The organism is Ruegeria sp. CK2 (assembly GCF_056536585.1).
The window spans coordinates 399,660-454,354 of the sequence record NZ_JBQFPW010000001.1; the positions used below are offsets into that span (position 1 = coordinate 399,660).

Annotated in this window: 64 protein-coding genes and 1 tRNA gene (2 of these 65 cut by a window edge); 15 read left to right on the top strand and 50 right to left on the bottom strand. The window is 57.0% G+C overall.

Translation table 11 applies throughout. From position 1 onward, the window contains the following. A protein-coding gene (gene urtD / locus ACR0BU_RS01905) for an urea ABC transporter ATP-binding protein UrtD (RefSeq protein ID WP_480735036.1) crosses the window boundary here: on the top strand, window positions 1-277 show its end. 464 nt of this gene lie to the left of the window's left edge; the window shows 277 of its 741 coding nt (coding positions 465-741); the start codon falls outside the window, past its left edge; the stop codon is at window positions 275-277. Window positions 278-280: 3 nt separating this feature from the next. Then, window positions 281-979: an urea ABC transporter ATP-binding subunit UrtE gene (gene urtE / locus ACR0BU_RS01910; protein WP_480735034.1), complete on the top strand. Its 699-nt coding sequence runs from the start codon at window positions 281-283 to the stop codon at window positions 977-979. A gap of 295 nt (window positions 980-1,274) precedes the next feature. Here the strand turns inward: urtE and ACR0BU_RS01915 are convergent. Then, window positions 1,275-1,364 (bottom strand) — tRNA-Ser (locus ACR0BU_RS01915). Between the two features lie 202 nt (window positions 1,365-1,566). Here ACR0BU_RS01915 and ACR0BU_RS01920 point away from each other — a divergent pair. From ACR0BU_RS01920 to ACR0BU_RS01955, 8 genes are all read left to right on the top strand, one after another. Continuing rightward, the gene (locus ACR0BU_RS01920) at window positions 1,567-2,682 is read left to right on the top strand and encodes an SPOR domain-containing protein (protein ID WP_480735033.1); all 1,116 of its coding nucleotides are present in this window, start codon (window positions 1,567-1,569) and stop codon (window positions 2,680-2,682) included. 15 nt (window positions 2,683-2,697) lie between these two features. Continuing rightward, a complete protein-coding gene (locus ACR0BU_RS01925; RefSeq protein ID WP_298932906.1) occupies window positions 2,698-3,864 on the top strand; it encodes a D-alanyl-D-alanine carboxypeptidase family protein in 1,167 nt (388 codons plus the stop codon). Continuing rightward, window positions 3,861-4,487, top strand: coding sequence for a dTMP kinase (gene tmk / locus ACR0BU_RS01930; RefSeq protein ID WP_480735031.1), 627 nt, complete (start codon window positions 3,861-3,863; stop codon window positions 4,485-4,487). The genes ACR0BU_RS01925 and tmk overlap by 4 nt, the downstream gene beginning before the upstream one ends. A 3-nt stretch (window positions 4,488-4,490) precedes the next feature. After that, entirely contained in the window at window positions 4,491-5,612 is a 1,122-nt protein-coding gene (locus tag ACR0BU_RS01935) for a DNA polymerase III subunit delta' (protein WP_480735030.1), read from the top strand. Next, a complete protein-coding gene (locus ACR0BU_RS01940; protein WP_480735028.1) occupies window positions 5,609-6,415 on the top strand; it encodes a TatD family hydrolase in 807 nt (268 codons plus the stop codon). The genes ACR0BU_RS01935 and ACR0BU_RS01940 overlap by 4 nt, the downstream gene beginning before the upstream one ends. After that, window positions 6,412-7,209 carry an MBL fold metallo-hydrolase gene (locus ACR0BU_RS01945; RefSeq protein WP_298932914.1) on the top strand — a complete coding sequence of 266 codons (798 nt, stop codon included), beginning with the start codon at window positions 6,412-6,414 and terminating at the stop codon, window positions 7,207-7,209. The genes ACR0BU_RS01940 and ACR0BU_RS01945 overlap by 4 nt, the downstream gene beginning before the upstream one ends. Before the next feature lie 57 nt (window positions 7,210-7,266). Beyond that, the gene (locus ACR0BU_RS01950; RefSeq protein WP_298932916.1) at window positions 7,267-8,199 is read left to right on the top strand and encodes an AEC family transporter; all 933 of its coding nucleotides are present in this window, start codon (window positions 7,267-7,269) and stop codon (window positions 8,197-8,199) included. Between the two features lie 72 nt (window positions 8,200-8,271). Beyond that, window positions 8,272-8,970 (top strand): CbiX/SirB N-terminal domain-containing protein, encoded by a 699-nt coding sequence (locus tag ACR0BU_RS01955; protein ID WP_480735026.1) that lies wholly within the window; start codon window positions 8,272-8,274, stop codon window positions 8,968-8,970. Window positions 8,971-9,013: 43 nt separating this feature from the next. Here the strand turns inward: ACR0BU_RS01955 and ACR0BU_RS01960 are convergent, their stop codons facing one another. From ACR0BU_RS01960 to ACR0BU_RS01980, 5 genes are all read right to left on the bottom strand, one after another. Next, on the bottom strand, window positions 9,014-10,006 hold the full coding sequence (locus ACR0BU_RS01960) for a diguanylate cyclase domain-containing protein (protein WP_480735025.1): 993 nt from the start codon (window positions 10,004-10,006) through the stop codon (window positions 9,014-9,016). After that, the gene (locus ACR0BU_RS01965; RefSeq protein WP_480735024.1) at window positions 10,003-10,590 is read right to left on the bottom strand and encodes a heme NO-binding domain-containing protein; all 588 of its coding nucleotides are present in this window, start codon (window positions 10,588-10,590) and stop codon (window positions 10,003-10,005) included. The genes ACR0BU_RS01960 and ACR0BU_RS01965 overlap by 4 nt, the downstream gene beginning before the upstream one ends. 121 nt (window positions 10,591-10,711) lie before the next feature. Then, a complete protein-coding gene (locus tag ACR0BU_RS01970) occupies window positions 10,712-12,271 on the bottom strand; it encodes a trimethylamine methyltransferase family protein (protein WP_299885400.1) in 1,560 nt (519 codons plus the stop codon). A gap of 105 nt (window positions 12,272-12,376) precedes the next feature. After that, window positions 12,377-13,084, bottom strand: a complete 708-nt coding sequence (locus ACR0BU_RS01975; RefSeq protein WP_300067831.1) for an HAD family hydrolase — start codon at window positions 13,082-13,084, stop codon at window positions 12,377-12,379. Between the two features lie 29 nt (window positions 13,085-13,113). Continuing rightward, a complete protein-coding gene (locus ACR0BU_RS01980; protein WP_299080057.1) occupies window positions 13,114-13,398 on the bottom strand; it encodes a DUF3572 domain-containing protein in 285 nt (94 codons plus the stop codon). Window positions 13,399-13,486: 88 nt separating this feature from the next. Here ACR0BU_RS01980 and ACR0BU_RS01985 point away from each other — a divergent pair, with 88 nt between their 5' ends. Further along, window positions 13,487-14,890 (top strand): diguanylate cyclase, encoded by a 1,404-nt coding sequence (locus tag ACR0BU_RS01985; protein ID WP_480735021.1) that lies wholly within the window; start codon window positions 13,487-13,489, stop codon window positions 14,888-14,890. On the opposite strand, the gene ACR0BU_RS01990 is transcribed toward ACR0BU_RS01985, so the two are convergent. The 4 genes from ACR0BU_RS01990 to ACR0BU_RS02005 are packed head-to-tail and all read right to left on the bottom strand — an operon-like array spanning window position 14,887 to window position 16,791. After that, window positions 14,887-15,360: a periplasmic heavy metal sensor gene (locus tag ACR0BU_RS01990; RefSeq protein ID WP_480735020.1), complete on the bottom strand. Its 474-nt coding sequence runs from the start codon at window positions 15,358-15,360 to the stop codon at window positions 14,887-14,889. The genes ACR0BU_RS01985 and ACR0BU_RS01990 overlap by 4 nt on opposite strands. After that, a complete protein-coding gene (locus ACR0BU_RS01995) occupies window positions 15,357-15,710 on the bottom strand; it encodes a hypothetical protein (RefSeq protein ID WP_480735019.1) in 354 nt (117 codons plus the stop codon). The genes ACR0BU_RS01990 and ACR0BU_RS01995 overlap by 4 nt, the downstream gene beginning before the upstream one ends. Then, a complete protein-coding gene (locus ACR0BU_RS02000; RefSeq protein ID WP_480735017.1) occupies window positions 15,703-16,317 on the bottom strand; it encodes an RNA polymerase sigma factor in 615 nt (204 codons plus the stop codon). The genes ACR0BU_RS01995 and ACR0BU_RS02000 overlap by 8 nt, the downstream gene beginning before the upstream one ends. Before the next feature lie 6 nt (window positions 16,318-16,323). Continuing rightward, window positions 16,324-16,791: an EF-hand domain-containing protein gene (locus ACR0BU_RS02005; protein ID WP_298932941.1), complete on the bottom strand. Its 468-nt coding sequence runs from the start codon at window positions 16,789-16,791 to the stop codon at window positions 16,324-16,326. Window positions 16,792-17,018: 227 nt separating this feature from the next. On the opposite strand from ACR0BU_RS02005, the gene ACR0BU_RS02010 reads away from it, so the two are divergent. Together ACR0BU_RS02010 and ACR0BU_RS02015 are read left to right on the top strand one after the other, a co-directional pair. After that, the gene (locus ACR0BU_RS02010; protein WP_480735016.1) at window positions 17,019-17,414 is read left to right on the top strand and encodes a DUF983 domain-containing protein; all 396 of its coding nucleotides are present in this window, start codon (window positions 17,019-17,021) and stop codon (window positions 17,412-17,414) included. A 25-nt stretch (window positions 17,415-17,439) separates the two neighbouring features. Further along, window positions 17,440-18,141: an NUDIX hydrolase gene (locus tag ACR0BU_RS02015; protein WP_298932945.1), complete on the top strand. Its 702-nt coding sequence runs from the start codon at window positions 17,440-17,442 to the stop codon at window positions 18,139-18,141. 10 nt (window positions 18,142-18,151) lie between these two features. Here the strand turns inward: ACR0BU_RS02015 and ACR0BU_RS02020 are convergent, their stop codons facing one another. The 36 genes from ACR0BU_RS02020 to ACR0BU_RS02195 form a co-directional block, all read right to left on the bottom strand. After that, window positions 18,152-19,819, bottom strand: coding sequence for a ribonuclease J (locus tag ACR0BU_RS02020; RefSeq protein WP_480735014.1), 1,668 nt, complete (start codon window positions 19,817-19,819; stop codon window positions 18,152-18,154). Beyond that, window positions 19,816-20,595 (bottom strand): type III pantothenate kinase, encoded by a 780-nt coding sequence (locus ACR0BU_RS02025; RefSeq protein ID WP_298932948.1) that lies wholly within the window; start codon window positions 20,593-20,595, stop codon window positions 19,816-19,818. The genes ACR0BU_RS02020 and ACR0BU_RS02025 overlap by 4 nt, the downstream gene beginning before the upstream one ends. Before the next feature lie 11 nt (window positions 20,596-20,606). Continuing rightward, window positions 20,607-21,356: a biotin--[acetyl-CoA-carboxylase] ligase gene (locus ACR0BU_RS02030; protein ID WP_480735012.1), complete on the bottom strand. Its 750-nt coding sequence runs from the start codon at window positions 21,354-21,356 to the stop codon at window positions 20,607-20,609. Window positions 21,357-21,410: 54 nt separating this feature from the next. After that, entirely contained in the window at window positions 21,411-22,853 is a 1,443-nt protein-coding gene (nuoN, locus tag ACR0BU_RS02035; protein WP_480735011.1) for an NADH-quinone oxidoreductase subunit NuoN, read from the bottom strand. 15 nt (window positions 22,854-22,868) lie between these two features. After that, window positions 22,869-24,413 carry an NADH-quinone oxidoreductase subunit M gene (locus ACR0BU_RS02040; protein ID WP_298932954.1) on the bottom strand — a complete coding sequence of 515 codons (1,545 nt, stop codon included), beginning with the start codon at window positions 24,411-24,413 and terminating at the stop codon, window positions 22,869-22,871. Further along, window positions 24,413-26,566 carry an NADH-quinone oxidoreductase subunit L gene (gene nuoL, locus ACR0BU_RS02045; protein ID WP_480735010.1) on the bottom strand — a complete coding sequence of 718 codons (2,154 nt, stop codon included), beginning with the start codon at window positions 26,564-26,566 and terminating at the stop codon, window positions 24,413-24,415. The genes ACR0BU_RS02040 and nuoL overlap by 1 nt, the downstream gene beginning before the upstream one ends. Window positions 26,567-26,573: 7 nt before the next feature. Beyond that, window positions 26,574-26,879, bottom strand: coding sequence for an NADH-quinone oxidoreductase subunit NuoK (nuoK, locus tag ACR0BU_RS02050; protein WP_005984024.1), 306 nt, complete (start codon window positions 26,877-26,879; stop codon window positions 26,574-26,576). Then, window positions 26,876-27,391 (bottom strand): DUF4262 domain-containing protein, encoded by a 516-nt coding sequence (locus ACR0BU_RS02055; RefSeq protein WP_480735009.1) that lies wholly within the window; start codon window positions 27,389-27,391, stop codon window positions 26,876-26,878. The genes nuoK and ACR0BU_RS02055 overlap by 4 nt, the downstream gene beginning before the upstream one ends. A gap of 3 nt (window positions 27,392-27,394) precedes the next feature. Then, window positions 27,395-27,997: an NADH-quinone oxidoreductase subunit J gene (locus tag ACR0BU_RS02060; protein ID WP_480636068.1), complete on the bottom strand. Its 603-nt coding sequence runs from the start codon at window positions 27,995-27,997 to the stop codon at window positions 27,395-27,397. After that, complete coding sequence (locus ACR0BU_RS02065; RefSeq protein WP_480735007.1) at window positions 27,994-28,404, bottom strand: carboxymuconolactone decarboxylase family protein; 411 nt, start codon at window positions 28,402-28,404, stop codon at window positions 27,994-27,996. The genes ACR0BU_RS02060 and ACR0BU_RS02065 overlap by 4 nt, the downstream gene beginning before the upstream one ends. Continuing rightward, window positions 28,401-28,895, bottom strand: coding sequence for an NADH-quinone oxidoreductase subunit NuoI (nuoI, locus tag ACR0BU_RS02070; protein WP_050602762.1), 495 nt, complete (start codon window positions 28,893-28,895; stop codon window positions 28,401-28,403). The genes ACR0BU_RS02065 and nuoI overlap by 4 nt, the downstream gene beginning before the upstream one ends. Window position 28,896: 1 nt before the next feature. Beyond that, a complete protein-coding gene (gene nuoH / locus ACR0BU_RS02075) occupies window positions 28,897-29,934 on the bottom strand; it encodes an NADH-quinone oxidoreductase subunit NuoH (protein WP_298932966.1) in 1,038 nt (345 codons plus the stop codon). Continuing rightward, window positions 29,927-30,151, bottom strand: a complete 225-nt coding sequence (locus ACR0BU_RS02080; protein WP_480735005.1) for a hypothetical protein — start codon at window positions 30,149-30,151, stop codon at window positions 29,927-29,929. Before ACR0BU_RS02080 ends, nuoH begins: the two co-directional genes overlap by 8 nt. After that, complete coding sequence (nuoG, locus tag ACR0BU_RS02085; RefSeq protein ID WP_480735003.1) at window positions 30,148-32,169, bottom strand: NADH-quinone oxidoreductase subunit NuoG; 2,022 nt, start codon at window positions 32,167-32,169, stop codon at window positions 30,148-30,150. The genes ACR0BU_RS02080 and nuoG overlap by 4 nt, the downstream gene beginning before the upstream one ends. A gap of 3 nt (window positions 32,170-32,172) precedes the next feature. After that, the gene (locus ACR0BU_RS02090; RefSeq protein ID WP_299080007.1) at window positions 32,173-32,577 is read right to left on the bottom strand and encodes a DUF5333 domain-containing protein; all 405 of its coding nucleotides are present in this window, start codon (window positions 32,575-32,577) and stop codon (window positions 32,173-32,175) included. Window positions 32,578-32,675: 98 nt separating this feature from the next. Next, complete coding sequence (locus ACR0BU_RS02095) at window positions 32,676-33,032, bottom strand: hypothetical protein (protein ID WP_300067871.1); 357 nt, start codon at window positions 33,030-33,032, stop codon at window positions 32,676-32,678. A gap of 79 nt (window positions 33,033-33,111) precedes the next feature. Further along, window positions 33,112-33,615, bottom strand: coding sequence for a DUF3291 domain-containing protein (locus ACR0BU_RS02100; protein WP_480735002.1), 504 nt, complete (start codon window positions 33,613-33,615; stop codon window positions 33,112-33,114). After that, a complete protein-coding gene (locus ACR0BU_RS02105) occupies window positions 33,612-34,031 on the bottom strand; it encodes an MAPEG family protein (protein WP_480735000.1) in 420 nt (139 codons plus the stop codon). The genes ACR0BU_RS02100 and ACR0BU_RS02105 overlap by 4 nt, the downstream gene beginning before the upstream one ends. 12 nt (window positions 34,032-34,043) lie before the next feature. Next, complete coding sequence (locus ACR0BU_RS02110; protein ID WP_480735798.1) at window positions 34,044-34,541, bottom strand: DUF3291 domain-containing protein; 498 nt, start codon at window positions 34,539-34,541, stop codon at window positions 34,044-34,046. A 2-nt stretch (window positions 34,542-34,543) separates the two neighbouring features. Continuing rightward, window positions 34,544-35,842: an NADH-quinone oxidoreductase subunit NuoF gene (gene nuoF, locus ACR0BU_RS02115; protein WP_300067880.1), complete on the bottom strand. Its 1,299-nt coding sequence runs from the start codon at window positions 35,840-35,842 to the stop codon at window positions 34,544-34,546. 7 nt (window positions 35,843-35,849) lie between these two features. Next, entirely contained in the window at window positions 35,850-36,074 is a 225-nt protein-coding gene (locus tag ACR0BU_RS02120; protein ID WP_298932980.1) for a DUF5337 domain-containing protein, read from the bottom strand. A gap of 41 nt (window positions 36,075-36,115) precedes the next feature. Next, a complete protein-coding gene (nuoE, locus tag ACR0BU_RS02125; RefSeq protein WP_480734999.1) occupies window positions 36,116-37,258 on the bottom strand; it encodes an NADH-quinone oxidoreductase subunit NuoE in 1,143 nt (380 codons plus the stop codon). A gap of 259 nt (window positions 37,259-37,517) precedes the next feature. After that, on the bottom strand, window positions 37,518-38,741 hold the full coding sequence (locus ACR0BU_RS02130) for an NADH-quinone oxidoreductase subunit D (protein WP_480734997.1): 1,224 nt from the start codon (window positions 38,739-38,741) through the stop codon (window positions 37,518-37,520). Then, window positions 38,741-38,872 carry a hypothetical protein gene (locus ACR0BU_RS02135; RefSeq protein WP_480734996.1) on the bottom strand — a complete coding sequence of 44 codons (132 nt, stop codon included), beginning with the start codon at window positions 38,870-38,872 and terminating at the stop codon, window positions 38,741-38,743. Before ACR0BU_RS02135 ends, ACR0BU_RS02130 begins: the two co-directional genes overlap by 1 nt. Window positions 38,873-38,879: 7 nt before the next feature. Further along, window positions 38,880-39,053 carry a hypothetical protein gene (locus ACR0BU_RS02140; protein WP_010442775.1) on the bottom strand — a complete coding sequence of 58 codons (174 nt, stop codon included), beginning with the start codon at window positions 39,051-39,053 and terminating at the stop codon, window positions 38,880-38,882. After that, on the bottom strand, window positions 39,053-39,658 hold the full coding sequence (locus ACR0BU_RS02145; RefSeq protein WP_480734994.1) for an NADH-quinone oxidoreductase subunit C: 606 nt from the start codon (window positions 39,656-39,658) through the stop codon (window positions 39,053-39,055). The genes ACR0BU_RS02140 and ACR0BU_RS02145 overlap by 1 nt, the downstream gene beginning before the upstream one ends. A 13-nt stretch (window positions 39,659-39,671) precedes the next feature. Further along, the gene (locus ACR0BU_RS02150; protein ID WP_037307875.1) at window positions 39,672-40,205 is read right to left on the bottom strand and encodes a NuoB/complex I 20 kDa subunit family protein; all 534 of its coding nucleotides are present in this window, start codon (window positions 40,203-40,205) and stop codon (window positions 39,672-39,674) included. After that, complete coding sequence (locus tag ACR0BU_RS02155) at window positions 40,196-40,561, bottom strand: NADH-quinone oxidoreductase subunit A (protein WP_120635912.1); 366 nt, start codon at window positions 40,559-40,561, stop codon at window positions 40,196-40,198. The genes ACR0BU_RS02150 and ACR0BU_RS02155 overlap by 10 nt, the downstream gene beginning before the upstream one ends. 187 nt (window positions 40,562-40,748) lie before the next feature. Then, window positions 40,749-41,537: a crotonase/enoyl-CoA hydratase family protein gene (locus ACR0BU_RS02160; RefSeq protein ID WP_300067896.1), complete on the bottom strand. Its 789-nt coding sequence runs from the start codon at window positions 41,535-41,537 to the stop codon at window positions 40,749-40,751. A gap of 1 nt (window position 41,538) precedes the next feature. Further along, window positions 41,539-42,390, bottom strand: coding sequence for a hydroxymethylglutaryl-CoA lyase (locus tag ACR0BU_RS02165; RefSeq protein WP_299885478.1), 852 nt, complete (start codon window positions 42,388-42,390; stop codon window positions 41,539-41,541). Between the two features lie 48 nt (window positions 42,391-42,438). Next, window positions 42,439-43,062 (bottom strand): glutathione S-transferase family protein, encoded by a 624-nt coding sequence (locus ACR0BU_RS02170; RefSeq protein WP_299885481.1) that lies wholly within the window; start codon window positions 43,060-43,062, stop codon window positions 42,439-42,441. Then, window positions 43,059-44,993, bottom strand: coding sequence for an acetyl/propionyl/methylcrotonyl-CoA carboxylase subunit alpha (locus ACR0BU_RS02175; RefSeq protein WP_480734993.1), 1,935 nt, complete (start codon window positions 44,991-44,993; stop codon window positions 43,059-43,061). The genes ACR0BU_RS02170 and ACR0BU_RS02175 overlap by 4 nt, the downstream gene beginning before the upstream one ends. Window positions 44,994-44,998: 5 nt before the next feature. Further along, window positions 44,999-45,424 (bottom strand): ASCH domain-containing protein, encoded by a 426-nt coding sequence (locus tag ACR0BU_RS02180; RefSeq protein ID WP_480734991.1) that lies wholly within the window; start codon window positions 45,422-45,424, stop codon window positions 44,999-45,001. A 1-nt stretch (window position 45,425) separates the two neighbouring features. After that, on the bottom strand, window positions 45,426-47,030 hold the full coding sequence (locus tag ACR0BU_RS02185) for a carboxyl transferase domain-containing protein (RefSeq protein ID WP_480734990.1): 1,605 nt from the start codon (window positions 47,028-47,030) through the stop codon (window positions 45,426-45,428). Beyond that, on the bottom strand, window positions 47,027-47,542 hold the full coding sequence (locus tag ACR0BU_RS02190; RefSeq protein ID WP_480734988.1) for a hypothetical protein: 516 nt from the start codon (window positions 47,540-47,542) through the stop codon (window positions 47,027-47,029). Before ACR0BU_RS02190 ends, ACR0BU_RS02185 begins: the two co-directional genes overlap by 4 nt. Next, entirely contained in the window at window positions 47,539-49,047 is a 1,509-nt protein-coding gene (locus ACR0BU_RS02195) for an AMP-binding protein (protein WP_480735797.1), read from the bottom strand. The genes ACR0BU_RS02190 and ACR0BU_RS02195 overlap by 4 nt, the downstream gene beginning before the upstream one ends. A gap of 154 nt (window positions 49,048-49,201) precedes the next feature. Here ACR0BU_RS02195 and ACR0BU_RS02200 point away from each other — a divergent pair, with 154 nt between their 5' ends. Further along, complete coding sequence (locus ACR0BU_RS02200; protein ID WP_298933064.1) at window positions 49,202-49,807, top strand: OmpW/AlkL family protein; 606 nt, start codon at window positions 49,202-49,204, stop codon at window positions 49,805-49,807. Between the two features lie 51 nt (window positions 49,808-49,858). On the opposite strand, the gene ACR0BU_RS02205 is transcribed toward ACR0BU_RS02200, so the two are convergent. From ACR0BU_RS02205 to ACR0BU_RS02220, 4 genes are all read right to left on the bottom strand, one after another. Then, entirely contained in the window at window positions 49,859-51,022 is a 1,164-nt protein-coding gene (locus ACR0BU_RS02205; RefSeq protein WP_298933066.1) for an isovaleryl-CoA dehydrogenase, read from the bottom strand. 87 nt (window positions 51,023-51,109) lie between these two features. Further along, complete coding sequence (locus ACR0BU_RS02210; protein WP_480734987.1) at window positions 51,110-51,832, bottom strand: EF-hand domain-containing protein; 723 nt, start codon at window positions 51,830-51,832, stop codon at window positions 51,110-51,112. A 117-nt stretch (window positions 51,833-51,949) separates the two neighbouring features. After that, on the bottom strand, window positions 51,950-53,149 hold the full coding sequence (locus ACR0BU_RS02215; RefSeq protein ID WP_480734985.1) for a DegT/DnrJ/EryC1/StrS family aminotransferase: 1,200 nt from the start codon (window positions 53,147-53,149) through the stop codon (window positions 51,950-51,952). A 39-nt stretch (window positions 53,150-53,188) separates the two neighbouring features. Next, window positions 53,189-53,860 (bottom strand): HAD-IA family hydrolase, encoded by a 672-nt coding sequence (locus ACR0BU_RS02220; protein ID WP_298933075.1) that lies wholly within the window; start codon window positions 53,858-53,860, stop codon window positions 53,189-53,191. Window positions 53,861-53,994: 134 nt separating this feature from the next. Here ACR0BU_RS02220 and glmU point away from each other — a divergent pair, with 134 nt between their 5' ends. Further along, on the top strand, window positions 53,995-54,695 hold the 5' portion of the coding sequence (glmU, locus tag ACR0BU_RS02225; protein ID WP_480734983.1) for a bifunctional UDP-N-acetylglucosamine diphosphorylase/glucosamine-1-phosphate N-acetyltransferase GlmU. It continues 652 nt past the right edge of the window; only the first 701 of its 1,353 coding nucleotides appear in the window; it begins with the start codon at window positions 53,995-53,997; its stop codon lies off the right edge, out of view.

A 54,695-nucleotide genomic window follows, 5' to 3' on the forward strand; every position in this document is an offset into this window, starting at 1 on the left:
GCTGGAAATCGGGATGCTACTGGCACAGGAACCGCGCCTGTTGCTGGTGGACGAACCCGCCGCTGGGATGACCCCGCACGAACGAGAACACACGACCGAGCTCCTGGTGCAGGCCGCCAAGACCCGTGCGGTGGTCGTTGTTGAACATGACATGGAGTTCGTCCGCCGCCTGAACTGCAAGGTCACTGTGCTGCACGAGGGGTCGGTTCTGGCAGAAGGCAGCCTTGATCACGTGACATCGAATCAGGACGTTATTGATGTGTATCTGGGGCGCTAGACGATGCTGAAACTAACAGATCTGACTTTGCACTACGGGCACTCCCGAATCCTTAACGGCATCTCAATGGAGGCCATGCAAGGCGAAGTGACCTGCGTGATGGGGGCCAATGGCGTTGGGAAAACCAGCCTGCTTAAGGCAATCTCGGGCACGCATCCGCGCTCGGGTGGTGAAGTGGAGCTAGACGGAGATCCACTGCCGATCTTGCCCGCCCATCGTATGGCTTGGAAAGGTGTGGCCTATGTCCCCCAGGGTCGCGAGATTTTCCAATTGCTCACCGTTCGTGAAAACCTTGAAGCGGGGTTCTCTTGCCTTCCCAGCAGCGAACACTTCATTCCGGACGAGATTTTCGATCTGTTCCCGGTGCTCAAACAAATGCAGAACCGGCGCGGAGGCGACCTTTCAGGTGGTCAGCAACAACAATTGGCGATTGCGCGCGCTTTGATAACAAAACCTAGACTATTGCTTCTGGACGAGCCCACTGAAGGTATTCAACCGAACATAATCCAGCAAATTGGTGAAGCCATTCGGCACCTCAGAACTACCAGGGGGATGGCAATTGTCTTGGTGGAGCAGTATTTCGATTTTGCCTATGACCTTGCTGACAGGCTTGTCGTGCTGCGACGCGGAGAAGTCATGATCAAAGGAGCAAAGGGGGATCTAATGCGCGATCAGGTATTGCAGGCCGTAACAGTCAAGTAACAATCGTAGACTTTGGTTTCGAGGCAGGCCGCGTCCAAGTGGTTGAAAATCATCAACTACTCACGCTCCATACTCAATAACTTTGAGCTATTTCCGATCTTTCCCTGTAAATTGCCGGTTATCAGGGAAAACTCCTCGAAGCAAACCCGCCAAAACAAGGCACTGCGACTTTGGCTCGAATTACACTTGTGGAGTGCGACGTGAACGGTCTTTGCCCTGGAACGGCAAAGCAACCAGCGGGAATTGCGGCGCACGTCCGAGGCAGAAACCACAATTGAAGTAAGACGGGCTTTGGTGGCGGGGAGACAGGGATTCGAACCCTGGGAACGCTCTCACGTTCAACGGTTTTCAAGACCGCCGCATTCGACCACTCTGCCACCTCCCCGCGTGAGGCAGGGTCTAAGGCGAACTTAATTCAGAGGCAAGTCGAAATCGGGAAATCTTGCCGAAGCACGTGCAGCAGTCTTTCCATGACACATCACCCGCGTTATGATCCGGGCGAAAGACCGTAGCAGGCTGGCACGCAGAACCAGCCGACCGGCGGCGGGGCTCGGAAAACGAGGTCCCATCAGGCAAGGGATGAAAAGATGAAGCGAGCGACCGAGACACGCGCAGGGCCGAAGAGGCTGGCGTATCTGGCTTTGACTTTTGCAGTACTATCTGGATGTGAGGAAACTCTGGGATCAGCGGAGAAACCAGAAGAAAACGCGGGAAAGATTGAGCTTTTGCCGGAGGTATCAAGCGGTTCCCAGCGTGATGTTGAAGCCCCTGATGTCTTTGAGGTCACCGAAGCCGGACTGTGGGATGGCAGACCGTCCCTGGGGGGAATCTGGGTTGCACATCCCGATGTCACCCAGCCCGAACGCGTTGTTATCAAGAACACGTCCAACAACAAGACAACAACAGGTGCTTTGTTCCGCCGCGAGCGCAACTTGCCCGGCCCTGCACTTCAAGTATCATCTGCCGCAGCTGAAAAGCTGGGAATGCTGGCCGGCGCTCCAACCAAAGTGAACGTTGTTGCTCTACGTCGTGAGGCCGTTGAAGAAACCCCGCCCCCGGCCGAAAAAGCGCCGGAAGCCGACAATGCCACCGAAGAACCTGAGGCATCGGCGGAAACCGTGTCAGCAGAGGACGCCGGTCAGGACGCGACGCCGGAAAAGCCTGCCAAGCGGAAGTGGTGGCAAAAGAAAGAGCCTGCGGTTGCCGCGTCTGCCGGTGCAGTCGTTGCCGCAACGGATGAGACCACCGAGGCGGCAACTGAAGCGGCCACCGAGGCCGCGACATCGCCAGGGCTGTCGGATGCACCGGTCGCAGCACCAGCCGAACAACCTGCCAAGCGGAAGTGGTGGCAAAAGAAGCAACCAAACGAAATCACTGAAACGCCCCTTGATCCGATCGAGGGTGCGGCGGCTGCAATCGATGCCGCCGAACCGACCCCGGCGGCAGCCGCTAAAGCAACCGGATCAACGCTTACGAAACCATATGTGCAGGTTGGTACTTTTGGCGTAGAGACCAATGCAAACAGCGCAGCTGAAAAGATCCGCAAAGGCGGTTTGTCTGCTGAGGTGCGCGAGCTAAAGACTGAAGACAAGACGGTCTGGCGGGTTCTGGTCGGACCTGCCACCACCCGTACAGAGCGCAAAGCCATTCAGAGCAGTGTTAAGTCTCTTGGCTTTAACGACGCTTTCACCGTGTCCAACTGAAACAGGAGGCTTAGCGTGCTATCCTCATTGCGAACATCCGTTTTGACGCTCGGGTTGGCCATTTTGGCCTTGCCGGCCCATGCGTTCGATACCTCGGCCCGTGCGGCCTATGTGATTGACCAGACAACAGGCACGGTTCTGCTGTCGAAAGAGGCCGATCAGCCTTTGCCGCCTGCATCAATGTCCAAGCTCATGACGCTCTACGTTGCGTTCGAGGCCTTGCGGGATGGGCGTCTGACGTTGAGCGAGACGCTGCCAGTGTCTGAACACGCAATGAGCTATGGCGGCTCAACGATGTTTTTGAACACTCAAGACAGGGTCAGTGTCGAAGATCTGCTGCGCGGGATCATCGTCTTGTCAGGCAATGATGCCTGCGTCGTTATCGCAGAAGCGCTCAGCCCTGACGGGACTGAGGCTGGTTTTGCGCGCTACATGACCCAGCGTGCCAAGCAAATGGGTATGAACAATTCGAATTTTGCCAATTCAAACGGCTGGCCCGCGGCAGGGCATATGATGTCCGTGCACGATCTTGCCGTCTTGGCCAATGCTTTGATCACCGATTTTCCGGAATACTACCCGTTGTTTGCCGAAGAGGTCTTTGAGTTCGATGGAAGAGCCCCGTCCAACGCACGAAACCGCAATCCCTTGCTGCGTCTCGATATCGGCGCAGACGGCTTAAAGACCGGACATACGCAAGAAGCGGGGTACGGCCTCGTCGGCTCGGCTAAACAAGGCGACCGTCGCGTGATCTTCGTACTGACCGGCATCGACAGCACCGGCCAGCGCGCAGAGGAGGCTGAGGCCGTGGTTAACTGGTCGTTTCGAAATTTTGTCGAGAGGACAGTTGCCGACGCGGAAGCGCCAATAGCGGAAGCAAGGCTGTGGATGGGCGAAAAGAAGACAGTTAGCCTAGTGCCCGAAGGCGACTTGACGGTTCTGTTCCCGGTTCTGGGCACGCAGAACGTCGAAGCCGAGGTGGTCTATGAGGGGCCCATCAACGCCCCAGTTTCAAAAGGTCAGCAACTGGCCGAGCTCGTGATCAAACCCGAGGGCTTGCCCGAAATCCGCCGCCCCCTTGTCGCGGCCGAGGACGTGGCAATCGGTGGTTTCCTTGTGCGCATGCTGACCGTTGGGGGCATTGTTCTGAAGGATGTTATCAACAAACCGCTGGAGTCGATGTGACGCAGCGCGGGTTGTTTCTGACCTTTGAAGGCATTGATGGATCAGGAAAGTCAACGCAGGCAAGGATGCTTGCCGAGCATCTGCGCGAAACTGGCCGCGACGTGATATTGACCCGCGAGCCCGGCGGATCTGCCGGAGCCGAAGAAATTCGCAGCCTCGTGCTGGAGGGTGATCCCGACAGATGGTCAGCAGAAACGGAAATCCTGCTGTTCACCGCCGCCCGTCGTGACCATCTTGAACGCACGATCGAGCCTGCATTGACTGCAGGCAAAGTCGTGATCTGTGACCGCTTTGCAGACAGTACTCGCATGTATCAGGGCCTGTCTCGTGGCGACTTGCGCGGCTTGGTGGACCAGTTACACAGCCTGATGATCAAGCGCGAGCCACACATGACGGTTTTGATCGACATGGACCCTGACACTGGCCTGTCCCGCGCCAAAGGTCGGCAAGGCACCGAAGAACGGTTCGAAGATTTTGGCCCCGTTTTGCAACGTAAGATGCGCGCTGGTTTTCTGGCGCTGGCAGAGGAGTTTTCTGACAGGTTCCGTATCGTGGATGGGAATCGGGACATGGACAGTGTCGCCCGCGATGTGACAAAGATCGTTACAGCAGCTTTGCGATAGAAGATGAGCGACGACACCCCAACCCCAGATCAAGCGCCCGGCGCCCCACACCCGCGCGAAACACCCCGCATCTTCGGACAGGACGCGGCCGAGCAAGCCTTTTTGGCCGCCTACAATTCGGATCGGCTGCACCACGGCTGGCTACTGACCGGCCCGCGCGGCTTGGGCAAGGCAACACTTGCGTGGCGCATCGCGAGGTTTCTTCTCGCCACAGCTCCGACGGATGACGGCGGGTTGTTTGGCGCGCCGCCACCGCCTGAGACGCTGGATATCGACCCCGATCATCCGGTTTGCCATCGCATGTTGGCGGGCGCAGAGCCCGGACTGGCGGCGATTACCCGTTCGTTGAACGATCAGGGCCGCCTGAGAGCTGAAATTGTTGTGGATGACGTCCGCAAGCTCGGGCGGTTCTTTGGCTTGTCATCCGCCGATGGCGGGCGCCGGGTTGTGATCGTCGATGCGGCCGATGAAATGAACGTCAGTGCGGCCAATGCGCTTTTGAAGATGCTCGAAGAACCGCCGGCGCGCACCACACTGTTGCTGGTATCTCATCAACCCTCGCGCCTGCTGCCGACCATCCGGTCGCGGTGCCGCACTCTACGCCTGTCCCCGCTTGGGCCAGAGGACATGCAAGCCGCCCTTGCGCAAACAGGGGCAGATGTCCCCGCGCAACCAGATCATCTGGCGGCCTTGGCGGCAGGATCAGTCGGGGACGCCGTACGCCTGATCAATCTTGGCGGGCTCGAAACGTATGCCGAATTGATCGCCATTCTGGGCACCCTGCCCCGCATTGACAGACAGCGCGCGCTCGCACTGGCTACGGCGGCAGCCCAGCGTGGGGCGGCAGAACGGTTTGAGCTTTTGTTGACGTTGATCGACGTCGCTTTGGCGCGACTGGCTTTGACAGGGGCAACCGGCGCGGCGCCCTCACCCGAAGCTGCACCGAACGAGGCTGAAATTCTGACGCGCTTGTCTGCTTCACCGCATCAAGCACGCCGTTGGGCCGAGGTTGCTGCCGTTGTGACAGCGCGCGGTCGACACGGTCAGGCGGTGAACCTTGACCCTGCGGCTTTGGTCCTAGATACGGTGTTCAAGATACAGGAAGCCGCCGGTCAGAACAGATGAGCGATACCCCCCAAATCACGGACAGCCATTGCCATCTGGATTTCCCGGATTTCGACGGGCAACTGGATGAGATTGTCACCCGCGCCGCGCGGGCTGGTGTGACCCGGATGGTGACAATCTGCACGCGGCTTCGAAATGAACCAACCGTTCGTGCCATTGCTGAAACCTACGCGCCGGTGTTTTACGCTGCCGGCACCCACCCGATGAGCGCCGCCGAGGAACCACTGGCGACCGCCGATGAATTGGTGGCACTGGCACAGCATCCAAAATTCGTTGGCATCGGCGAAAGCGGGTTAGATTATCACTACACAGCTGAGAGCGCCGTAGTGCAAAAGCAATCATTGCGCGTTCACATCGAGGCAGCGCAACGCACGGGCCTGCCTCTGATTATCCACGCCCGCGCAGCAGATGACGATATGGCCCGCATTTTGTCCGAAGAGTTCCGCAATGCGCCCTACAGCTGCGTGATGCACTGCTTTTCCTCTTCTGCAGAGCTTGCCAGGGCAGCGCTGGATTTGGGTTTTTATCTGTCCATGTCCGGCATCGCGGCTTTCCCCAAAAGCCAGGAATTGCGCGATATTTTTGCCAGCGCCCCTGTAGATCGGATTCTGGTCGAAACTGACGCGCCTTATCTGGCCCCGCCGCCCTATCGCGGGAAACGCAATGAACCAGCCTATACTGCGCATACGGCGCAAAAAGGGGCAGAGATTTTCGAAATGGATTACCCTGCCTTCGCGGCCCAGACACAGGCGAATTTCGATCGGCTTTTTACTAAGGTCGCCGCGTTCAAGGCGGCTGCATGACCCAGCTGAGATGCACCATCCTGGGCTGCGGGTCATCCGGCGGCGTCCCCCGTTTGGGCGGACATTGGGGTGATTGTGATCCTGCAAACCCCAGGAACATTCGTCGGCGATGCTCAATGCTGGTTGAACGTGACGGTCCAGAGGGGACAACCTCGGTCCTGATCGACACCACACCGGATATGCGCGGTCAACTCTTGGATTCGGGGACCGGTCGATTGGACGGCGTGGTCTATACGCACTCGCACGCCGATCACGTCCATGGAATCGATGATTTGCGCATGATCGTGTTCAACATGAAATCCCGCGTCCCAGTCTGGGCCGATGGGGATACACAAAATGCCTTGTTGGGACGCTTCGGATACGCGTTTATTCAGCCCGAAGGCTCGCCTTACCCGCCTATTCTGGACCTAAAAACCATTGATGGCCCGTTTGAAATCGATGGCCCTGGCGGACCGATCCTGTTTCGCCCATTCAAAGTAAACCACGGCTCGATCGACTCGTTAGGATTTCGGATGGGGAAACTTGTGTATCTGCCAGATGTGGCGGAAATCTATGACGATGCATGGCCGGAGCTTGAGGGCTTGGACTGCCTTGTCATCGATGCCCTCCGCCGCTCACCACATCCGACGCATACACATCTGGAAAAGACGCTTGGTTGGATTGCAAAACTGGAGCCCAAACGCGCAGTTTTGACCAATATGCATATCGATCTCGATTTCGCGACCGTCGAGGCGGAAACTCCCGATCATATCACCCCCGCCTATGACGGTATGGTGATCCATCAGGCGCTGTAAGGCTCTGCCCGGAACACCGCGGATATCACCGTCTGTGGCACCGCCAATGGAGGTGAAATGCTCCAGAGTCTGATCGACGTCATCCTTCCGGTGTTTCTGGTTATCGGTGCTGGTTATGCAGCAACCCGCTCGGGGTACTTCAACGAAGTTCACGTCGATGGGTTGATGAAATTCACCCAGGGCTTCGCCATCCCTTGCCTGCTGTTTTTGGCAATCGCGCATCTCGACCTGAGCGCCAGTTTCGATCCACGGCTACTGGCCAGCTTCTATTCCGCTGCCGCGCTTTGTTTTATGGCTGGCCTGTTTGGCGCACGCATCATCTTTGGTCGTGACTGGGAAGACTGCGTTGCCATTGGGTTCTGCTGCTTGTTCTCAAACTCAGTCTTGTTAGGTCTACCAATCACCGAACGTGCGTATGGCCCCGAGAACCTCACAGGCAACTATGCGATCATCGCGTTCCATTCCCCGTTTTGCTACGGCGTTGGAATCACCGTCATGGAAGTGGTGCGCAACCGGGGACATGGCGGGGTGCGTATGGCACGGTCCGTATTGTCCGCGATGTTTAAAAATGCACTGATCCTTGGGATCGCGTTGGGGTTTCTAGTCAATCTGTCAGGTTTTGCCATTCCGGCCGTTGTTGACGAAGCCCTTGGCTTGGTAACCCGCGCCGCCCTGCCCGGCGCTTTGTTTGCGCTGGGGGGTGTGCTGGTCAAGTACAAACCCGAAGGTGATCTGCGTACCATCGCCTATGTGTGTGCAATCTCTTTGATGTTGCATCCTAGCCTGGTTTGGATGTTCGGAAAATCCACTGGGCTGCCGCAGGATTTGTTTCGATCAGGTGTCTTGAACGCAGCAATGGCGCCAGGGTTCAACGCATACATCTTTGCCAATATGTATGGCCGCGCCAAACGTGTCGCAGCCTCGTCCGTACTGATTGGGACGGCTGCATCAATTCTAAGCGTCTGGCTTTGGTTGACCCTCTTGGGCTAAGCCCACGCGACGCACGGATTGACAATTTGTGGCGGCGGTACATCTATCGCACAATTGGACAGGAGCCTTCGCATGCCGCATGCCATCATCGTCGCCCATGGTCAGCCCTCTGACCCCGAGCCCGCCGAGGCGGCGCTTGCAGATTTTGCTGCCAAGGTTGACGCTTTGACAACAGATGTATCCGTTCATTCCGCTACCTTAGCTGCGCCAGGCACGTTCGAGCGTCGGATGGACAGCCTACCCGAAGATACCGTGATCTATCCGCTTTTCATGGCGAAAGGCTGGTTCGTGACCAGCGCATTGCCGAAACGCGTCGGAGACCGGAACTTGCGCATTCTAGATCCGCTGGGCATCGATCCTGAACTACCCAAACTTACTGCGCGCGCGCTGCACACCACACTATCTGACAAGCGATGGGAGGCCGCCTCAACCGATCTGGTTGTCGCTGCGCATGGCTCCGGTCGCAGCCGCAACCCGTCCGCCGTTGCGGCAGAATTCGCATCGAAACTAGGACAATTGGTTTCTTTCAACTCAATCCGAGTTGGGTTTGTTGAAGAAGCCCCACCCATCGCCACAGCTGCTAGCGGATTAGGCGTACAGGCCCTGTGTCTTCCATTCTTTGCATGCACCGGCGGGCATGTTTTGGAGGACGTTCCGGAAGAGCTGGGCCGGGCGGAGTTTAAGGGGGTCGTTTTACCAGTGGTCGGAGAACTACCGCCAATCCAGCTGCAAATCGCAAAGAAATTAAGTCTTGCGCATCAATCAGCTTAGACCTTGCGGCGCAAACGCCCTTCTGTTGATGCATCAAGCAAAGCTACTGCTGGGCCTTTGACAAGGTCGAATAAAGGCGATGGCAGGATCGCCCGTCTCGTTTGGCCTGATAAAGGGCAAGATCGGCAGCATGAAGAAGTTCTTCCGCTTCTGGTGCCCTAAACTGTGTTGATAAGGCGGTCCCAATGCTTGCAGATACGTGGCAAGTCTGCTGCTGGAACGTCATCGGTTCATTCAACCTGAGGATAAGTCGTTCAGCAATCGACGCGAGCGTTTCTTCACGTATCAGGCCTTTGAAAATAATGACAAACTCATCGCCTCCGACCCTCGCCACTGTGTCATCGCAACGCGTTTCTTCGACCATGATACGCGCCGCTTGCTGCAGGACAAAATCGCCTGCCGCATGGCCCAGCCTGTCATTCACGGATTTGAAGAAATCAAGATCCAGATGCATCAGGGCAAAATTGGAATTGGAAAAAGTCAGGTGGCCAAGCATATGGTCCATTGCCCGCCGGTTTTTCAATCCTGTCAACGTGTCCGTATAGGCCTTTTCCTCGGCGGCGAGCATGGCCCCCTGAAGCCTGAGGTTCAGAGACCGTGAGGCCTCCATCGCTGCAGACTTGGCCTCGACAAGATACAGAAGTTCGATTGCCAAATCAGTGCCCGAGAAGTCCGCGCTTGTCAGAGCATAATCGCGTACGGCATCCAAGATCGAGATACCAAAGGACAGGTTGATGACAGCCCCTTCGCCATGCTGCAAAGGGGCGGCCAATCCTTTTAGGGCAGTGCGCGGTTCATCATGGAACTTAAGGTGCAGCTTTGCACCAGCCATCGACATGAGCGCAGGAATCGTTGTGACCGTTCGGGGACGGATCAGCTCGAAGATATCCAGAAAGCTGGAACCCACTAACGGGATATTGGGGCGCAATTTTTGTAGGGTTGGTCCTGCCTGCCGAATGTCCCCCTTCTCGTCTATCAGCAGGAACATCGGGCACAAGGTTTCCAGAAGCCTCGCCAGGTCTTGGGTGTTCATCATTCCGCACGCGCGCCCAAATCAAAGTGGCGACCTTCGGAAAAAGCACTCTCTACCAGCGTTACCGTGATCACCTCAGCGGTTTCGTGCTGCCCGTCATGCGACAGTATAACCAGCGCACCATAGTCGTCAGCCATTGCGCGCAACACGCCAACCATGACGCTCGAGTAACCTGGCAAACCCGGATCGCAGAGCAGCTGGTACCCTGTCGTGGATAGTTCTCTCAGTTCGAGCGCTGGCAGGGCGAGGTCGGAGACAGCCAATCTGACACGATCAGACAAATCGTCGAGGGAATGCAGAAACTCCACATAGGTTCCGCCGCCAAACCGCAGCAAACGGCGCAGCCCCTCCATGTTTGGGTGAGACACAAGATAGGTGCCGACATCCTCCAGAATTTCCGCTTTCGGGCGGCCAATTTCTGCGCTCAACACGTCCATAACACGAATGGAGACATCATCATCGTAGACGAGCATTGCCTCGAACTCTACAAAACCCAGCTCCGCAGCCTCGGTAACGCGCAGCCAGCACGACCGACCATAGGTTGCGCGTACAAAAGACTGAATCGCCCGATTGATCAGACCATGCATGAGATGCCTCAGATTAATTGCTTCTCAATTTTGGTCCGACAAACCTTAACAAACAGCCAAAATCACCTCCAAGATACCGCGAATGCAACCGAGTATCAGAGCGACACCAGTCCAGTAGTCACTAGAAATCCGTAGGAGCACCGCCTTCTGCTTTTCGGCGCGCGACGAAATCGGCAAGCTCGTCTCGTATCCCATCATCAATGGCAGGCGGTTCAAAGCTTGAGATAATCTCTTTGAACATGTGATGCGCGCGTTCGGCGGTCCAGATACCACCGGCAACGTCCCATCCTTCGTAGTTTTTCCAATCGCTAAGGAAGGGTTGGTAAAAGGCTGTGGTGTAGCGGTCCTGCGTGTGCTGGATCCCAAAGAAATGGCCATCATTTCCGACCGAACGAATGGCATCCAACGCAATTTCATCAGGCCCCGTTGCCGTCAGTGCGGGATCCATATAGCGCTGAATTTGCTGAAGGATTTCGCAATCCATGATAAACTTTTCGGGGCTTGCGATCAGCCCGCCTTCGAGCCAGCCTGCGGCGTGATAAACCATATTCGTGCCCGACTGCACCGCAGCCCAAAGCGAATTTGAAGTTTCCCACACTGACTGCCCATCCGGTACATTCGCCGCGCAAACACCAGAGGATCGCATAGGCAACCCATAATACCGCGCCATCTGCCCCGTCATCTGGGTAGAGCGCATGTATTCGGGTGTGCCAAAAGCGGGTGCGCCAGATTTCATATCCACATTCGACGTGAAGGTCCCAATCACGCAAGGAATGCCGGGGCGTACATATTGGAACAACGCAATCGCGCATAACGCTTCGGCCAACGACTGAGCAACCGCACCCGCCATTGTAACCGGCGCCATAGCACCGGCCAATGTAAACGGAGTCACGACTATGGCCTGCCCACGGCGCGCCAAACGCAGGCAGCCGTCAATCATCGGATGGTCGTGTTTCAGCGGTGAGGTCGAGTTGATGTTGGTGTACATCCGAGGTGTCGCCTCAAACTCTTCATGGCTGTGACCGCCTGCGATGCGCACCATCTCCATGACATCTTCAACGCGTTCTTTCCCTAGCGAGTATGCATGCATCGCTTTGTCCGTCAGGGTCAGCTTGTCATACAGCACATCAAGGTGGCGAACACTTGCATGTATATCCACCGGTTCGACCGGATACCCACCCGCAAAATGGATACAGTTAAAATACTGCGTCAGTTTCAACAGATTCCGGCACATCTCACGATTGCCGGGAACCTTGGTTCCAATTTCCATGTCCCAATAGTTCGGCGGCGACGAAACGTTTCCAAACAGCAGGTTTTTACCGCCAATCTCGATCTTTCGACTCGGATTTCTTGGCGTGATCGAAAACTGGCTTGGCGCCTTCGCCACCATTTCCATCACAAAATCACGCCCCATGCGGACGTTATCGCCTTCTATGGTACAGCCCGCTTCTCGCAGGATACCGATGGCCTCTTCATTGTAGAACTCGATGCCGATTTCTTCGAGGATACGCATCGCCCCGTCATGGATCGCCTCAATCCCGTCCTGATCCAAAGGCTCGGTCGGTTGATCCGTGTTGATCGGTGGGTTCCATGGCATTTGATCAATGGCCGCGCTGCCTCGGCGAGCAGCCGCCCCTGCGCGTCCACCGCCCCGACGTTTGCGTGTTTTCGTGTCGGCCATCGTCGCCTCCTGCGTTTGCTTTTGTCCAAGCAAGCCCCGAAGACGGGCATCAAGCCGCTCTGTCTGCGACAGAGTGTGTCGGTTTTTACGATCCGATTGCTGAATTCAAAGTTTGGCGTGTTGGTTTTCCAGCAACCAGCCGGGAATGTGCCCGATGTCCGGCAACACAACATCTGCCATCGGCGCCAATGCTTCGGCCGAGGCCAACCCGGTCAAAACACCGATTGTTGTCATGCCTGCAGCACGCCCGGCCTGCAAATCGTGCAAGCTGTCGCCCACCATCGCGATACGCGCCGGCTCAACACCGACATGCGCCGCAAATGCCAGCAATTGGCCAGGGCCAGGTTTGAAACCATGACCGCTGTCATAGCCCGCGACAAAGTCGAAATGCTGTCTGACCCCGGCAGATACCAAGTGTTCAAGCGCGGGGTGTTCACTGTCGTTTGTCGCGATCCCCAACTTGATTCCCGAGTTCTGAAGCCGCTCCAGCAATGGAGCCAAAGGGGTAGCCGGTGCCTGTGGAACCGCCGCTGCTTCGGCATTCATCAGTTCAACCAGTTCACCGAATGACATGTCTTCGACGTGTGGAACCAAAACCTCGGCGATTTCGTCCACGGTTGCGGCGATCACGATACTGTCTTCGGCATAACGCTGCTGCTGAAAATCGAACCCGATGATTTGCCCAAGTTCCGTCGCACGCGTTTCATCTTGGTTGCTCAAACGCAGCAGCATGGAGCGTCCGAACGCCCCCCATGTGTTAGCAAAGTCGAACAAAGTACCGTCCTTGTCGAAGACGATGGCGTCAATTGGCATTGAGTGAGTGCTCCTGCAAAGTCTATCGTTCAGGTCCAATGCGTGTCAGCATTGCCCGACAATGCCGCGCGCGCCTGAGCGGGGCGGTCGTAGGGGATCGAATTGGTGTCACAAAACGCCATGACCCAGGAATCGTCAAGCATCAGAAAATCCAGAACAGACACCGCAAAATCCAGATCCCCCGCTCTGTCACGCAGGTCTTCTGTTGCAGCGCCTGTAGATCCCAGGAAAACGGGCAGCAATTCGTCATTGCCGACAAGCCACGCAAGGGCCCTCAGCGCCAGTGTTTCGGCGGAATCGGTAGAGATCGGCATAAACGAGCCTCAGGATCGGTTTTGGAAAGGGTTTATTAACCAGACTCATAAACACTTTGTTCACGCATGCAATCAATGGTGAGCAACTATGTCCGTGCAGGGAACCATCCTTGTCCTCGACGGGGTATCAACCAACCGCATTATGCTGAAGGTTCAGCTGACCGCGGCATGGTATCACGTGGTTCAGGGTGAAAAACTCAAAGGGTTGACGTCGCTGGTGCGCCGAACCCGGCCAGACTTGGTGCTGACAGCGCAGACATTGCCCGATGGTACTGCGGCAGACGTAAAAAAGCTGATCACAACACAACCAGATCTCGTCGACGTTCCCGTTGTCGCGATTGCACCACAGAACGATAATGAGGCGCGTCTGCGTGCATTGGCGGATGGGCTGGATGATGTCCTGACGCATCCTTACAAAGACGCGCTACTGTTGGCCCGTATCCGAAGCTTACTGCGCGTGCATGCAGACACACAGGAGTTACAGGTCGACAACGGGGGCCAATCAATCGGGTTTGCGGAATCAGCCATCGCTTTGATCACACCCCCCCAAACGGCCCGTGTAGACATTCTGGCACAGACAGCGCGAACGGGCTCAGCCTGGCAAAAGGCGTTATCCAATCAAAGTCGACATCAGATTTCCTGGCACACTCGGTCAAACTTCAACGGTGTGTTGTCCGGATCAATTCCGGACGCAATAGTGGTTGAATTGGATGCAAGCCCCTACGGGTTGAACGTCCTGGCCGATCTCAGATCGCGCAGCGCCACGCGGCACACTGTTTTGATTGGCGTGCTGAAGGACAACAATGCCTCCATGGCCTCCGAAATTCTGGACCGCGGCGCCGACGCCGTATGTTTGGGCGGGTTTTGTGCAGAAGAAATTGAGCTACGCCTGAAAAATCAGATAGCCCGCAAAGCGCGGATAGACCAGATGCGTGCATCGTTGCGACAGGGTATTGCAGAATCCTGGATTGATCCGCTGACCGGCCTGCACAATCGTCGCTACGCGATGCGTGCTATGGACCAGATTACTCGGCAGTCGATGCAATCCAACCAAGGCTTCGCCGTCATGCTCGCGGATCTCGATCATTTCAAAACAATCAACGACCGTTATGGGCATGCAAACGGCGATTTCGTTCTGTCTCAGGCTGCCGAGCGTATGCAGAATATCCTGGGATCAAATGGTTTTATCGCCCGGATCGGCGGGGAAGAATTCATGATCGGCACGTCAGATCTGTCCCGAGATGCGGCATTGAGGCTTGCAGAAGCGCTTTGCAACTGCATATGCGATGAACCCTTTCATCTGCCCGATCAACAAGAACCGATCTCTGTCACGATCAGTGTTGGCCTGAAACTGTCGAACCCGTCGAAACCAACAGAAGATCCCCAGTCTTTCGAAAAAGTAATAAGATGCGCGGACAAAGCGCTCTATGCCGCTAAACGAGCCGGACGCAATCAGGTATGGGTCAGGCCGAGCGCGGCATTATCCAACTAGTCTTTTTTCTTGCGTGAATGCGGACCTTTCTGGATCACCTCTTGCAGGCGTTCGGCATAGGTCTGACGCTCTTCATCGCTCATGGCAGTGACCCGAACCATCCATTGCGCCTGCAACTCAGATTGCAGATCTGCCGTTGCCTGAGCCTGTTGCTGCAGCAATCCTTCAACCGCAACCGGATCGAACGGAACAGCGCGCAGAGCCGCACTGATGGCTTCAAACCCCTGAGTTCGCGCGTTTGACCCTTCTTTGTGCAGTCCGGACAATTCACCCCGCATTGCTTTGCGATCTTCTTTCGGCAACGCACGATAAAGTGCCGGTCCAAAACCCGGCGGCGCCTTGGCATGATCGCTGCCCTTCATACGCAGCACCGTTCCGACGGCAACACCGACTATCAACAAATTCAGGGCCAGCGACACGATCAGTACCACTGACATCCATCGCCGCTTTGTTTTGGGTTCAGCGTTCATTCCGTATTCTCCAGAAAAATCGTATCAAATCCGAGGTCGGCCACCAGATAGCTTGTATCCTGCGCCGTCAGCAGGTTGGCCGGATCGGGTAAGAATGTCGGGGCCGCAAAGCCGATCCAGACGCCAGCGGCGCTGGCTGCAACCAAACCGCCAAAGCCTTGCCAACCGCCAATAGTTTCAAAAAGCCGCGTCCAGGCCTCGCGTTTCGGGCGGGCCGTGGGCGCCAAACGCTCCAACCGAATCGCTTCGGCGTCCGTTTGGATGCGAACAACCAGGTCATCAGCCAACGTTGGCCGATCTCGCCTTGCGTTGGCGAACAGATGATCCAGTTTCAGGTCTTCATCAGCCATTGTCATACCCCAATTCATCTCGTCGGTCGGCCAGCATAGCAGCCAAAGATCGTTTTCCACGCGCCGTCAGGCTTTCAACTGCTTCTACTGAAATACCCATGACCCCTGCGATCTCGGGGTTGGGCAGCTCTTCGATATGGCGCAAGACCACCGCCTGCCGCTGCCGTTCCGGCAATTCCGATAAAGCAAGCTGTAGCGCATCTTTGCGGGCCTCGTCCTGCAATCGGTCAACCACGCTGGCCTTGCCGTCTTCGGGCTCGGGCACGTCGGACAATCTGTCAGGCCTCTTTTTGCGCCTGATGTCCACGCACAGATTCAACGTCACCCGATACAGCCATGTTGACACTTTGGCGGTTCCTGGCACCCAATCTGGCGCCATCTGCCAAAGCCGCATCATCGCGTCCTGTGTCACATCTTCGGCCTCGGCACGGTTCCCTAGCATACGCAAAGCAACCGAAAAACTGCGTGGTCCCAAACGATCTGTCAAAACACGCGCCGCCCCGGCGTCACCATCGGCAAAGCGCCTCAGCAACGCTTCGTCGCTGAGGTCGTTCGCGGCGAAATCAACGCCGCGAACATCTTGCGGATGGGAGGTCAGGTCCTCCATCCTGCATCAGTTATTGTCTGAGTCCGCCGCATCACGTTTCTTTTTGTGACGGCCCATCTTGTCCTTGGCATCGGCAAATTCCTGTTCCGAGATCCCACCGCTGTTATCCGCATCGATCCGGTCAAACATCTTGTCAGCCCGGCGCTGTTTCGGCAACTCGTCTTCGCTCAGATATCCGTCGTTGTTGGCGTCATGCTTTTCGAACATCTTCGCAACGCGGTCGTTGGTGCGCTGCTGTCTGGCAGCCTGCACTTCCTCAACGCTTAACTGTCCGTCGCCGTCAGTGTCGGCATTTGTGAAACGCTGGCTGCGCTGGGCCTGCATCTCTTCCTGTGTCACTTGGCCATCACCATTGGCGTCAAGTTCTTCGAAAGACACGGGTTCGCGGTCTTTTGGACCGGCCGCCAAAACGGATGTGCCTGTGATTGCGACCGCCGAAAGAACTATGGCCGGGATGAATTTTGCGTTTTTCATATCGGTTTTCCCTTGCTGGCGCGACCTTATTGCCGCTGCTCATATCTATTCAAACGCGGCATCGTTGGGTTTCCGTCGCCAAAAAAAGAAAAATCTTTTCGGCTCGCCCGGAAACACAACCTGATTGTTTTCCCTCAACCAGGCGGCACAAAGCGACGCACCCCCCTTTATTGTGGACTGAAACAGGCGCACTATCTGTCAAATATGAATGCGCGAGTTTTACTAAGATGGATCAGACGATCGACACGACGACCGAGAATGAGCGTCCGACATGGCCCGCTCTGGTCAAAGGGTTTCGGTGCAAATGCCCAAACTGTGGCGAAGGCAAGATTTTGCACAGCTACCTGAAAGTCAACGACACCTGCGCGACCTGTGGAGAAGAGCTGTTCCATCATCGTGCGGATGACGGACCGGCCTATCTGACGATCCTTCTGGTCGGGCATCTGCTGGCACCTGCCTTACACGTGTCATATGTGCATTGGCGCCCGGATCCATGGACCATGGCCATAAGCCTGTCGATCGCGTGTGTTGCGCTGTCCCTCTTCCTTCTTCCGCGACTGAAGGGGGCTGTCGTTGCCTATCAATGGGCGCGACGCATGAACGGGTTTGAAAAAACCTCGTGACCCAGGCAGGCAGGTTAGACAGGGCATGACCACCGATAAAACCGCAATCCGAAACGCAGCCACTGTCATTGTGCTGCGGGACCGCATGACTAACCCTTCGATCCTGATGGGTCAGCGCGGTGCAAAAGCGGCCTTTATGCCAAACAAATTTGTCTTCCCAGGTGGAGCCGTCGATCCTGCGGATGCAGACGTGCCCTTGGCCACAGCGCTTCCCGATCTGTGTCATGAACGCCTGTCGGAAAAGTCCGAAAACGGCATGCAAGCGGCATTAGCTGCCGCTGCTATTCGGGAGCTATGGGAAGAAACAGGTCTGATCCTGGGGCAGCCGGGTGTATGGCCTCAGAATGCTCCAGCCGATTGGCAGAGCTTTGCCCAAAAAGGGTTCATGCCATCCGCAGCTGCGTTGCAGTTCGTGTTTCGCGCGGTCACGCCGCCGGGTCGCCCACGCCGGTTCGACGCCCGTTTTTTTCTTGTCGACGCTGCTGCAATACAAGGCGACCTGGACGATTTCAGTCACGCCTCGGACGAGCTTTCTCATTTGCAATGGGTCGAGCTGGATCGGGCACGGGATCTGGACCTGCCATTCATTACCGAGGTTGTTCTAGCCGAGATTGCGGGTCGCATTTCGGACCCGGAACCACCCGAATCCGTCCCGTTTTATCTAAACAAAGAAGAACAAAGCCTGTTTCTGCGGCTCAGAGGATACCCCATGCCCGAGATTGACTGAGGCCGTCGGATTACTTCATCCGGCTTACAACTACAGTCACTTCGGGCTTTTTGCCGATTTCGGATTTCGCAGTTTGGCGCGCGATCCGGCGCATTTCTTCTTCCAGCTTGTCGTCATCTCGCAACGTCTTGGCTTCGGCACGCATCAGAAACTGGTTAAGGTCTTCCTCCAGAACTTCAACCAGTGCCGCACGCGATGTCCCAATGTCAGGCAGGCCCATCGTGTCGCACCATGGCTCACCCAACGGTTCATTCTCTTCATCCAGAATAACCGTGACCGTGATGTGCCCGTTCAGTGCCATGCGAATACGATCCCGCACAACCCCGTCCAGTGCGCCGACCTTGACGGACCCATCCAGATAGGTCCGACCGGTCTCGACAAAATCCACGACCTTGGGCGCATTTCCGGTCAAATCCAGCATGGTTCCGTTCACCGCCAGCACCCCGGTGCGGCCACCCGCTTCTGCCAGTTTGGCATGTTCACGCAGATGCCTGTGTTCACCATGCATCGGAATGACCATCTGTGGATCGACCAAACCATGAACCTGTTCCAGATCGGGGCGGTTGGCATGGCCCGAGACGTGATACAAGCCTGCGCCGTCATCCACCACATCCACACCCTTTTCGCTGAGCTGGTTCATGATGAAAATCACACCACGCTCGTTCCCGGGAATGGTTTTGGACGAGAACAAGAACAGGTCGCCCTCTTTCAGCTCCAACCCACGATACTTGCCACGCGCCAGCTGCGCGCTGGCAGCCCGGCGCTCGCCCTGGCTGCCTGTGACGATCAGCATCAGGTTCTGGCGCGGCAGATCCAATGCTTCTTCGGCGCTGATCACGCGTGGGAAATCGGACAAGATGCCGGTTTCGGTCGCAGCCTCGATCATCCGGCGCATGGCGCGACCTAGCAACACAACCGAACGCCCGGCTCTTTCGCCTGCCTCGGCCAGCGTTTTGACCCGCGCAACGTTGGATGCAAACGTGGTTGCAACCACCATGCTTTCCGCGTTTTCGACCAGTTTGGTGATCTCAGGGCCGACCTCCGACTCCGAACGACCGGCATGAGTTGAAAACACATTGGTACTGTCACAAACCAACGCCTTGACACCTGACCTGGCCACTTCGCCCCACAGGTTTTGGTCAAAGGGCTCGCCCACAACGGGGTTCGCATCCAGTTTGAAATCACCGGTATGCACGATCCGGCCAGCGGGCGTATCGATCACCAGCGCGGCGCTTTCCGGGATCGAGTGCGAAACCGGCAAAAAGCCCACTTTGAAGGGACCAACCGAGATTTGTTCCGGCCATGCAGACGCCGTATGAACTGCGTCTTCCGGATGGCCATGTTCTTCCATCTTGCGACGCGCGATGTTGGCCGTAAACGCTCGTGCATAAACCGGCGCCTTCAAAGCATCATAGCAATGCGCAACAGCGCCCACGTGGTCTTCATGCGCATGCGTAACAAATACAGCTTCCAACTGGTCCGCTCGCTCCCGCAGCCACGAGATATCGGCATGGATCAGATCCACCCCTGGCGTTGTGTCCATATCCGGGAATGTCACGCCCAAATCCACAAGGATCAGACGCTCCTGACCGGGTTTTCCATAACCATAAACGTAAGCGTTCATGCCAATTTCGCCTGCGCCGCCCAGCGGCAGGTAGATCAGTCTTTCGCTGCTCATGTCGACCCGTTTTCCTTGTTATAGCGATGGATCACGGTCAGGCCGTGCATCGTCAAATCATCTTCGATTGCGTCGAACCCTACGTCAGCCTGATCGAACAAGGGCGCAAGACCCCCGGTTCCAACGACTTTCATCGGCATTCCGTATTCCGTCTTTATGCGGGCAATAAGCCCCTCGATCAGCCCGGAATAGCCCCAATACACGCCAGACTGGATGCAGCCAACAGTATTCGTGCCAATAACTTTTTCCGGGCGGGTAATGTCAATATGAGGCAACGCTGCGGCCCCTTGGTGCAAGGCCTCAAGGCTGAGGTTCACACCGGGTGCAATGATCCCACCGACATATGCACCATCCGCCGCCACCACATCGAAATTGGTCGCTGTGCCAAAATCAACAACGACGATATTTCCGCCATGGCGGTCAAAAGCCGCGGCCGCATTGGCCAGTCGGTCCGGGCCCGGAACCGTTCCTTCGTCGATACGAGGGTTCACAGGCAGCAGGCATTCGGGTTTACCGACCACCAAGGGTCGGCAGCCAAAAAAGCGGTCTGCAAAAACACGCAGGTTGAACACAACACGCGGGACGGTTGATGCGATTATCACGTCACTAATGTCCGCCTCGATCCCGTAGTGTTTCACCAGCGTCGAGTACCACGTGAAATAGGCATCCGCCGTTCGTGCGTGGTGGGTCGAAGTACGCAAAGTGCATAGGAACTTCTCACCATCCCAAATCGAGAAGACGGTATTGGTGTTGCCGCAATCAATGGCCAGAAGCATCTGAGCCCCTTTCAGAAAAACACATCCGCCGCCGGAATGCTGACACGGCCTTTTGCGGTGTTTAGGACAAGGTTACCCCCCGCGTCCACCGTTTCAAAGGTTCCTACGGTCTCGGACGTTGCGGTACGTGCGGTGATGACTTCGCCCAACCGCGCGGCACTGGACAACCACGCTATGCGGATCGGATCAAACCCATATGTGACAAACTGTGTTTCGTACCGCGCGTAAGCAGCCGCCAGTTCGGTCAGGAAATCATCGGGCGAGACAAGCGCCCCGGTTTCCGATAGCAATGAGACCGGGCGCAAAGCTTGGGGTTCCACCATTTCAACACCGGGGGCTTCGGCCAAATTCACACCAATGCCGATGGCCAGATGTGAGACACCGCGCCCCTGCCCCATGCTCTCAAGCAGAATGCCCGCCAGTTTGCCCCCGTTCAAAAGAACGTCGTTCGGCCATTTCAAGGATAACCCCGTGGCGCGTCCCGTCACGGCGACACAGGCATCGAACAGCGCCAAAGCCGCCACAAAGCTGCGCAGCGCAATCTGATCTGGCGTCCCTTGCGGGCGCAGCAACAACGTAGCCGCCAGATTACCTTTCGGATTGGTCCAGGCCCGGCCACGCCGACCGCGTGCAGCGGTTTGATGATGTCCCATGATCCAAACAGGCCCCTGAGCTGTTGGGGCAATGCGCGCAGCCTCGTTCAATGTGCTGTCGACCTCCTGCAGCACGTGAAGCCCGTATCCCTGCGGCCAGTCGCTCATGTCAAAAAGGCTCGATCCACAGATCGAGCCCCTTGTGTAGGAAACATTCGAAGATCAGTTGACAAGTGTTGCCGCCGCAGCAGCCGCTGCGCCCTCGATACCGAACTGATAGAACACGCCGATCAACATCAAAGCCGCCGATCCCATCAAGGCCACCCACAAAACGGGCGTCGAGCGGGTTTCGATCGGTTCCTCGTTTTCATCCCCAAAATACATGTAGAACACGATCCGAAGATAATAGAACGCCCCAATCACCGAAGCGATCGCCGAGACGACGACCAGCCCGGTCAGCCCGGCGCTGACACCGGCCTGCCAAACACCGAACTTGGCAAAAAAGCCCAACATTGGTGGAACGCCCGCAAGGCTGAACATCAGGATCAGAACGGCCAGTGCCTTACCCGGGTCGCGTTTCGAGTACTGGCGCAGCGCGTCAATATCAGTGACGGGTTTGCCATCACGTTCCATCATCAAAATGAACGCGAACGTGCCGATATTCATCGTCACATAGATCGCCAGATACATCAGCATGGCCTTGATACCCAACTCGGTACCTGCAGCGAGGCCGATCAGGGCATAGCCCATATGAGCGATCGACGAAAACGCCATCAGGCGTTTGATGTTGCGTTGCCCGATTGCAGCCACAGCACCCAACAGCATCGACAAGACGGACAATAGGACGATGACCTGCTGCCAGTCTTTCACCACACCACCGAACGCATCGTGTAGCACTCGGGCAAATAGCGCCATCGCGGCCACTTTGGGTGCGGTTGCAAAGAAGGCTGTAATAGGTGTTGGAGAACCCTCGTAAACATCCGGGGTCCACATATGGAAGGGTACGGCCGAAACCTTGAAGGCCAGGCCCGAAATCAAGAATATAAGGCCGAATAACAAACCAACCGAAACATCTCCGTGATGCACGGTCTGTATGATGCCCGAGAATAGTGTCGTTCCGGTGAAGCCATACACCAACGATGCACCGTAAAGCAGTAGGCCTGAGCTGAGCGCGCCTAGAACGAAGTACTTCAGACCGGCTTCGGTCGATTTTGCGCTGTCCCGACGCAACGCTGCCACGACATAGAGCGCCAATGACTGCAGTTCCAGACCCATATAAAGCGACATCAGATCGCCGGCACTGACCATCATCATCATGCCTACGGCTGCGAGCGCCACCAGCAACGGGTATTCGAAGCGCAACAGATCCCGGCGCGCCATGTAGTCTTGACTCATCACCAAAACAGAGGCAGCCGACAACAGGATCGCAACCTTGGCAAAGCGTGAAAATCCGTCATCGACGAACATGCCGTTGAAGGCCACATTCGTGCCGTCGCCATTGGTGGCAATCCAAAACGCCAACAGCGCCATCAGACCCGCTGTCGTCCAGATCAGGACCGGAGCCAGCGCATCCTTTGTGGTATAGACAGCAACGATCAGCGCCGCCATCGCATAGATCGCCAGAATGATTTCCGGCAGGATAATTGACAGATCAGCCTGGATCATGTTTCCAAAGCTCCCTTAATGCGATGCGGCCGTCTGGGTCACGGCCTCTGCCGCGGCCAGAGCCGTGTCATAGTTCGAGATCAGCGCAGCGGTCGAGTTGCCGATCACATCGGTCACCAGCGACGGATAGATCCCCAGCAGGATCGTCATGATGATCAGTGGGGCAAAGATCAGACGCTCTCGCGAAGTCATGTCTGTCATGGCCTTCAGGCTTTCCTTGATCAGATCGCCAAAGACCACACGACGATAAAGCCACAGCGCATATCCAGCAGAAAAGATCACACCCGTTGCCGCCACAGCCGTCACCCAGGTGTTGACTTGGAATGCGCCCATCATTGTCAGGAATTCGCCGATGAAGCCACTTGTGCCCGGCAGGCCAACATTCGCCATCGTGAACAGCATGAAGACCAACGCATAGGCCGGCATGCGAATGACCAGACCGCCATACGCATCGATCTCGCGCGTGTGCATCCGGTCATAGATCACGCCGACGCACAGGAACAACGCTGCTGAGATGAACCCGTGGCTGAGCATCTGGAAGATAGCTCCGTCGATGCCCTGCTGGTTCGCTGCGAAAATTCCCATGGTCACAAAGCCCATATGTGCAACCGAGGAATAAGCGATCAGCTTTTTCATGTCCTCCTGCACCAGCGCCACCAGTGATGTGTAAACAACCGCAATCGCAGACATCCACAGCACAACATCGGTCATCACCGCAGAGCCCACTGGGAACATAGGCAAGCTGAACCGTAAGAAGCCATAGCCGCCCATCTTCAACAAGATCGCCGCCAGCACGACCGACCCCGCCGTCGGGGCCTGAACGTGCGCATCCGGCAGCCAGGTGTGAACGGGCCACATCGGCATCTTCACCGCAAAGCTGGCGAAGAAGGCCAAGAACATCAGCGTTTGCAATCCACCCACGACATATACGCCCAGAACACTGAACCCTTCGGACGAGAACTGATGTGTCATCAGCGCCTCGATATCCGTGGTGCCCGCATCCGCATACATCGCAACCATTGCCACCAGCATCAGAACTGAGCCGAGGAAGGTATACAGGAAGAACTTGAAGCTGGCGTATATCCGGTTCGCCCCGCCCCAAATCCCGATGATCAGGAACATCGGGATCAGGCCTGCCTCAAAGAACAGGTAGAACAACACCAGATCGAGCGCCATGAAGACGCCCAGCATCAGGGTTTCAAGCAGCAAGAAGGCGACCATGTATTCCTTGACACGGGTCGTCACGTTCCAGCTGGCCAGAATGGTCAGGGGCATAATGAAGGTGGTCAGCAGCACAAACAGCACGCTGATCCCATCAACGCCCATCTTGTATTTTAAGCCCATCAGCCATTCACCCTCTTCCACCATCTGGAAGCCGGTGTTGGATGGATCAAAGCCTGTATAGATGCCAATCGAAACCAGGAAAGTGACCGTGGTTGCCAACAGCGCGATCCACTTTGCATTGCGCTGTGCTGCCGCGTCGTCCCCGTGCAAGAACAGGGCCAAGATGCCTGCCGCAATGGCGGGGATGAAGGTGACGATCGAGAGGATGTTGTCCATTATTGCGCCCCTCCGCCGATCGACATCCAGGTGACAAGGGCTGCGATGCCCAGCACCATCCAGAACGCATAGGTAAAGATATACCCGGTCTGCGCCTTACCCGCGAGACGCGTGAAGAAGGGTACCACGCCCATGGCCACTCCGTTCAGGAAACCGTCGATTGTATTGCCGTCCCCGCGTTTCCACAGGAACCGGCCAATTGCCAACGTCGGTTTGACGAAGACCGCATCGTAGATTTCATCAAAGTACCATTTGTTCAGCAGGAACAGATACAGCGGACGCTGGTTCGCGGCCAGACGTGCGGGCAGCGACGTGTTCACTATGTAGAACCAATAGGCCACGATAAAGCCAAGTGCCATGGCCACAAAAGGTGAGACCTTGACCCATTTGGGGGCAGCATGTGCATCGTCCAGCACATGATTGTCCGACGCAATGTACAAGGCGCCCTCGCCCGGCTCACCCGCAAATACATAGTGGTGATCGCCGCCAATGGCCGCTTTGTCATCATGCGCAGCTTGGTCGCCATGGCTTTCGTCCGCTTGCGCCTCATCGGCTTGTGTGTCGTCACCATGGGTTTCATCAGCAGTGCCGTGGTCGGCGGCAGCGGCATGCTCGGATGCCTCAGCCACCGGAATGCCATAGAACTTGCCGACCTTGTCCGCGTGGCCAAAGAAGTTTCCGTACCAGATCATCCCGGCAAACACCGCGCCCAGCGACAGAACGCCCAGCGGTATCAGCATGGTCATCGGACTTTCATGCGCGTGCTCATGCGTATGCTTGTCGCCGCGTTGCTCGCCGTAGAATGTCAGGAAGATCAGGCGCCAGCTATAGAACGACGTGAACGCAGCCGCGATCACCAGCATCCAGAACGCGTAACCAGTGCCGCCGGCAAAGGCGCTTTCGATGATGGCATCCTTGGACAGAAATCCAGCAAATCCGATATGGGTCAGTGGAATGCCAACGCCGGTGATGGCAAGCGTTCCCATCATCATCGCCCAGAAGGTATAGGGGATTTTCTTACGCAACCCGCCGTATTCCGTCATTTCCTGCTCGTGATGCATCGCGTGAATGACCGAACCCGCCCCAAGGAACAACAGCGCCTTGAAGAACGCGTGTGTCAGCAGGTGGAACATTGCAGCCGAGTACATCCCGACGCCAGCCGCCACGAACATATAACCCAGCTGAGAACAGGTCGAATAGGCAATGACGCGCTTGATGTCGGTCTGAACCAGACCCACGGTCGCGGCAAAGAACGCGGTGGACGCGCCAAGGAAGGTGATGAACCCGGTCGCACCCGGCGCGAACTCCATCAGCGGTGACATACGGCAAACAAGAAAGACACCAGCCGTCACCATGGTGGCCGCGTGGATCAGCGCGGACACAGGTGTCGGGCCTTCCATCGCGTCCGGCAACCACGTGTGCAGGATCAACTGTGCCGATTTGCCCATCGCGCCGATGAACAACAGAACACAAATCACTTCAATTGCGCTCCATTCGCCCCACAGGAAACGCAACTGTGTTTCAGCCAGTTTCGGGGCCGACGCGAAAACGTCGGAGAGGTTGATGCTGTCGGTCAGGAAGAACAGTGCAAAAATTCCCAGCGCAAATCCAAAGTCACCCACTCGGTTAACGACGAACGCTTTGATCGCGGCAGCGTTCGCCGTCGGCTTGCGATAGTAGAACCCGATCAGCAGGTAAGACGCGACACCCACACCTTCCCAGCCAAAGAACATCTGAACCAGATTGTCCGATGTCACCAGCATCAGCATGGCGAAGGTAAAGAACGACAGATAGGCAAAGAACCGTGGCTTATAGCTTTCGCCCTCGCGCCATTGCGGGTCGTTGTCCATGTAGCCAAAGGAATACAGATGCACGAGCGCCGAGACGGTCGTCACTACAATCAGCATGATTGCGGTCAGCCGGTCCAGACGCACCGCCCAGCTTGTCGACAGCGAGCCACTCTCAATCCAGCGCATGATCTCGATCTGTTGGGTGACACCGTCGAAGGTCAGGAAAACGATCCACGACAGCAAACAGGCCAGAAACAGCAGGCCTGTGGCTGTCCACATGGCGGCTTTCTCGCCGATGAAGCGCCAGCCGAAGCCGCAAAGCAGCGCGCCCACGAGAGGGGCAAAGAGGATGGTGGTTTCCATGGTTCTCTTAGCCCTTCATCATATTGACGTCTTCAACCGCGATGGTGCCACGGTTGCGGAAAAAGCAGACCAGAATGGCCAGACCAATTGCCGCCTCGGCCGCCGCCACGGTCAGCACGAACAGCGTAAACACCTGCCCGACCAGATCGCCGAGGAAACTGGAAAATGCCACAAGGTTGATATTCACCGCCAGCAGCATCAACTCGATGCTCATCAGCAGGATGATGACGTTCTTGCGGTTCAGGAAAAGACCGAAGATTCCGATGACGAACAGCGTCGCCGCGACCGTAAGATAGTGTTCAAGTCCGATCATGATCCTAAGCCTTTTGCAGCACTTTCATTTTCAGGCCGATCCAACTGCGGTTGATACCACGGAGCATTCTCAACTTCCCAAGGCATCGCACCATCGCGATCAGGCCAAAATATTTGAAGCGCGTTCCCAAGTTTTGGACGCTTCGTTGCTTCTCGAAACGCAATGCTTGCGCCGAAGTGATTATCAAGATTTGAAGGGTGAACAGGTCGCAACTCCAAAGGATAGTTTTCGATGATCTCGTCGAGCCGTGCGTTGCCGCCATCCCAGACCCAACCAGACTTTGCGCGATCCACAATATCCGAGACAATTCTGTGGGCTGTGTCCTTGGGTAGGCCAAAAACGATCAGTTCGGGAAGCCCACAAAACTCGTCCAGATTGGTTGAGTACGAAAACTCCGGGGTTTCCTCGGGATCATCTTCGGTTGGAAAGACGCTTGTAAACGCCCAACCAAACTCATCAACTAGTGCGATGGTATTCTTTGCAAAGCTTCTCACTTCCGGCAAATCAGGCATCGACTACAACCCCTGCCCCGGTTTCACATCCTTCAACTCCATCGCCTTGGCCGGGTCGCGCATCATCTGGCCGATGATGTCCTGACGCTTGATGTCCTGACGGTGGCGCAGCGTCAAAACAATGGCGCCGATCATGGCGACCAGCAGGATCAGGCCCGCCAGTTGGAACAGAAGGAAGTATTGATCGTAGAGGATGACACCCAGCGCCTCGGTGTTGTGACGATCCACCGGAACCGGCTGGGCCAGATTGGCCGCTGCACCCTGCGCGCTGTCCCAAGCGCCAAAGGCCATTACGAACTGCATTAGGATCACCAGTCCGATCAGCAGGGCCAGCGGCATATAGCGCGCCATCTCGGCCTTAAGCTCGGCAAAGTCCACATCCAGCATCATCACCACGAACAGGAACAGCACCGCGACCGCGCCCACATAGACGATGATCAGCAGCATCGCCACGAACTCCGCGCCCAGCAGCACGAACAGCCCCGCCGCAGACAGGAAGGACAGGATCAGCCACAGCACCGAGTGCACCGGCTGGCGGCTGATCACCGTGAACAGCCCGCCGGTGATGGCGCTAATGGCAAACAGATAGAAGGCAAAGACGGTCATTGATCCTCATCCTCGTTGTCGCCCATGACCTCTTGCGCCAGTTCCAGCGCGCGGGTCATGGCCGGGATGCCGGCAAAGACCGACATCTGACCGATCGTTTCCACGATCTCTTGTTTCTTGGCGCCCGCTTCCAGCGCGTGGCGCACGGTCTGCCGTACCGCCGCATCCGCCTGCGCGCCCTGACAGGTCAACCCGGCCAGCGTCAGCAGCAGACGGGTCTTGGCATCCAGCCCGTCCTTGTTGACGGTATTGCCGAACATCATCTCCATGACCTCTTTGGGCATGGTCGGCCACAACGCCTCGAACCCTTTGGGCGAGAAATTCTCCATCGCCGGGTTCATCGCCTTGGCCATGTCCTGAGCCTGCTTCATCATCAGCTCGAACGGATTTGTCGGCGTGTCACTCATCTGTACGGCGCGTCCATTTCCAGATTGCGGGCAATCTCGGCTTCCCAACGCTCACCGTTGTCGAGCAGTTTTTCCTTGTCGTAGAACAGCTCTTCGCGGGTTTCCGTGGCGAATTCGAAGTTCGGACCTTCGACGATGGCATCGACCGGGCAGGCTTCCTGACAGAAGCCGCAATAGATGCACTTGGTCATGTCGATGTCGTACCGCGTGGTGCGGCGGCTGCCATCTTCGCGCGGTTCGGCGTCGATGGTGATGGCCTGCGCCGGACAGATCGCTTCGCACAGCTTGCAGGCGATGCAGCGTTCTTCACCATTCGGATACCGGCGCAGAGCGTGCTCACCCCGGAACCGTGGCGACAGGGGGCCCTTTTCGTGCGGGTAGTTGATGGTGGCCTTGGGGGCAAAGAAATACTTCAGCCCCAGTTTCATGCCGACCCAGAAGTCTTGCAGCAAAAAGTACTTGGCGGCGCGGGTGTAGTCGATTTGAGTCATATCAGCCTCCTACGCTCCAGCGGGCGAACGCGCCCCAGAACCAGTCGAATTTCGCTGCAAAGGCCACAAAGACCACCCATGCCAGTGAGAACGGCAGGAAGACTTTCCAGCCCAGCCTCATCAGTTGGTCATAGCGGTAGCGAGGCGTGATTGCCTTGACCATTGCAAACAGGAAGAAGAAGAACGCCATCTTGGCGATCATCCACAATACGCCATCCGGCAAGCCAGGGATCGGTGACAGCCAGCCGCCGAAGAACAGCAGCGTGGTCAGCGCGCACATCAGGAAGATGGCAATGTATTCACCGGCCATGAACAGCAGGAAGGGCGTGGCCGAGTATTCGACCTGATAGCCAGCGACCAGTTCCGATTCCGCCTCGGGCAGATCAAACGGGGGGCGATTGGTTTCGGCAAGCGCCGAGATGAAGAACAGGAACACCATCGGGAAATGCGGTAGCCAGTACCAGTTGAACAGGCCTAGATTGCCGTCCTGTGCCTGTACGATGGCCCCGAAATTCATCGACCCGGTCGAGATTATCACGCCGATGATGATCAGGCCGATGGAGACCTCATAAGAGATCATCTGCGCTGCCGAGCGCAGCGAACCCAGGAACGGGTACTTTGAGTTTGATGCCCAACCACCCATAATCACGCCATAAACTTCCAACGAAGACACAGCAAAGACGTACAGAATGGCCACGTTGATATCGGACAGGACCCAGCCGTCGTTGAACGGGATCACCGCCCAGGCGATCATCGCCAAGACAAAGGATGTCAAAGGGGCGAGGATAAATACTGTGCGGTCGGCCCCGGCGGGTATGACCACCTCTTTGACCACATATTTCAGAGCGTCTGCTACGGTTTGCAGCAAGCCGTAGACGCCAACCACGTTGGGGCCCCGGCGCATCTGAACAGCCGCCCAAATCTTGCGGTCGCCATAGACAAGAAATAACAGTGAGATCATCACAAAGGCAACAACCGCAAGTACTTGCGCCAGAATGATGATGGCTATTCCGCCTGGGGTGTTAAAGAATTCAGCCATTGGTCCTCACACCGTGGGTATTCCGTTTTCCGCGTGCGATGCAAAGGCCATGTGCCTGCGCATATTGCGGCTGGGTCGGCGTGTTGGTGTAAACAGCATCTGCCGCTATTGCGCCACCCTTTTTGTTCAGCGTCATATCCAAATCGCACCCTGCCGCCCGCCACCTGGTGTCACGTGCAGGCGCGCTTGAACGCGATATGACGAAAGTCTGCTTCATTCCGCGGCAATCTGCTCGGATTTGCGAGCCTGTGCCTGCGCCGACAGTTCGGCCATCAACTCTGAGGCGCGCGCGATCGGGTTGGTCAGATAGAAGTCTTTGATTGCATTGCGGAAAGTTGCCTTGCCCAGAGCGGCCGGGTCCAATGCCTGAACTTCGTTCTCAATCACTTCGTCGAGGCGCGCCAGATGCGGCACCGCTTCGATCAACGCGCTGCGCAGCTGGGCCAGCGAGTCATAGGGCAACGTGGCACCCAATTCCGCCGACAAAGCCCGCAAGATAGCCCAGTTTTCCTTGGCTTCACCCGGCGCAAAGCCTGCGCGCATCGCCAGCTGAGGGCGACCTTCTGTGTTCACGAACAGACCGTTTTCTTCGGTATAGGCGGCACCCGGCAAGATTACGTCAGCGCGGTGGGCACCGCGATCGCCATGGCTGCCCTGATAGATAACAAAAGCGCCGTCGCTGATCTCGACCTCGTCCGCCCCGAGGTTATAGATCACGTCGGCAGCGCCGACGGCATCCATACCGCCTTCGTTAGTCGCAGCCACATCCATCGCACCAACACGCGAAGCAGCGGTATGCAGGATGAGCAGACCGCTTTCGGTAACTGTCGCAACGCTTTGCGCAGCGGCCAGAACGGCAGCGCCGTCTGCTTCTTGCAACGCACCTTGTCCAACAATGACAAGTGAACGTTTACCCTTGATTTCGTCATCTCCACCCATGTCGACGACCTTTTGCAGCGCCGCCCGGTCATCCCCCATATGGTGATAGCCGTAGGTCAGATCCACCGCCTGCCCGATCAACGCCACCTCGGCCCCGTGTATCCAAGCCTTGCGGATACGCGCGTTCAGAACCGGTGCTTCGTCGCGCGGATTTGTTCCGATCAGCAGAATGCGCTCGGCTGTATCGATGTCTTCAATCGCAGCCGTTCCAGCATAAGCGCCTCGATTGCCCGCAGGCAGCTTGGCCCCATCGGTGCGGCATTCAACAACGCCACCCTGCCCTTCAATCATCTGTTTCAGCGCAAAGGCTGCCTCGACCGGCACCAAATCACCCACGATTCCAGCTGGTTTTTTGGCTCCTTTGAACGCTTCGGCCACTTTGGTAAGTGCCTCTGGCCATGTCGCAGCACGCAGTTTGCCGTTTTCACGCACGTAAGGCCGATCCAACCGCTGACGACGCAAACCGTCCCAGACAAAGCGGGTCTTGTCGCTGATCCATTCCTCATTTACGCCGTCATGATTGCGCGGCAGGAACCGCATCACTTCGCGGCCTTTGGTGTCGACGCGAATGTTCGAACCCAAAGCATCCATCACATCAACAGATTCCGTTTTCGTCAGCTCCCAAGGCCGCGCGGTAAAGGCGTAAGGCTTGGACGTCAGCGCTCCAACCGGGCAGAGATCAATGATGTTGCCCTGCAAATTGGAGTCGAGCGTTTCGTTTAGATACGCCGTGATTTCGGCATCCTCTCCGCGGCCGGTTTGGCCCATCTGGGTGATCCCGGCCACCTCGGTGGTGAACCGAACGCAGCGCGTGCAGCTGATGCAGCGGGTCATCGCGGTCCCGACAAGTGGCCCGAGGTTCAGATCGTCGACCGCGCGTTTGGCCTCTTTAAACCGTGACCCAGCCATACCGTAGGCCATCGCCTGATCCTGAAGGTCACACTCGCCGCCCTGATCACAGATCGGACAGTCCAGCGGGTGATTGATCAGCAGGAATTCCATCACCCCTTCGCGGGCCTTCTTGACCATAGGCGAGTTCGTCTTGACCACCGGCGCCTGCCCTTCCGGACCGGGGCGCAGATCGCGCACCTGCATCGCACAGGAGGCCGCTGGTTTCGGCGGGCCGCCAACAACTTCGACAAGGCACATCCGGCAGTTCCCGGCAATCGACAAGCGCTCGTGGTAACAAAAGCGCGGCACTTCGACCCCAGCCTGTTCGCAGGCCTGGATTAGGGTCATCGCACCATCGACTTCGATTTCCTGCCCGTCGATATTGACTTTGCGGAGGTCAGACATGGTCTAGTTCGCCCTCAAATAAACGCCGATGGCGCTGTTTCTTTCGATTTCCGTACGACCCAACGTACAGAAGGAATTCGGATTGTCGTAAGAGACGCCATGCTGGGCCAAATAGGCCTCACCTTTGGATCGCATCCGGTCTTTTTCGGAATCAGAGTCCACGTAGGCGCGGATTTCCTTGTCTGAATACCCCAGTTTGTTCGCCTTGGACCGCAACCCCCACATCACCCCGATCGCCTTCATCCTGCGCCCGCTTATCGACGGGCAATAGTCCGAAATTTCGTTTGCAATGGCGATGTAGTAGAGTTCATTGTCGATCTCTTTGACATCTCTCAAGGGCGGTTTTGCGTCTGCTGCCGCCGGGATTGTCATGAGGGCCGCCAAAGCGATTGTTTTTGCAAGAGACATGGTTTTTCCTTTCGTCTTGGGTTCCCCAAGACGACGTGCGACCCGGTTGCTATGCAATAACGGCCCAAGGATCGTGTTGTGATATGCAAAAACACGGCTCATGGTCTTTGGCACGTCCCCGCAAATGTCAGCTTGTCGTCACTGATCTGCAATTGCTGTGGTTCGGTATCCGGGCCGACCTTCCACTCAATCCGCGACGAGCCAAAATTTTCTATGCAGAACTTTGTACCCTCATAACGCCCGGCCTCGCGGGCGCCATCCAACGATGCGGATACGCCATTTACGACCACCGAGAAATCGGCTGGCGAGACTTTTTTGTCCACCACTTTAGCCTTGGCCCGAAAAGCCTGACCATCGAACAGAATCCGATCATCCGATGGCCTGAGCAATCCACAAGCTGATACAAGAAGACACGCAGAAACAAGTGTAACGCGCTTAAGAACGACTTTTACCAAGGTAACCACTCCCGTTTAGTGGCTGGCCTGAGCGGCATGTCGACAACGACCGAGACCGTTAACTGTGTCTGCATCGCAATCACTCCGCTGCAACTTGGGCGCACCGATTGTCGCGCCACTTGCTTGCCGGTTTCAATTCATCCCAGCCAAAGGCCTGGGTGTCGGGACCATTTGTCCGCAGGTGGTCCAACCTCTCCAACCCTTCTTCAAGGGTCGGTTTGTGCCCTTCAGGCACCCACCACATCACAAAGTGCTGCTCGCCCAGCACTTCAAACCAGTCATGCCGGCGCTCGTAGAACTGTTTGTGGATCGTGCCCCAAACAAAACGCTCAAGACTTTCGACATTTTTCCAAACAGTCATGTTGGCGACAAATTGAGGATCACCGTCGATGTTGTTTTCGGTATTGCCGGTTCCCGGCTCGCCTGATCCCTCCATCATCCAGACAAAGCCCGGTATGCGCTTGCCAAGCCCGTTGATACGGTCGAGATTGTTCATGAATTCCGCCACACGCGGATCATCAGTCGGGGTCAGCAAACGCCCGATGTTCAATTCCGCCAGGTGATGTCCGTCAGGTTGGATCAAAACGCCGCCCCCAATGCCAGAACGCCCAGAATGACCATACAGGCCCATCCGACGACATAAGAAATCGACCGCAACCCGCTGTTTTGCTTACCAATTCCGCGCAAATGAATCACCAGCATGACGATCCGCGCCACCAACGCAACCGACGCCAACAGGTTCACCCAAAACGGGCTTGCCCCCAAAAGGATCGCCGCAATGGTCACGGCAAGATACGCTGGCAGTGTCTCGGTTCCGTTCAGGTAAGCGCGATTCAGGCGATAAGCGTTATCGGAGTAGTCCTGCTCTGGCGTTGCGCCCGGGGCCAGTCCCTTGCCCTGTTTTACCAGAGCTGTGAACGGCGACATGAACAGGACGATCAAGGTAAAGATCATCAGCGAGGCGATTGCGTGTGAATACTCAGCGAATACATCCAACATACCGTCTCTCCTTCACCCGACCTGTTCGCATTGAGCGGCTTTCCAAAGCGCCGCTTCTTTGGCACCAGCCCACCCAAAGGAAAACTCGGTCTCCCCGTGTTCTTCAAGATGACGATACCGTTCGGCCGCCTCCGCAATTGTCGGTCGATGCCCAGCCGGAACCCACCATAAAACCAACCGCAAGGCGTCACTGGGCGCATACCATTCGTGTTTTCGGTCATAGAACTGTTTGTGAACGGTGTTCCAGACGAAATTCTCCAAACTGGTAATATCTTCCCATACCGACAATGTCGAAGCCGTTCGCGGATTGCCCCCCAACGGGCCTGTCGGATCGCATTGTGCGTCTTCCATCGCATCATCCGACATGCGCCATACGAAACCGGGGGCACGCCTAGCAACCGCGTATACCCGGTCAAGGTTATCCGCAAAGTCTTTGACGCGCGGATCTTCCCAGTCGTAGCGCAACGTGCCGATATTGAATTCGGCGATATGATGACCCGATGGCTGCATTTTCACTCGGCCGCCATCGCACCCATGCGACCCGATTTCTGGGCTCTGATACGGTCTTCGATCTCTTCGCGGAAGTTACGGATCAGGCCCTGGATTGGCCAGGCCGCTGCGTCCCCAAGGGCGCAAATCGTGTGGCCTTCGACCTGCTTGGTCACATCGAACAACATGTCGATCTCTTCCAGCTCCGCTTCACCGCGCACCAGACGATCCATAACACGCATCATCCAGCCCGTGCCTTCTCGGCAGGGCGTGCACTGGCCGCAGCTTTCGTGCTTGTAGAATTTTGACAGACGCCAGATCGCTTTAATGATGTCCGTGGACTTGTCCATCACGATCACGGCAGCGGTCCCGAGGCCCGAGCCCAGATCGTTACGCAGATGGTCAAAATCCATGATCGCATCGCGCATGTTCTCGCCGCGAACACATGGCACCGAGGACCCACCCGGGATTACTGCCAACAGGTTGTCCCAACCACCGCGAATGCCGCCGCAATGGGTTTCGATCAGCTGTTCAAATGGGATCGACATCGCCTCTTCGACAACACAAGGATTGTTGACGTGACCAGAGATCGCAAACAGTTTGGTGCCAGCGTTGTTCTGACGGCCAAAGCCAGCAAACCAGTCAGCTCCGCGCCGCAGAATGGTTGGCACAACAGCGATGGATTCCACGTTGTTAACTGTGGTCGGGCAACCATAAAGGCCCGCACCCGCCGGGAACGGAGGCTTCATCCGCGGCATGCCCTTTTTGCCTTCAAGGCTTTCAATCAGCGCGGTTTCTTCACCGCAGATATAGGCGCCCGCGCCATGGTGCAGGAACAGATCGAAATCCCATCCCGATCCGGCGGCGTTTTTACCCAGCAGACCGGCATCATAAGCCTCATCAATCGCGGCCTGCAGCGCCTCGCGTTCGCGAATATATTCGCCGCGCAGGTAGATATAACAAGTGTTTGCGTTCATCGCGAAGGACGCGATCAGGCAGCCTTCGATCAAGGTATGCGGATCATGGCGCATAATCTCGCGGTCTTTGCAGGTGCCGGGTTCGGATTCGTCGGCATTCACCACCAGATAGGCCGGGCGACCATCGCTTTCCTTGGGCATGAACGACCATTTCAGACCCGTTGGAAAACCCGCACCGCCCCGACCGCGCAAACCTGAATCTTTCATCGTTTGAATAATCCAGTCGCGCCCATTGCCAATCAGGCCAGCGGTTCCGTCCCAATGCCCCCGAGCTTGCGCGCCTTTCAGCGTCCGCTCGTGCATCCCGTAGATGTTGGTAAAGATCCGGTCCTGATCCTTCAGCATCGCTCGCTTACCTTTGGTTGTCCTGACGCATGCGCCAGAGTTGAAATATGTTGATCACCGCGTAGATGAATCCGCCCAATGCGGCGAAATCAAACAGCAGCGCATAGCGCCCGGGCATTTCCAAAGCCGGGCCGATGAACAGCGACACCGCAAGCCACAACAGCATGGTCACAGCAATGACCACCCCGATATGCCGGCCCTTGCGGGCTATTGCTTGTTCCTTGTCGTCCATCTTATCCCGGCACCCAATTGGTGGAGCCACTCATCCCTGTGTCAGTGTTCGTAAAGCCCGTCTTTTTTTGCGCGTTTGGCGAATTCTGTCTCTTCACCCGCTGCCAGTTTCGACGCTTGTTCGATCCAGCCATCCCGTTCAATCCGACCTTTGAACTTCAATCGCGCATCAACCCAGGCCACATGCCCGTCTGTCCAGGCTGCGATCTGGTCAAAGTGATAGAAGCCCAGTTCGTTGAGCGTCTGCTCCAGCTTCGGTCCCACGCCTTTCAACAGCTTCAGGTCATCTGGCGCACCACCCCGAGCCCTAGTCAGCGTTTCGGGCTGGTCTTCTTTGAACTCGGCCGGTTTTGCTTCGGCTTTCTTGGCCTTGGCAGGTTTGGATTTAGCCTCTGCCGCCTGCTTTACCGCAGGTTTGCCAGTTGCAGGTGCCTTGGGTGGTTTCGGAGCCGACTTCGTCGCAGCGGCTTTGCCATCCTTGCCCAACCATGGCGTCAGGATTGGAACCTCGGTTCCGTCGATCCGCTTTATGGTGTCGCCCAGATCACTGGCCAAGGCGACACTGGCATTGTATTGCGGCTTGCCTGCGTCATATTCGGTCAGGCTGGACAGACCACTCAGAGGTTCTGCGGCATAGCGCCCGTTTTGCGGGCCCGGAAGCGGCACTTTGCCCGCTGCCAGATCGTCGATGATCTTACCAAACCTCTCGGCCGTCAGATCTTCGTAGTAATCCTTGCCGATCTGCGCCATCGGCGCATTGGTGCAGGAGCCCAGACATTCGACCTCTTCCCAGCTCAGCTTACCATCGGCGGACAAAACATGCGGTTTCTCGGCGATCTTGTCCTTGCAGACCGCGATCAGGTCTTCGGCCCCGCAGATCATGCAGGAAGTCGTGCCACAAACCTGAATATGGGCGACCGAGCCCACCGGCTGCAATTGAAACATAAAGTAGAAAGAGGCGACTTCAAGAACCCGGATATAAGCCATGCCAAGCATGTCGGCGACGGATTCAATCGCCGGACGGCTCAGCCAGCCCTCCTGCTCCTGCGCGCGCCACAAAAGCGGGATGACCGCGCTGGCCTGACGGCCCTCAGGGTATTTGGTGATCTGCGCTTCGGCCCATTGCTGGTTGGCAGCGGTGAAGGCGAACGTCTCAGGCTGTTCAGGATATAAACGGCGTAGCATTTGTCATCCGGTCTTCAGGTTAACGGGAACCAGACGCCTCTGTCCGAGGGGGCCCCCATATTTGGAACTATGTGATTTTGATCAAGATCGCGAACATCGATATTTGCGCGAATATGGGCGACTTCTCCACCAACTGAAAGCGAGCTTGAAATCAAGCTGATAGCATCATTTACATCGAAAGCTGTCACACCCACTCCCAGCTTGGCCAGGAACGGTCGCGGCTCAGAGTACTCGACCCAGTATCTAGTGAGTTCAGCTTTCACCGATCAATCTCCCCGAATACGACGTCCATCGTCCCAATGATGGCGGCGACGTCGGCCAATTGGTGCCCTCCGGCAATGTAATCCATAGCTTGCAGGTGTAGGAAACCGGGTGCGCGCAGCTTGGCGCGGTAGGGTTTGTTGGCACCATCGGCGACCAGGTAGACGCCGAATTCGCCCTTGGGGGCCTCGACGGCGGCATAAACCTCGCCCGCGGGAACGTGGAAGCCTTCGGTGTACAGCTTGAAGTGATGGATCAGGCTTTCCATCGAGGTCTTCATGTCCGACCGGCTTGGCGGGGTGATCTTGCCGCGCGCTAAAATATCCCCCGGACACTCGCGGATTTTGGCGATAGCCTGACGGATGATCAGCAGCGACTGGCGCATCTCTTCCATGCGCACCAGATAGCGGTCATAGCAGTCGCCGTTCTTGCCTACAGGGATCTGAAATTCGAACTCGTCGTAGCATTCATAGGGCTGTGCACGGCGCAGATCCCAGGCCAGCCCAGATCCGCGCACCATGACGCCCGAGAAGCCGTATTTCTGGATGTCATCCTCGGTCACGACGCCGATATCGGCGTTACGTTGCTTGAAGATGCGGTTTTCGGTCAGCAACCCGTCGATATCGCCCAAAACGGCAGGGAATTCATGGCTCCATGCCTCGATATCGTCCAACAGTTCCGGCGGCAGGTCCTGATGCACACCGCCAGGGCGGAAATAGGCCGCGTGCAGGCGGGCACCGCAGGCACGCTCATAAAACACCATCAGCTTTTCGCGTTCTTCAAAGCCCCAGAGCGGCGGGGTCAGCGCGCCGACGTCCATCGCTTGGGTGGTCACGTTCAGCAGATGGTTCAGGATGCGCCCAATCTCAGAATACAGGACCCGGATCAGAGAGGCCCGGCGGGGCACTTCAACCCCGGTCAGCTTTTCAATAGCCAGACACCAAGCGTGTTCCTGATTCATCGGCGCCACGTAATCGAGACGATCGAAATACGGCAGGTTTTGCAGATAGGTCCGGCTTTCCATCAGCTTTTCGGTGCCACGGTGCAGCAGGCCGATATGCGGGTCACAGCGCTCGACGATTTCGCCGTCCAGCTCAAGCACCAGACGCAAAACCCCATGCGCGGCAGGGTGCTGCGGGCCAAAGTTAATGTTAAAGTTGCGGATCTTCTGCTCGCCGCTCAGCGCGTCCGAACTGCCGTCATCATATCTGGAGCCGTCCATCAACGCCGTCCCCTCTTATTCTTCTTTGCCGCGGCCCGAACCCGAGCCTTTTCGGCCTCGGCCGCTTTGGCGGCAGCGCCCGCAAGCAGCACGCCCAGCGCGCCCAAAGCGATCAGTTCCCCCAGCAGCATCAGCATCTCAGCGGCGCTCCAATTCCTGAAGTTTCAAACCGACCCACCACAGCAGCGCGATAGTGCCAAATGGGACCAGGCACAGCAGACACCAGTATTTGTTGATCCCGAAAAACGGCAGAATTTTCACCATCGGGATGATGGTCAGCGCAGAAAGGATCAGCCACCAGATACCACCCATTATTCGGCCTCCTGCTTTTCATCGCCAGGCAGAATGTACTCCGCACCTTCCCACGGGGACATGAAGTCAAACTGACGGTACTCTTGCACCAGCGAGACCGGCTCGTACACGACACGCTTTTGCGCCTCATCATACCGAACTTCGGTATAGCCGGTGGTCGGGAAATCCTTGCGCAATGGATGGCCACGGAACCCATAGTCGGTCAGGATGCGCCGCAGGTCCGGATGGCCCGAGAACAGAATGCCAAACATGTCGTACACCTCACGCTCGAACCAATTGGCCGAGGGGTGAACGTCGACAATCGACGGAACCATGTCTTCTTCCCGGATCGAGACCCGCAGACGGATGCGCTGATTCTGGTACATGGACAGGAAATGGTAGACCACATCAAACCGCTTGGCCCGCTCGGGGTAGTCCACAGCAGTGATATCTACCAGAGACGAGAACTTGCAGTTCTGATCAGATTTCAGAAATTCGATAAACTCAACCAGGTTGGACGGGGCCACATCGACGTTCAGCTCACCGTGGGTGACGTCCCAGGACAGAACACAATCGGTTCGCTTGAGTTCCAGCTGGGCGCCGAGTTCTTTGAGTGCTTCGCTCATCCGGTGCCTCCTTTTAGCGCACGATCGTGCCGGTACGGCGGATTTTGCGTTGCAATTGCATCAATCCGTATAGCAACGCTTCGGCTGTTGGAGGGCAGCCAGGGACGTAAATGTCCACCGGAACGATACGATCACAACCACGTACAACCGAATAGGAATAGTGATAATATCCGCCACCATTGGCGCAGGATCCCATAGAGATCACATAGCGCGGCTCGGGCATCTGGTCATAAACCTTGCGCAGCGCGGGGGCCATCTTGTTGGTCAGCGTTCCGGCCACGATCATCACGTCCGACTGACGCGGAGACGCGCGGGGCGCAATGCCAAACCGTTCCGCATCATAACGCGGCATCGAGGTGTGCATCATCTCAACCGCGCAGCAGGCCAGACCAAAGGTCATCCAGTGCAGTGAGCCAGTACGGGCCCAATTGATGATGTCCTCGGTCGAGGTCAGCAGGAACCCTTTGTCCTGCAGCTCGGCGTTCAGGGCCTGGGTGGCGACTTCTTTGTCGACGCCCGCAGTGTTTGCGCCCGTCATCACTCCCATTCCAAGGCTCCCTTCTTCCACTCATAGGCAAAGCCGATGGTCAGAACGCCTAGGAACACCATCATCGACCAGAAGCCTACATCGCTGATGTCTTTGAACCCAACGGCCCAAGGGAACAGGAACGCAATCTCCAGATCAAAGATGATGAAGAGAATCGCAACCAGATAGAACCGCACGTCGAATTTCATCCGCGCATCATCAAAAGCATTGAAACCGCATTCATAGGCGCTGACTTTTTCCGGGTCAGGATTGCGGACGGCCAGCACAACGGCGGCAAGAATCAAAACGATTCCAAGACCGACCGCCACGGCCAGAAACACCAGGATCGGGAGGTATTCCCGCAGCAGGTCTTCCACTAGTAGCTCCTTTCCTGCGCATCCTCTATTGGAATGCGCCGTCAATTGGCGTGTTGACTGGACATTCTCTATCCCTGCGGGGTCAGAGGGTCAACCGAACACAAGCGCACACCGCATCAATCCTGCGCTTGACAACGTCAGGAAGAATCGCAACCGGTGAACCCCAGGTTGCCTTGTACGGTAAGCGTTAAACTTTGTTGTTCCACGCGGGGTTACGCTTGTCAAAAAACGCACCAATCCCCTCTTGGGCTTCAGATGTCTCCCAGCGGGAGACCAGTTTTTGGATGGTGTGATCAATCACGCTGTCATCGATACGAGGACCCAGTTCCCGGACAAGTTCCTTTGCGGAGGCAACCGCACCGGGGGCGCAGCTCAGGTAAGGTTGAACCTCTGCCTCGATCGCCGCGTCGAGCTCATCGGCGGGCGCCACCTTGGCCAATAACCCCAGATCCACCGCTTCGTGCGCATCGAACAACCGCGCAGACATGAACACCCTCCGGGCTTTCGCCTCACCCATCCGGGCAATCACATAAGGTCCGATGGTGGCCGGGATCAGCCCCAACCGGGTTTCGGTCAGCCCCATCTTCAGGCTGTCGACGCCAATGGCTACATCACAGACTGAGGCTAAACCGACGCCGCCGCCAAAGGCATTGCCCTGCAACGCGCCAATCAACGGTTTGTTTAGCATGTTCAAAGCCTGCAGCATTTCCGCAAGTTTGCGTGCTTCGACAAAACGTGTCGCCGAATCTGCCGCCATCTGCTCTTTCATCCAGCCCAGATCACCACCGGCGCAAAAAGTTTTGCCTGCGCCGGTCAAAATGACCACACGCACGTCTTGATCGTTCCCCAGATCAGCCGCCGCATGCGTCAGTTCCGCGATCATAATGGCCGACATTGCATTGTGCTTTTCGGCAAGGTTCAGGGTCAGCGTTGCAACGCCCCGGTCATCTGAGGTGAGCGTGATCGCTTCGTACATGTCAGCCTCTCATCGCCTGAGCCATCTGAGCGGCCTCTTCCAGCACCGCAGCGTCCAGACCGGTTTCATATCCAAGCCGTTCAAGATGTGCGGCAACGGCTTCGGTTGCGACGTTCCCGGCCGCTCCTGGCGCATAGGGGCATCCCCCCAATCCACCAATCGCCGCATCGAAGACTCGAACCCCAAGCGCAATCGAAGCATCAATATTGTCCATCGCCCGCCCGTTCGTGTCATGGAAATGCCCAGCCAATCGGGTGACCGGGACCCTTTCACGCACCGCCAGCAACATATGGGCAATCTTGTCCGGTGTGCCCTGCCCAATCGTATCGCCTAACGACACTTCATAGCAGCCGTGCGAGAACAGAATATCAGCAACTTCCGCCACTTTTTCAGGCGGGGTCGGCCCGTCATAGGGGCAATCGGTCACGCAAGACACATAACCCCTGACCGGCAAGTCGATGTGGCGGGCGGCTTCCAAAATCGGAACAAAACGTTCGATGGATTCGGCGATTGATGCGTTGATATTCGCCTTAGAAAAACCTTCGGATGCCGAGGCAAAGATGGCGATCTCATCCGCACCGGCGGCCATCGCATCTTCGTATCCGCGCAAATTCGGCGTCAGCGCTGCGTATCGAACCCCTTTGGCCCTAGTGATGCCGGCAAGAACATCGGCGCTGCCAGCCATTTGCGGCACCCATTTCGGAGAGACAAAGCTTGCCATTTCGATCCGGCTGAACCCGGCGCGCGACAAGCAGTCAACCAGCGCCACTTTCTCGGCCACCGGGATCTCGCGTTTCTCGTTCTGAAGCCCGTCCCGTGGACCTACTTCGAAGATTTCTATCCGCTCACCCATCCTAGCCTCCATTGACTGCGTATCGTTTGCCGACGCGCCACTGTGTTCTCACGCCTCGGGTCCCAACCTGCAGAAGGTTTCGGCAACTTTGTCCCGATTGTTCATCCGTGCCCACCATGAGTTCAATGCGGGGTAATGGGCAAGCAATTCCGCAGCTGCCGGATATCTCCGGAACGCATCGATCATCGGAAACAGGATACAATCCTCGGGCTCACACCCTGAACCAAGCACGAGGTTCTCAGCGGCTATGTCCTCCAATGCGCTCAGAACGGAACCCGCTTGTTCAAGGCCGTCCTGTATTTTCGACATATCGTATTCAAGGTCAAAAGCCGGCCTGAAAACGCCATGGGAGTAAACCTGCCGGACCAAAGGCCAATAGGCGTAAGAGGTCACGATTCCGGCAATCTGTGCCGCGCGCGCTTCGACAAGCGGGGCGCGGATGCGGTTGCGGTCGCTGATCCGATAGAGGTAACTAAGGATCGCCCAGCTTTCGTACACACGTGTCTGACCATCAAACAATACCGGCACCCGCCCGAACGGATGATCGTCGGATGCTTCACCGAACGGGTCGACCTCTTCCCAACTGTAGGGATGAGATAATTCAGCCAACGCGATGCGAACTGATCGGGAAAAGACGCTGTGGCTGTAACCTATGACTCGCAGCGCTTTCAATCATTGTCCTCCAACCGCACCAACGCGGCGCCAGCCTCGACTTGTGCCCCGGCATCGACAAGCACTTCGGCGACCTCGCCATCACGTGCCGCCAACAGCGAATGCTCCATCTTCATTGCCTCAAGAATGGCCAGCCGGTCACCTTCCGAAACGGTCTGGCCCGCAGTCGCGAACACAGCTTTGACCAAGCCGGGCATTGGCGCTTCGATCACGTTGGTATCACCTGCTGCGCTGACGTCGCGATCCAGCGGGTCAACATTCTCAAAGACCTGCCCATAGTCCTCAAAAACGGTGATCTCGCCGCCTGAGATTGCAACGTTCGGCATTGGCCTTCCGCCGACATTCCACCGCCCGTCATGACGTTCAGCGATCACCTGGGCCTCGCCAACCTGCCAAACTTGCCGGTCGGGCCCTTCGACCTGAACGTCCAGATCCACAACTTCCCGGTCCTGCATCAACTGCACGGCCCGGTGCAGCGGAGACCACAAGGTGAACCCGGTTTCATCATTGGGCTCGACCAGATCAAGCGCGTGCATCGCTGCCGCAACAAAAGCTGACGACGTGACTTCGGCCTGTTGAACCAGCGCGTCAATATCCCGGCCGATCAGCCCCGTGTCGACGTCGCCCGACGCAAAGCCCGAATGTCGTGTCAACGCACCCAGGAACGCGAGATTGGTCACCGTCCCGCCAACCTCGGTCCCGCGCAAGGCACGATGCAACGTTTCAAGAGCGACGGCACGTGTTGGCCCATGGACGACAACTTTCGAAATCATCGGGTCGTACCAAGGGCTAATCGTATCGCCGGCGCGCACGCCGCTATCGGCGCGGCACCCGTCCGGGAACCGCAGATGCGTCAACAGCCCTGTCGCTGGCAAGAAACCCTTTGGAACATCCTCGGCATAGAGCCGCGCCTCGAACGCATGCCCGTTGATCGACAGATCCTCTTGCTGCATCGGCAAGCTCTCACCTGACGCAACCCGCAATTGCCATTCGACCAGATCGACACCTGTGATCGCTTCGGTCACCGGGTGTTCGACCTGCAGGCGCGTGTTCATCTCCATGAACCAGAACCGATCCGGGCGCAGACCGTCCGAAGCGTCAACGATGAATTCGACCGTCCCGGCCCCTTTGTAGCCAATCGCCTCGGCGGCGCACACACCTGCCCGCCCCATCGCTTCGCGCATCTCGGACGTCATGCCCGGCGCCGGAGCCTCTTCGATCACTTTCTGATGCCGACGCTGCAACGAGCAATCGCGTTCGAACAAATGCACCGCATGGGTGCCATCGCCGAACACCTGCACTTCGATATGGCGTGGCTTGGCGACGAATTTCTCAACCAGAACAGCGTCATTGCCAAAGGCGGTCCGCGCCTCGCCCATTGCACTATCCAATGCGGCTGCGAAGTCTTCGGGATTTTCGACCAGTCGCATGCCTTTGCCGCCACCGCCAGCGACTGCTTTGATCAGAACCGGATATCCGATCGTGTCGGCAGCCGCGGCCAGATGTTCCGGGTCTTGGTTGTCGCCGTGATACCCAGGCACAACGGGCACACCCGCTTGTTCCATCAGAATTTTGGCCGCGTCCTTGAGCCCCATCTTACGGATCGCATCCGCCGAGGGACCAATGAATGTCAGACCTGCGGCTTCGACCGCATCCACAAAACCGGGATTTTCGGACAGAAACCCGTATCCCGGATGGATTGCCCGCGCACCCGTGTCCAAAGCCGCCTGAATAATCACATCGGCCTTGAGGTAGCTATCCGTCGGGGCGGGACCGCCAATATGAACGACCTCATCCGCCATCTGCACATGCTTTGCTGCTGCGTCCGCATCGGAATGAACAGCGACGCAAGACACGCCCATGCTCTGAGCCGTCTCCATGACCCGGCAGGCGATCTCACCCCGATTGGCAATCAGAATTTTGTTGAACATGGTCTTCACCCTTCCAATGCCAGATCTTCCACAAGCCGAAACCGTTCGCACACGAGTTTCATCTCGGGATCAAAACCACCGTTTCGTTGGAAATAGCGGCGATGATCTTCCTGCCATCCTTCAAGCGTTTCATTCTCACCTTCCGCCAAAGCGAAATCCTCGGTCACATCGCAGTACCGCCGGACCGAAACATCTACGGTTTCAATGACCAAAGCCGGTGTGTCATCCCAGTTCAGAGCAATATCACGGCGGCCGGGTTTCGGCATATCAGGGCTGCCATCAGGATAATTACTGAGCGCATCGCAGGTCGCTGTTTTGCGGCCGGAACGAACCAAAGCCAGAAGCTCTGCGCTCAGCGCCGCGTTGTCACCGAATTTAAATGTCTGTGCACCGGGGTAGCGGGCCAAAATGTCTTTCAGACTTACGCTCATCTTACATCCTGAACACGCCGAAACGTGTCTCCTCGATCGGGGTGTTCAGAGCAGCGCTCAGCGACAGGGCCAGTACATCCCGACTTTTGCGCGGGTCGATAATGCCATCGTCCCACAGACGGGCCGAGGCATAGAGCGGGTGGGATTGTTCTTCGAACATGTCCAAGGTCGGGCGTTTGAACTCAGCCTCTTCCTCGGCGGACCATGCGCCTCCCTGCCGCTCAATCCCGTCGCGTTTGACGGTGGCCAGAACGCCTGCCGCCTGCTCACCGCCCATGACCGAGATGCGAGAGTTGGGCCAGGTCCACAGGAATCGCGGCTGATAGGCGCGCCCCGCCATGCCGTAATTCCCCGCCCCGAAAGACCCACCCACCAGCATGGTGATCTTGGGTACTGATGTCGTGGCAACAGCCGTCACCATCTTGGCACCGTGGCGCGCAATACCTTCGTTTTCGTATTTGCGACCAACCATGAAGCCGGTGATGTTTTGCAGGAAGACCAACGGGATTTTACGCTGCGAGCATAGCTCCACGAAATGCGCACCCTTTTGCGCGGCCTCAGAAAACAACACGCCGTTGTTGGCGATGATCCCGACGGGGCATCCTTTGACATAGGCGAACCCGGTCACCAGCGTTTCGCCAAAGCGCGGTTTGAATTCGTCGAACCGAGAGCCATCGACCAGACGAGCAATCACCTCACGGATGTCATAAGGCGTGCGGAGGTCGGCAGGAACCACGCCGAGGATCTCCTCAGGGTCATAGCCTGGATCTTCCGGGTTGGCCCAATCTACCGTCTGCGGCTTGCTCAGGTTCAAAGACAGAACCGCCCGCCGCGCCAGGGCGAGCGCATGGGCATCGTCTTCGGCAAGGTAATCCGCCACACCGGACAGGCGCGTATGCACATCGCCACCGCCCAAGTCTTCGGCGCTGACCACCTCTCCGGTCGCCGCCTTGACCAGCGGTGGCCCGGCCAGAAAGATCGTTCCTTGCTCTTTCACGATGATCGTTACATCCGACATCGCAGGCACATAAGCTCCGCCGGCCGTACATGATCCCATGACGACAGCGATCTGAGGGATACCCTTCGCGCTCATCCGCGCCTGATTGTAGAAGATGCGGCCAAAGTGGTCGCGGTCGGGGAAAACCTCGTCCTGATTGGGCAGGTTCGCGCCGCCACTGTCGACCAGATAGATACATGGCAGATGGTTTTCCTCGGCAATCTCCTGCGCCCGCAGGTGTTTCTTAACCGACGTCGGGTAGTAGGTGCCGCCCTTCACGGTGGCGTCGTTGCAGACCACCATGACCTCGCACCCCTGCACCCGGCCAATGCCTGCGATCACCCCGGCACAAGGCGCGGCGTCACCATACATCCCATACGCCGCCGTTGCCCCGATTTCCAGAAACGGAGATCCCGGGTCCAATAGGTTCGCCACCCGACGACGCGGGAGCATCTTGCCCCGCGATTCATGCCGCGCACGGGATTTTTCACCACCGCCCATACGAGCCGCTTCGGCAGCAGTGGAGATTTGCGCCAGCGCGTCGAGATGGGCCGTGCGGTTTGTGTTAAAGCCTTCGGAGGCGGGCATAACTTTGGATGTGAGTTTCATGGCACCTCTATTAAGTTCTCAGTTTCGGATAGCCAGGATCGCTCGATTATTCGGGATGTGCGCCAGCCTGCCAAAGCATCTGTATAGGAGCATACCGTCTCTTCTGAGACACCCTCGACGTCAATTTTACTGCAATCAGGCAGCGGCAAGACAAGTCCAAGACCAATTTCGCTTTCGAAGAGTTCTTTTGCTGTTGGAAGGCTTTCGAAGCCTAACTTTTGCCCTTCGGGAAGCCGCTGCCAGCGGATGTCAGCATCACGCCGCATCCAAGCAGTGACTTCAACAAGACAATATTCGTTCTTTGCTAGGTCATATGCATATTCGCACATTTTGCGAGCGTGGCTAACGCACTCGCCATCCATAATAGTCGCCAGTTCAGTATTGGGAATACTGTCGGAACAGAATTGCAGAAGGGAACCGGCACTGAGTTTGACCTCCTTGGCGGCTAGCACGCCAGACATCTGTGCAAACCCCACCACTGCTAAGAGCAGTGTCTTCACAATTGCTTTCACTGACTTACCTCCGCCATCGCCCGCGCCTTCAATTCCTTGCGGATCACCTTACCTGTTACCGTCATCGGCAGTTCCGCCAGAAACGCCACTTCACGCGGGTAGGAATATTGCGCCAGACGGTCCTTGACCCAGTCCTGCAACTCCGAGGCCGAGGCTTCGACCTCCGGCTTTAAAACGACATAAGCCTTGACGATCTCGGTGCGCAGCGGATCGGGCTTGCCGACCACTCCGACCGTCGCCACCGCAGGGTGGGTCAGCAGGCAGTCTTCGATCTCGGCCGGGCCGATGCGATAGCCGGCGGATGTAATCACATCATCCTCACGACCGACGAAACGCAGATAATCCCCCTCCCATACGCCGCGATCACCAGTGATCAGCCAGTCGCCCCGGTACTTTTCAGCCGTCGCCTTGGGCCGGTTCCAGTATTCCAACATCATCGAGGCCGTGCCGCGCTGGATGGCCACGTCCCCCTCTTCCTCGGTCGGATTGCCATACTCGTCGACAACTGCCACCTCATGCCCCGGCACCGGCTTGCCGATGCAGCCGGGTTGAACAGGGAAATCCTCGGCGCAGGAGGATACGACCATATTGCATTCGGTCTGCCCGTAAAATTCGTTGATCGTCAGGCCAAACGCCTGCTGTCCCCAGGCCAGCATCTCGGCCCCCAGCGGCTCACCCCCTGACGCAACCGAACGCAAACCGGGGATCGCCTGATCCGCCGCTTTGAGCATCCGCAACGCTGTCGGAGGAAAGAACACATTCCGCACACCACCACGCTCAATCACGTCGGCGCAGGCCTCAGGCGTGAATTTCTCCAACCGCGCCGCGACGACCGGAATACCCAGCGCCAGCCCGGGCATCAGCACGTCGAACAACCCACCGATCCAGGCCCAGTCCGCTGGCGTCCACAGGCAATCTCCGCCTTGCAGGTGATCGTGGCTGATCGACACGCCCGGAAGGTGCCCGGTCAGCACCCGATGCCCATGGAGCGCGCCTTTGGGGCTGCCGGTTGTTCCCGATGTATAGATCAACACGGCGGGGTCATTAGGTCCAGTAGCGGCAAATGGAAGGTTTGGGCCGGGCTCGGCGGTGTTTGCGGCAATGAGAGGTTCGGCTAGATCGCCAACCAAATCTGCGCCCTGCTCATCCGTCAGAACAATTCGCACCCCGGCATCGCTGATACGCGACCGCAAAGCATCCTGTTTGAACAGCTTGAACAAGGGCACAGATATCGCACCGATTTTCCAGATCGCCAGATGTGCCGCCGCACACCACGGCGATTGACTGAGCAACACACCAACACGATCCCCCGGCTGCACCTTTGACAACAACCCGCGCGCAATACCGTCGGTCATCTGCGACAGCTGGCCGTACATGATGTCGTCGCGAGACGACCCGGTCAAATCGATCAGGGCCACCTGATCGGACGGGTGGTTCAGGCACTGACGCGCCATGTTCAGCTGATCCGGGATGTCCCAGCTACCCTCAGAACGCAAACCCGGCATGCGTCTAGCGTCTACCAAAGCGCATTTCCTTTGTTTTGTGGGCAGTTCGCAACACAGGCGCACCCGAGAACTTCACACAGATTTGATGCAGATCAGAGTTTGCCGAACGCTTTGCTGCGAAGCCAAGGACATCAACACAACCAAAGGCAAGACAATGACAAAGAAACTCGCCGCTTTGACCCTGTCCACCGCGCTGGTGGCTTTGGCCGTTCCCGCATTTGCCCAATCGCAGGGTGACTGGACGCTTGGTATTGGTGTCGGTTATCTGGACCCGAAATCGGACAACGGTACCCTTGCGGGCCTGAACGCCGAGATCGATGCAGACACGCGCCCGATCTTTACGGCCGAATACTTCATCCGTGACAACCTGGGCATCGAGCTGCTGGCTGCTACCCCGTTCAGCCACGATATCACCCTTGGTGGAAGCACCGATGCTGGCAGTGTCAAGCACCTGCCGCCGACTTTGTCGCTGAACTATCATATCCCGACCAACACGGCCTGGAAGCCGTATGTTGGCGCGGGTCTGAACTATACCATTTTCTTTGACGAGCAGTCCTCGCTGGGCGATCTGAAGGTGGACAACTCCTTCGGCGTCTCGTTGCAGGCCGGTCTGGACTACGCGATCACCGACAAGGGCGCTGTGCGTCTGAACGTGCGCTGGTTCGATATCGACTCGGATGTCACGTTGGACGGCGCCAATATTGGCACGGCAGAAATCGATCCCTGGCTGATCGGCCTGTCTTACGTTCATCGCTTCTGATCCTTTGATCGGATCGCCCCGCAGTGACCTCGTCTGCGGGGCGTTTTTTTCTCAGAGAACTTCGTTCATCAACTCGCGCCCGATCAGCATCCGGCGGATTTCGCTGGTTCCCGCCCCAATTTCCATTAGCTTGGCATCCCGGAAAATTCGGCTGACCGCCGAGTCCGCAAGGAACCCGGCTCCGCCCATCGCCTGAACGGCCTGATGCGCCTGAACCATCGCCTGTTCCGAGGCGTAGAGGCAGCACGCCGCCGCGTCCTGGCGCGTGACATCTCCACGATCGCAAGCTTTCGCGACTTCATAGATGTAGGCGCGTGCTGAGTTCATCGCTGTATACATATCGGCAATCTTGCCCTGCATCAGTTGGAAGCTGCCGATGGGTTTGCCAAACTGCTTGCGTTCAGCCAGGTACGGCATGATCTCATCCAGGCAGGCGGCCATGATCCCAGTGCCGATCCCAGCCAGTACCACGCGTTCATAGTCCAGGCCCGACATAAGAACGGCAACGCCCTTACCCTCTTCGCCCAGAACACTTTCGAATGGGACTTCGACATCTTCAAAGATCAGCTCGGCCGTGTTTGACCCGCGCATGCCAAGCTTGTCGAAATGGGGAGACGTGGAAAATCCCTTCATCTCCTTCTCGATCAGGAAGGCGGTGATTCCCTTGGACCCCGCATCCGGATCGGTTTTGGCATAGACGACCAGCGTATCCGCATCCGGCCCGTTGGTGATCCAGTATTTGTTCCCGTTCAGACGATAATGATCGTTACGCTTTTCCGCGCGCAGCTTCATCGACACGACATCAGACCCGGCCGAGGCTTCGGACATGGCCAAAGCACCGACATGGTCGCCTGAGATCAGACGCGGCAGATACTTCTGCTTTTGCTCTTCAGTCCCGTTCAGCTTGATTTGGTTCACACACAAGTTTGAGTGCGCTCCGTAAGACAATGACACCGAGGCCGATGCGCGCGCGACCTCTTCCACAGCAATCGTATGTGCGAGATAGGACATTCCCGCACCGCCATACTCTTCAGGCACGGTCACGCCCAACAGGCCAAGCTCCCCCATCTCTTTCCACAATTCATTGGGAAAGGCGTTAGAGGCATCGACCTCTGCCGCCATCGGCTTGACCCGTTCTTGCGCCCAGCGATGCACCATTTCGCGCAGCGCGTTTACATCTTCACCCAGATCAAATTGCATCGTTGCCTGGAACATATTGCTTTCCCGTACGTCGCCAAAAATAATTGAACATTCGTTCATTAATAGCGACGCAAGAGATTGCTGTCCAGTCAGAATACTGTGTCAGTGGTTGACGAACTCCCCCAGGCTGATCCGGCCGTCGCCATCCGTATCGAGTTGCTTTAAAATCTCAGGGGCGCGGGCCGCGCTATGCATGCCAATGGCCGCTCTGCATTCGGCGCTGACTTTCGCTTCATCTTCTCGAAAACCGAATTCCAACTCAGCCAGGCTCACAAAACCATCTTCGTTTGTATCCGCCGACGTAAAATCGTCTGCCCTGAAACGTTCGTTCGCAGCTACAACTTCGGACAGGGTAATGCGTCCATCGTTGTCGGCATCCGAAAAACTGATCGCATCCTCCGCCAATTCTTGTGGTGACATCGACCAAACCTTAGCCAATTCGGTTCCATCGCAATCGCTGGGCAAATTCACTTCGGCTGCTTGCTGTGTCATGTGCTGCAGCATTTCCATGCGATCAACAAAACCGTCGCCGTTCGTGTCTTTCGCACGGAAATTGCCCGCGAAGTCGGTTTTTGCCGACGCTCCGGCCAGTGACACTGCGGCAAGAATAGCGACCGTCAGGACCACCGGTGACGCGGCGATAGTAATCTTTTTCAAGGTCGAGGCCTCCTTCGTTTTTGAATGAGGCACGCCATCTTCGGCAATCAATCGGCGCAACGCGGCGCTCATGGTTTCACCACGGGATTCAACCCGCGATGCAAACGCATTTTTCTCTGACAGGCTGAGCCTGACTTCGAGGGATTCTGATTTCTTCTCTTTACGCATGGTTTCGCAATGATGTTGATAGCGTGCCCGGCCAAAAACGCTGGGGCACCTCAGATTGCTAGCAGGATACCGTCCAGACACGAGGAAATTCGTGTCCAGACAAACCGATTAGCGACTTCAGAACGCCACCTGGTTGTGGATGCGCGTCACTTCATCCCGAATGATCCGAGCAATCAGGCGGCAATCTTCCAATGAAAACGTCAATGGGACGCGCATGTCGATGATCCCAGCAAGCACCCTGTCGCTGGTCGGCATGGGCGCGCTGTCAGCATAACGCCAACTGTCATAGCGCGACGTGAACCCGGTCGGCTCTGCCCCACCAAACCATTTCAACTCGACACCGCGGTTGGCGCAGCGGCTGATGACGTCAGCTATGCGGTCCGCTGACCAGTCCAGCAAGAGAAACTGGATTGAAGACCCAACATAGGTCTCATCCTCGGGGCGCTCCACCACCTGCAGGCCCGGTGTTCCCCGCAAACCTGTTTCGATCTCGCGGTAACGTTCGTTCCATCGATTCACCTGTCGATCCAGATCACGCAATTGTGGGCGAAGGATCGCAGCGCGCAAATTGTCCATTCGGCCCGAGACATTGGGTGTGGTGTACTTGATCCGGTCAAACACCTCTGGGCCAGGTGCAGCCAAATGGCGTTCGTACAGCATGTAGGACCCAGATAGCATTGTTGTTTTGGCCGCCAATTCCTCATCATCTGTGATCAGCAGACCACCTTCGCCTGAATTGACGTGTTTATACGTCTGACAGGAATAGCACCCGATAGCGCCCTGACGCCCGGACAATTGCCCGCGCCAAGCCGCCCCCATGGTATGTGCACAGTCTTCTATCACGGTGACACCCGCCGTGTCGCACAGCTCCATCAGCCGGTCCATGTCGCACAAATGCCCACGCATATGGCTGAGCATGAGGACCCGCGCCTGTCCGAGCTTACTGTCCAGATCATCCAGATCGATGGTCAGGCCTTCGGTCACGCCAACAAAAACCGGCTTGGCCCCAACCGACGCGATCGCCCCTGGCACCGGCGCCAGAGTAAATGCATTGGTCAAAACCCGATCGCCCGGCTGCACTCCCACCGCCCGCAGCGCGGTCGCCATCGCATAGCCACCGGACGACACTGCAAGGCAGTATTTCGCCCCCATTTGGGCCGCGAACTCCTGTTCTAGCAAGGCGGTCTCCCCCAGCTCTCCGGGGGCAATGTTGTAACGATGCAGGCGCCCGTGACGCAGCACCGCCAATGCGGCCTCGATCGCGTCGTCGGGGATAGGTTCCTGTTGGGTGAAACTGCCGGTAAATGTCTCAGTCATGGCATTGTTGTGGGGCCGCACAGGGCCTGGGTCAAGGGATCAAGCAGCCGCACCGATCAATCCCGGAACCATTCCGGGTAAATCATCGAAATGATGCAGCAAAGCCTCTGGCTCCAGAGCCGCCATGTCATCACCGGACGGGCCAAATGTGACCAGAACCGAGGGAACCCCTGCGGCCCGCGCGGTGTTTCGGTCGGTATCCGAATCCCCGATCAAGACGCATAACTCCGGATCTCCGCCAGCGCGGCGAGCCGCCTCACGCAGTGGTTCAGGGTCTGGCTTGCGCACGGTCAGCGTATCTGCCCCGACCAGCGACGCGAACCGGTCGCGAACGCCCATGCGGGTTAGCAATAGCTCGGCCAGCGCCTCGGGCTTGTTGGTACAGATGCCAACACCGTAACCAGCGCCTTTCAGCAGATCGACCGCCTGCAATGCGCCGGGGTAGAAGGTTGTATGTGTATCGATAGCTTCGGAATAAGCCTTCAGCAGCATCGGGTAGTAGTCGAGAACAGTCCGCTCTTGAAAAGCCCCGACCCGCTTTAGGCCATGGGTCAACATCATCCGGCCACCGCGCAGCGCAACACCTGCATCCTGCCCGTGAACCAACACATCACCATGCCCCATGTGACGAAAACAATGGTTCGCCGCCGCCAGCAAATCGCCTGACGTATCCGCCAATGTGCCGTCCAGATCGAAGATGACTGTTCGCATTTTTTCTCCTGCCTCGGCGGGTTTTCGCCATGTCGTATTTCAAAACGGCAACCTTGTTTGATGGCCGAACCGCTTGCGCCTTTGCCCTCAGCGGATAAAACGGACTGCGACAAAACAAAAGAGAAATTGATTTCATGACCATTGCCCTTGTCATCCTTGCCGCCGGGAAAGGCACCAGGATGAATTCGGATGTTCCAAAAGTTCTGCATCCTATCGCCCAGGCACCCATGCTGGTTCACGCGATGCGGGCGGGTGCAATGCTGTCGCCGGAACGCACCGTTATCGTCACGGGCCATGGATCAGAAGCTGTGGCCAAAGTCGCCCAGGCCGAGGATGAAACGGCACAGGTCGCCCTGCAGGAGGAACAGCTTGGCACAGCGCATGCGGTCGCTCAGGCCCGCGCGGCGCTGGATGGCTTCGATGGTGACGTTGTTGTCCTTTATGGTGACACGCCATTTTTGCAGCCCGACACGTTAGAGAGGATGATCGAAGCCCGGGCCCAGAATGATCTGGTCATCCTTGGGTTCGAAGCCGCCGACCCCGGACGGTACGGACGTCTTGTAATGCAGGGCGAAACTTTGGAACGGATCGTGGAATTCAAAGACGCCACGGAACAAGAACGATCCATAACCTTTTGCAATTCAGGTCTTTTAGCATGCAACGCAAAGACATTGTTTGACCTGCTTGCCGCGGTTGGAAACGACAACGCATCAGGTGAATACTACCTGACCGATGTGGTGGAAATCGCCCGGGGCAAGGGGCTGACCGTGACGGCAGTCGCTTGCGACGAAGGCCAAACATTGGGCGTCAATTCCCGCGCTGATCTGGCGGCAGC

What these genes read in the sequence shown, in the direction of transcription:
- urtE (WP_480735034.1), top strand. Translation starts at nt 281, where the DNA reads ATGCTGAAACTAACAGATCTGACTTTGCACTACGGGCACTCCCGAATC.
- ACR0BU_RS01920 (WP_480735033.1), top strand. Translation starts at nt 1,567, where the DNA reads ATGAAGCGAGCGACCGAGACACGCGCAGGGCCGAAGAGGCTGGCGTAT.
- ACR0BU_RS01935 (WP_480735030.1), top strand. Translation starts at nt 4,491, where the DNA reads ATGAGCGACGACACCCCAACCCCAGATCAAGCGCCCGGCGCCCCACAC.
- ACR0BU_RS01940 (WP_480735028.1), top strand. Translation starts at nt 5,609, where the DNA reads ATGAGCGATACCCCCCAAATCACGGACAGCCATTGCCATCTGGATTTC.
- ACR0BU_RS01945 (WP_298932914.1), top strand. Translation starts at nt 6,412, where the DNA reads ATGACCCAGCTGAGATGCACCATCCTGGGCTGCGGGTCATCCGGCGGC.
- ACR0BU_RS01950 (WP_298932916.1), top strand. Translation starts at nt 7,267, where the DNA reads ATGCTCCAGAGTCTGATCGACGTCATCCTTCCGGTGTTTCTGGTTATC.
- ACR0BU_RS01955 (WP_480735026.1), top strand. Translation starts at nt 8,272, where the DNA reads ATGCCGCATGCCATCATCGTCGCCCATGGTCAGCCCTCTGACCCCGAG.
- ACR0BU_RS01960 (WP_480735025.1), bottom strand. Translation starts at nt 10,006, where the DNA reads ATGATGAACACCCAAGACCTGGCGAGGCTTCTGGAAACCTTGTGCCCG.
- ACR0BU_RS01965 (WP_480735024.1), bottom strand. Translation starts at nt 10,590, where the DNA reads ATGCATGGTCTGATCAATCGGGCGATTCAGTCTTTTGTACGCGCAACC.
- ACR0BU_RS01970 (WP_299885400.1), bottom strand. Translation starts at nt 12,271, where the DNA reads ATGGCCGACACGAAAACACGCAAACGTCGGGGCGGTGGACGCGCAGGG.
- ACR0BU_RS01975 (WP_300067831.1), bottom strand. Translation starts at nt 13,084, where the DNA reads ATGCCAATTGACGCCATCGTCTTCGACAAGGACGGTACTTTGTTCGAC.
- ACR0BU_RS01980 (WP_299080057.1), bottom strand. Translation starts at nt 13,398, where the DNA reads ATGCCGATCTCTACCGATTCCGCCGAAACACTGGCGCTGAGGGCCCTT.
- ACR0BU_RS01985 (WP_480735021.1), top strand. Translation starts at nt 13,487, where the DNA reads ATGTCCGTGCAGGGAACCATCCTTGTCCTCGACGGGGTATCAACCAAC.
- ACR0BU_RS01990 (WP_480735020.1), bottom strand. Translation starts at nt 15,360, where the DNA reads ATGAACGCTGAACCCAAAACAAAGCGGCGATGGATGTCAGTGGTACTG.
- ACR0BU_RS01995 (WP_480735019.1), bottom strand. Translation starts at nt 15,710, where the DNA reads ATGGCTGATGAAGACCTGAAACTGGATCATCTGTTCGCCAACGCAAGG.
- ACR0BU_RS02000 (WP_480735017.1), bottom strand. Translation starts at nt 16,317, where the DNA reads ATGGAGGACCTGACCTCCCATCCGCAAGATGTTCGCGGCGTTGATTTC.
- ACR0BU_RS02005 (WP_298932941.1), bottom strand. Translation starts at nt 16,791, where the DNA reads ATGAAAAACGCAAAATTCATCCCGGCCATAGTTCTTTCGGCGGTCGCA.
- ACR0BU_RS02010 (WP_480735016.1), top strand. Translation starts at nt 17,019, where the DNA reads ATGGATCAGACGATCGACACGACGACCGAGAATGAGCGTCCGACATGG.
- ACR0BU_RS02015 (WP_298932945.1), top strand. Translation starts at nt 17,440, where the DNA reads ATGACCACCGATAAAACCGCAATCCGAAACGCAGCCACTGTCATTGTG.
- ACR0BU_RS02020 (WP_480735014.1), bottom strand. Translation starts at nt 19,819, where the DNA reads ATGAGCAGCGAAAGACTGATCTACCTGCCGCTGGGCGGCGCAGGCGAA.
- ACR0BU_RS02025 (WP_298932948.1), bottom strand. Translation starts at nt 20,595, where the DNA reads ATGCTTCTGGCCATTGATTGCGGCAACACCAATACCGTCTTCTCGATT.
- ACR0BU_RS02030 (WP_480735012.1), bottom strand. Translation starts at nt 21,356, where the DNA reads ATGAGCGACTGGCCGCAGGGATACGGGCTTCACGTGCTGCAGGAGGTC.
- nuoN (WP_480735011.1), bottom strand. Translation starts at nt 22,853, where the DNA reads ATGATCCAGGCTGATCTGTCAATTATCCTGCCGGAAATCATTCTGGCG.
- ACR0BU_RS02040 (WP_298932954.1), bottom strand. Translation starts at nt 24,413, where the DNA reads ATGGACAACATCCTCTCGATCGTCACCTTCATCCCCGCCATTGCGGCA.
- nuoL (WP_480735010.1), bottom strand. Translation starts at nt 26,566, where the DNA reads ATGGAAACCACCATCCTCTTTGCCCCTCTCGTGGGCGCGCTGCTTTGC.
- nuoK (WP_005984024.1), bottom strand. Translation starts at nt 26,879, where the DNA reads ATGATCGGACTTGAACACTATCTTACGGTCGCGGCGACGCTGTTCGTC.
- ACR0BU_RS02055 (WP_480735009.1), bottom strand. Translation starts at nt 27,391, where the DNA reads ATGCCTGATTTGCCGGAAGTGAGAAGCTTTGCAAAGAATACCATCGCA.
- ACR0BU_RS02060 (WP_480636068.1), bottom strand. Translation starts at nt 27,997, where the DNA reads ATGACCGTCTTTGCCTTCTATCTGTTTGCCATTAGCGCCATCACCGGC.
- ACR0BU_RS02065 (WP_480735007.1), bottom strand. Translation starts at nt 28,404, where the DNA reads ATGAGTGACACGCCGACAAATCCGTTCGAGCTGATGATGAAGCAGGCT.
- nuoI (WP_050602762.1), bottom strand. Translation starts at nt 28,895, where the DNA reads ATGACTCAAATCGACTACACCCGCGCCGCCAAGTACTTTTTGCTGCAA.
- nuoH (WP_298932966.1), bottom strand. Translation starts at nt 29,934, where the DNA reads ATGGCTGAATTCTTTAACACCCCAGGCGGAATAGCCATCATCATTCTG.
- ACR0BU_RS02080 (WP_480735005.1), bottom strand. Translation starts at nt 30,151, where the DNA reads ATGAAGCAGACTTTCGTCATATCGCGTTCAAGCGCGCCTGCACGTGAC.
- nuoG (WP_480735003.1), bottom strand. Translation starts at nt 32,169, where the DNA reads ATGTCTGACCTCCGCAAAGTCAATATCGACGGGCAGGAAATCGAAGTC.
- ACR0BU_RS02090 (WP_299080007.1), bottom strand. Translation starts at nt 32,577, where the DNA reads ATGTCTCTTGCAAAAACAATCGCTTTGGCGGCCCTCATGACAATCCCG.
- ACR0BU_RS02105 (WP_480735000.1), bottom strand. Translation starts at nt 34,031, where the DNA reads ATGTTGGATGTATTCGCTGAGTATTCACACGCAATCGCCTCGCTGATG.
- ACR0BU_RS02110 (WP_480735798.1), bottom strand. Translation starts at nt 34,541, where the DNA reads ATGCAGCCATCGGGTCATCATATCGCCGAATTCAATATCGGCACGTTG.
- nuoF (WP_300067880.1), bottom strand. Translation starts at nt 35,842, where the DNA reads ATGCTGAAGGATCAGGACCGGATCTTTACCAACATCTACGGGATGCAC.
- ACR0BU_RS02120 (WP_298932980.1), bottom strand. Translation starts at nt 36,074, where the DNA reads ATGGACGACAAGGAACAAGCAATAGCCCGCAAGGGCCGGCATATCGGG.
- nuoE (WP_480734999.1), bottom strand. Translation starts at nt 37,258, where the DNA reads ATGCTACGCCGTTTATATCCTGAACAGCCTGAGACGTTCGCCTTCACC.
- ACR0BU_RS02130 (WP_480734997.1), bottom strand. Translation starts at nt 38,741, where the DNA reads ATGGACGGCTCCAGATATGATGACGGCAGTTCGGACGCGCTGAGCGGC.
- ACR0BU_RS02135 (WP_480734996.1), bottom strand. Translation starts at nt 38,872, where the DNA reads ATGCTGCTGGGGGAACTGATCGCTTTGGGCGCGCTGGGCGTGCTGCTT.
- ACR0BU_RS02140 (WP_010442775.1), bottom strand. Translation starts at nt 39,053, where the DNA reads ATGGGTGGTATCTGGTGGCTGATCCTTTCTGCGCTGACCATCATCCCG.
- ACR0BU_RS02145 (WP_480734994.1), bottom strand. Translation starts at nt 39,658, where the DNA reads ATGAGCGAAGCACTCAAAGAACTCGGCGCCCAGCTGGAACTCAAGCGA.
- ACR0BU_RS02150 (WP_037307875.1), bottom strand. Translation starts at nt 40,205, where the DNA reads ATGGGAGTGATGACGGGCGCAAACACTGCGGGCGTCGACAAAGAAGTC.
- ACR0BU_RS02160 (WP_300067896.1), bottom strand. Translation starts at nt 41,537, where the DNA reads ATGTACGAAGCGATCACGCTCACCTCAGATGACCGGGGCGTTGCAACG.
- ACR0BU_RS02165 (WP_299885478.1), bottom strand. Translation starts at nt 42,390, where the DNA reads ATGGGTGAGCGGATAGAAATCTTCGAAGTAGGTCCACGGGACGGGCTT.
- ACR0BU_RS02175 (WP_480734993.1), bottom strand. Translation starts at nt 44,993, where the DNA reads ATGTTCAACAAAATTCTGATTGCCAATCGGGGTGAGATCGCCTGCCGG.
- ACR0BU_RS02180 (WP_480734991.1), bottom strand. Translation starts at nt 45,424, where the DNA reads ATGAGCGTAAGTCTGAAAGACATTTTGGCCCGCTACCCCGGTGCACAG.
- ACR0BU_RS02185 (WP_480734990.1), bottom strand. Translation starts at nt 47,030, where the DNA reads ATGAAACTCACATCCAAAGTTATGCCCGCCTCCGAAGGCTTTAACACA.
- ACR0BU_RS02195 (WP_480735797.1), bottom strand. Translation starts at nt 49,047, where the DNA reads ATGCCGGGTTTGCGTTCTGAGGGTAGCTGGGACATCCCGGATCAGCTG.
- ACR0BU_RS02200 (WP_298933064.1), top strand. Translation starts at nt 49,202, where the DNA reads ATGACAAAGAAACTCGCCGCTTTGACCCTGTCCACCGCGCTGGTGGCT.
- ACR0BU_RS02205 (WP_298933066.1), bottom strand. Translation starts at nt 51,022, where the DNA reads ATGTTCCAGGCAACGATGCAATTTGATCTGGGTGAAGATGTAAACGCG.
- ACR0BU_RS02210 (WP_480734987.1), bottom strand. Translation starts at nt 51,832, where the DNA reads ATGCGTAAAGAGAAGAAATCAGAATCCCTCGAAGTCAGGCTCAGCCTG.
- ACR0BU_RS02215 (WP_480734985.1), bottom strand. Translation starts at nt 53,149, where the DNA reads ATGACTGAGACATTTACCGGCAGTTTCACCCAACAGGAACCTATCCCC.
- ACR0BU_RS02220 (WP_298933075.1), bottom strand. Translation starts at nt 53,860, where the DNA reads ATGCGAACAGTCATCTTCGATCTGGACGGCACATTGGCGGATACGTCA.